Source organism: Streptomyces yangpuensis, assembly GCF_024666385.1.
Taxonomy (GTDB): Bacteria; Actinomycetota; Actinomycetes; order Streptomycetales; family Streptomycetaceae; genus Streptomyces; species Streptomyces yangpuensis.
Map to the genome: position 1 here is coordinate 225582 of NZ_CP102515.1, position 57671 is coordinate 283252.

Annotated in this window: 40 protein-coding genes and 1 pseudogene (2 of these 41 cut by a window edge); 27 read left to right on the forward strand and 14 right to left on the reverse strand. The window is 73.3% G+C overall.

Annotated features, from left to right (window positions below; translation table 11 throughout):
• From NRK68_RS34910 to NRK68_RS34920, 3 genes are all read right to left on the reverse strand, one after another.
• On the reverse strand, positions 1-692 hold the 5' portion of the coding sequence (locus tag NRK68_RS34910) for a ScbR family autoregulator-binding transcription factor (RefSeq protein ID WP_257858198.1). 10 nt of this gene lie to the left of the window's left edge; 692 of the gene's 702 nt are visible here — the first part of the coding sequence; the start codon lies at positions 690-692; its stop codon lies off the left edge, out of view.
• An 88-nt stretch (positions 693-780) separates the two neighbouring features.
• A complete protein-coding gene (locus NRK68_RS34915) occupies positions 781-1614 on the reverse strand; it encodes an AfsR/SARP family transcriptional regulator (protein ID WP_257858199.1) in 834 nt (277 codons plus the stop codon).
• A gap of 380 nt (positions 1615-1994) precedes the next feature.
• Entirely contained in the window at positions 1995-2618 is a 624-nt protein-coding gene (locus NRK68_RS34920) for a ScbR family autoregulator-binding transcription factor (protein WP_257858200.1), read from the reverse strand.
• Between the two features lie 416 nt (positions 2619-3034).
• Here NRK68_RS34920 and NRK68_RS34925 point away from each other — a divergent pair, with 416 nt between their 5' ends.
• Entirely contained in the window at positions 3035-4033 is a 999-nt protein-coding gene (locus tag NRK68_RS34925; protein ID WP_499403613.1) for a ScbA/BarX family gamma-butyrolactone biosynthesis protein, read from the forward strand.
• Between the two features lie 57 nt (positions 4034-4090).
• Here NRK68_RS34925 and NRK68_RS34930 read toward each other — a convergent pair whose 3' ends face one another.
• The gene (locus tag NRK68_RS34930) at positions 4091-4939 is read right to left on the reverse strand and encodes an NAD(P)H-binding protein (protein ID WP_257858203.1); all 849 of its coding nucleotides are present in this window, start codon (positions 4937-4939) and stop codon (positions 4091-4093) included.
• 124 nt (positions 4940-5063) lie between these two features.
• Between NRK68_RS34930 and NRK68_RS34935 the strand changes: the two genes are divergently transcribed.
• Positions 5064-5735, forward strand: a complete 672-nt coding sequence (locus tag NRK68_RS34935) for a ScbR family autoregulator-binding transcription factor (protein WP_257858204.1) — start codon at positions 5064-5066, stop codon at positions 5733-5735.
• 28 nt (positions 5736-5763) lie between these two features.
• On the opposite strand, the gene NRK68_RS34940 is transcribed toward NRK68_RS34935, so the two are convergent.
• The 8 genes from NRK68_RS34940 to NRK68_RS34975 all read right to left on the reverse strand — a co-directional run bounded on the left by NRK68_RS34940 (position 5764) and on the right by NRK68_RS34975 (position 16567).
• Positions 5764-7236 carry an FAD-dependent monooxygenase gene (locus tag NRK68_RS34940; protein WP_257858205.1) on the reverse strand — a complete coding sequence of 491 codons (1473 nt, stop codon included), beginning with the start codon at positions 7234-7236 and terminating at the stop codon, positions 5764-5766.
• Positions 7237-7333: 97 nt separating this feature from the next.
• Complete coding sequence (locus tag NRK68_RS34945; RefSeq protein ID WP_257858206.1) at positions 7334-7720, reverse strand: DUF6009 family protein; 387 nt, start codon at positions 7718-7720, stop codon at positions 7334-7336.
• Positions 7717-9246: a DNA primase family protein gene (locus tag NRK68_RS34950; protein ID WP_257858207.1), complete on the reverse strand. Its 1530-nt coding sequence runs from the start codon at positions 9244-9246 to the stop codon at positions 7717-7719. Before NRK68_RS34950 ends, NRK68_RS34945 begins: the two co-directional genes overlap by 4 nt.
• A 2-nt stretch (positions 9247-9248) precedes the next feature.
• Positions 9249-10367, reverse strand: coding sequence for a bifunctional DNA primase/polymerase (locus NRK68_RS34955; protein WP_257858208.1), 1119 nt, complete (start codon positions 10365-10367; stop codon positions 9249-9251).
• A gap of 573 nt (positions 10368-10940) precedes the next feature.
• The gene (locus NRK68_RS34960) at positions 10941-12026 is read right to left on the reverse strand and encodes a ParB/RepB/Spo0J family partition protein (protein WP_257858209.1); all 1086 of its coding nucleotides are present in this window, start codon (positions 12024-12026) and stop codon (positions 10941-10943) included.
• The gene (locus NRK68_RS34965) at positions 12023-13270 is read right to left on the reverse strand and encodes a ParA family protein (protein WP_257858210.1); all 1248 of its coding nucleotides are present in this window, start codon (positions 13268-13270) and stop codon (positions 12023-12025) included. Before NRK68_RS34965 ends, NRK68_RS34960 begins: the two co-directional genes overlap by 4 nt.
• A gap of 270 nt (positions 13271-13540) precedes the next feature.
• Positions 13541-16168: a helix-turn-helix transcriptional regulator gene (locus NRK68_RS34970; RefSeq protein WP_308296353.1), complete on the reverse strand. Its 2628-nt coding sequence runs from the start codon at positions 16166-16168 to the stop codon at positions 13541-13543.
• 114 nt (positions 16169-16282) lie between these two features.
• A complete protein-coding gene (locus NRK68_RS34975; RefSeq protein ID WP_257858211.1) occupies positions 16283-16567 on the reverse strand; it encodes a PqqD family protein in 285 nt (94 codons plus the stop codon).
• A gap of 689 nt (positions 16568-17256) precedes the next feature.
• Between NRK68_RS34975 and NRK68_RS34980 the strand changes: the two genes are divergently transcribed.
• The 4 genes from NRK68_RS34980 to NRK68_RS34995 all read left to right on the forward strand — a co-directional run bounded on the left by NRK68_RS34980 (position 17257) and on the right by NRK68_RS34995 (position 21284).
• Positions 17257-17553 (forward strand): antibiotic biosynthesis monooxygenase family protein, encoded by a 297-nt coding sequence (locus NRK68_RS34980; RefSeq protein WP_257858212.1) that lies wholly within the window; start codon positions 17257-17259, stop codon positions 17551-17553.
• Positions 17543-18412, forward strand: coding sequence for an acyltransferase domain-containing protein (locus tag NRK68_RS34985; RefSeq protein ID WP_257858213.1), 870 nt, complete (start codon positions 17543-17545; stop codon positions 18410-18412). The genes NRK68_RS34980 and NRK68_RS34985 overlap by 11 nt, the downstream gene beginning before the upstream one ends.
• A gap of 248 nt (positions 18413-18660) precedes the next feature.
• Positions 18661-20430 (forward strand): acyl-CoA dehydrogenase family protein, encoded by a 1770-nt coding sequence (locus tag NRK68_RS34990; RefSeq protein WP_257858214.1) that lies wholly within the window; start codon positions 18661-18663, stop codon positions 20428-20430.
• Between the two features lie 8 nt (positions 20431-20438).
• Complete coding sequence (locus tag NRK68_RS34995) at positions 20439-21284, forward strand: 4'-phosphopantetheinyl transferase family protein (protein WP_257858215.1); 846 nt, start codon at positions 20439-20441, stop codon at positions 21282-21284.
• 389 nt (positions 21285-21673) lie between these two features.
• Here the strand turns inward: NRK68_RS34995 and NRK68_RS35000 are convergent.
• Positions 21674-21892 (reverse strand): annotated as a pseudogene (locus tag NRK68_RS35000) (AfsR/SARP family transcriptional regulator); the annotation flags it as partial.
• 267 nt (positions 21893-22159) lie between these two features.
• On the opposite strand from NRK68_RS35000, the gene NRK68_RS35005 reads away from it, so the two are divergent.
• The 3 genes from NRK68_RS35005 (at position 22160) to NRK68_RS35015 (ending at position 26095) form a co-directional block, all read left to right on the forward strand.
• Positions 22160-22981 (forward strand): AfsR/SARP family transcriptional regulator, encoded by an 822-nt coding sequence (locus NRK68_RS35005; RefSeq protein ID WP_257858216.1) that lies wholly within the window; start codon positions 22160-22162, stop codon positions 22979-22981.
• 175 nt (positions 22982-23156) lie between these two features.
• Positions 23157-24113 carry an aromatase/cyclase gene (locus NRK68_RS35010; protein WP_257858217.1) on the forward strand — a complete coding sequence of 319 codons (957 nt, stop codon included), beginning with the start codon at positions 23157-23159 and terminating at the stop codon, positions 24111-24113.
• A 137-nt stretch (positions 24114-24250) separates the two neighbouring features.
• Positions 24251-26095 (forward strand): condensation domain-containing protein, encoded by a 1845-nt coding sequence (locus NRK68_RS35015; protein WP_257858218.1) that lies wholly within the window; start codon positions 24251-24253, stop codon positions 26093-26095.
• 96 nt (positions 26096-26191) lie between these two features.
• Here the strand turns inward: NRK68_RS35015 and NRK68_RS35020 are convergent, their stop codons facing one another.
• A complete protein-coding gene (locus tag NRK68_RS35020; protein ID WP_257858219.1) occupies positions 26192-27664 on the reverse strand; it encodes an MFS transporter in 1473 nt (490 codons plus the stop codon).
• A gap of 245 nt (positions 27665-27909) precedes the next feature.
• Between NRK68_RS35020 and mftA the strand changes: the two genes are divergently transcribed.
• The 18 genes from mftA to NRK68_RS35110 form a co-directional block, all read left to right on the forward strand.
• Positions 27910-28077, forward strand: coding sequence for a mycofactocin precursor MftA (gene mftA / locus NRK68_RS35025; RefSeq protein ID WP_257858220.1), 168 nt, complete (start codon positions 27910-27912; stop codon positions 28075-28077).
• A 13-nt stretch (positions 28078-28090) separates the two neighbouring features.
• The gene (gene mftB, locus NRK68_RS35030; protein ID WP_257858221.1) at positions 28091-28375 is read left to right on the forward strand and encodes a mycofactocin biosynthesis chaperone MftB; all 285 of its coding nucleotides are present in this window, start codon (positions 28091-28093) and stop codon (positions 28373-28375) included.
• Positions 28372-29610, forward strand: a complete 1239-nt coding sequence (gene mftC / locus NRK68_RS35035; RefSeq protein WP_257858222.1) for a mycofactocin radical SAM maturase — start codon at positions 28372-28374, stop codon at positions 29608-29610. Before mftB ends, mftC begins: the two co-directional genes overlap by 4 nt.
• Entirely contained in the window at positions 29607-31538 is a 1932-nt protein-coding gene (locus NRK68_RS35040; RefSeq protein ID WP_257858223.1) for a mycofactocin system FadH/OYE family oxidoreductase 1, read from the forward strand. The genes mftC and NRK68_RS35040 overlap by 4 nt, the downstream gene beginning before the upstream one ends.
• Positions 31535-33496 (forward strand): mycofactocin system FadH/OYE family oxidoreductase 2, encoded by a 1962-nt coding sequence (locus tag NRK68_RS35045; protein WP_257858224.1) that lies wholly within the window; start codon positions 31535-31537, stop codon positions 33494-33496. Before NRK68_RS35040 ends, NRK68_RS35045 begins: the two co-directional genes overlap by 4 nt.
• The gene (locus tag NRK68_RS35050; protein ID WP_257858225.1) at positions 33493-34521 is read left to right on the forward strand and encodes a mycofactocin-associated electron transfer flavoprotein alpha subunit; all 1029 of its coding nucleotides are present in this window, start codon (positions 33493-33495) and stop codon (positions 34519-34521) included. The genes NRK68_RS35045 and NRK68_RS35050 overlap by 4 nt, the downstream gene beginning before the upstream one ends.
• On the forward strand, positions 34505-35830 hold the full coding sequence (locus NRK68_RS35055; protein ID WP_257858226.1) for an FAD-dependent oxidoreductase: 1326 nt from the start codon (positions 34505-34507) through the stop codon (positions 35828-35830). The genes NRK68_RS35050 and NRK68_RS35055 overlap by 17 nt, the downstream gene beginning before the upstream one ends.
• Positions 35827-36138, forward strand: a complete 312-nt coding sequence (locus NRK68_RS35060) for a ferredoxin family protein (protein ID WP_257858227.1) — start codon at positions 35827-35829, stop codon at positions 36136-36138. The genes NRK68_RS35055 and NRK68_RS35060 overlap by 4 nt, the downstream gene beginning before the upstream one ends.
• A 5-nt stretch (positions 36139-36143) precedes the next feature.
• Positions 36144-36998, forward strand: a complete 855-nt coding sequence (locus NRK68_RS35065; protein WP_257858228.1) for a mycofactocin-associated electron transfer flavoprotein beta subunit — start codon at positions 36144-36146, stop codon at positions 36996-36998.
• Between the two features lie 184 nt (positions 36999-37182).
• Complete coding sequence (gene mftF / locus NRK68_RS35070; protein ID WP_257858229.1) at positions 37183-38544, forward strand: mycofactocin biosynthesis glycosyltransferase MftF; 1362 nt, start codon at positions 37183-37185, stop codon at positions 38542-38544.
• Positions 38541-39251 carry a mycofactocin biosynthesis peptidyl-dipeptidase MftE gene (mftE, locus tag NRK68_RS35075; protein WP_257858230.1) on the forward strand — a complete coding sequence of 237 codons (711 nt, stop codon included), beginning with the start codon at positions 38541-38543 and terminating at the stop codon, positions 39249-39251. Before mftF ends, mftE begins: the two co-directional genes overlap by 4 nt.
• Before the next feature lie 56 nt (positions 39252-39307).
• Complete coding sequence (locus tag NRK68_RS35080; protein ID WP_257858231.1) at positions 39308-42325, forward strand: AfsR/SARP family transcriptional regulator; 3018 nt, start codon at positions 39308-39310, stop codon at positions 42323-42325.
• A gap of 88 nt (positions 42326-42413) precedes the next feature.
• Positions 42414-43646, forward strand: coding sequence for an FAD-dependent monooxygenase (locus tag NRK68_RS35085; protein ID WP_257858232.1), 1233 nt, complete (start codon positions 42414-42416; stop codon positions 43644-43646).
• A gap of 337 nt (positions 43647-43983) precedes the next feature.
• Positions 43984-45510 (forward strand): AMP-binding protein, encoded by a 1527-nt coding sequence (locus NRK68_RS35090; RefSeq protein WP_257858233.1) that lies wholly within the window; start codon positions 43984-43986, stop codon positions 45508-45510.
• The gene (locus tag NRK68_RS35095) at positions 45507-46766 is read left to right on the forward strand and encodes a type III PLP-dependent enzyme domain-containing protein (protein WP_257858234.1); all 1260 of its coding nucleotides are present in this window, start codon (positions 45507-45509) and stop codon (positions 46764-46766) included. The genes NRK68_RS35090 and NRK68_RS35095 overlap by 4 nt, the downstream gene beginning before the upstream one ends.
• On the forward strand, positions 46759-47265 hold the full coding sequence (locus tag NRK68_RS35100; RefSeq protein ID WP_257858235.1) for a cobalamin B12-binding domain-containing protein: 507 nt from the start codon (positions 46759-46761) through the stop codon (positions 47263-47265). The genes NRK68_RS35095 and NRK68_RS35100 overlap by 8 nt, the downstream gene beginning before the upstream one ends.
• The gene (locus tag NRK68_RS35105) at positions 47262-48593 is read left to right on the forward strand and encodes a methylaspartate mutase (protein ID WP_257858236.1); all 1332 of its coding nucleotides are present in this window, start codon (positions 47262-47264) and stop codon (positions 48591-48593) included. The genes NRK68_RS35100 and NRK68_RS35105 overlap by 4 nt, the downstream gene beginning before the upstream one ends.
• Positions 48594-48720: 127 nt before the next feature.
• Positions 48721-57671, forward strand: the 5' portion of a protein-coding gene (locus tag NRK68_RS35110; RefSeq protein WP_257858237.1) for a type I polyketide synthase. Its footprint extends 7144 nt past the window's final position; the window shows 8951 of its 16095 coding nt (coding positions 1-8951); the start codon lies at positions 48721-48723; its stop codon lies beyond the right edge, outside the window.

A 57671-nucleotide genomic window follows, 5' to 3' on the forward strand; every position in this document is an offset into this window, starting at 1 on the left:
CTCCCGGTGACGCCGGCCGGTACCGGTCTCTCCACGTCGTCCGAGGCGCCGTCCGCGCGGCGGACCGGCCCGCCGGCTCCGGGCGTCCCCACGCGGTAGTGCGTCTGCGCGCCCTCGGGCACCAGGCTCGGCAGCAGCGCCGCCCACAGCGCGGTGACCCGGCGCCGGAGTTCGGCGTGGGGCATGCCGGTACCGGCCATCGCCTCGATCCCGAAGGCCGTCGCGGCCACCAGGGATTCGACGCTCTCCCAGCTGTTGCCCGAGCGGAGCTCCCCGGCGTCCTGGGCTTGCCGCAGCAGCTCGCAGACCACGTCGAGCCAGACTCGGTGAAGGTCGGTGCCGACCTCCTGGAGACCGGCGCACTCCTTGGCGATGCGGAAGCCGGCCGGGATCGCCGGCTCCTCGCGCAGGCTCCGGGCGAGCCAGTGTGTCGTGTCGATCAGGGTCTGCAGCGGACGCAGTCCGGACGTGCGCAGAGCGTCCACCGACGCGTGCAGCAGCGCGCAGCCGCGCTGCTGGACCGCCTCCGCGAGTTCTTCCTTGGAGGCGAAGTGGAAGTACAGCGCCCCCTTGGTCACTCCCGCGAACGCGGCGATCTCGCCGAGCGTCGCGTTCGCGTAACCGTTGCGGTGGAACATCTCGGCCCCCGCCCGCAGGAGCTTCCTGCGGGTCCGCTCCGACCTCTCCTGCACCGCGCTGCCTCCCCGGCCCGTGGTCCGGACGCGTGACCGGACCGGCGAGCCGGCCGCAGCCGCGTGCCTGGTGTCGCGTGCGGCCATCTCAGCCCACGCGGACGAGCCGGTCGCTTCCGGTCTCCGCCGCCACAGGAGTCTCGGGGCCGGCCATGAGGATCGAGCGCTGCAGCCTGCGCAGGGCGCCCGAAGGCTCAAGTCCGAGTTCGCGCACGAGTGTGCCGCGCAGCCGCTGGTACACGTCGAGGGCCTCGCTGCGGCGGCCGGAGCGGTGCAGGGCCAGCATGAACTGGCTGTGCAGGTTCTCGTGGGTGCGGTACCGGCTGACCAGCACGGTCAGTTCGGCGAGCAGCTCGCGGTGGCGCCCGATGCGCAGATCGGCCTCGATGCGCTGGTCGAGCGCGCACAGCCGGGTCTCCTCCAGCCGCTGGGTCTCCATGTCCAGCTGGATACCACCCTGTACGTCGGCGAAGGCCGGCCCTGACCAGAGGGACAGCGCCTGGCGCAGCAGCCGGGCGGCGCCCGGGAAGTCGCCGGCGTCCATGGCCCGGTAGCCCATGCCGGCGAGCCGGTCGAACTCACGGACGTCGCTCGTGCCGCCGCCGCTGTTGAGCAGGTAGCCACCCGGCAGCGTGACGAGTACGTCCTTGGGGTTACGCCGGCCCGCGGCGCCGTCGGCGGCGCCCTGTTCCAGGGCGGTGGCGATGAGGGCCCGCAGTTGCAGCACGTAGGTCTGCAAGGTGGTCCGGGCGCTGCGGGGCGGTGCGCCCGCCCACAGTTCCTCGATGAGGGCCGACACGGGAACGACCTGGTTGGCATGGAGCGCCAGCAGAGCCAGCACCTGTCGCGGCTTGGGTGCGGTCGGAGTGACGGAGACTCCGTTTTCCCGCACCGCCAGTGTGCCCAGTACTTCGATGTCCACGCCGTACTCCCCTGTCCGTGGATGAGCCGCAGTCAGTAAAAAACAGGACCAGCGGTTTGTCAATCCAAAACCGACCGCGCTGTTTTCGCGCCTAGCCGCTCTGACGAGGCCTCACGCATCCACTTGACCTGCGAAGTTAGCTACTGACGCAGGTGTGAGGGCGTCCGCAACCCTGCATGTGACGCTCCAGAAGGAAGGCTGAAGCGGCAAAAACAAACCGGACGGTCATCTCATCGAAACCTCCGGGCGGGTCGTCACGGGGCTGCCGGCGTCGGCATACGCGAAAGCGCCCCGGCCCTCCGCACGGTGTGCGAGGAACCCAAGCGCCCTGACCCTGCGTAAGAGCCCTACGGCCCTACGGCAGCCGGGTCCCTACGGCCCTACGTCAGCCGGGTCCCTTCGGCCCGGAGGCCGCCGAGACGGACCGCCGGCACGAGCGTCGGCAGCAACAGCCGCCAGAACCGGGTGACCGTCGATGCCGACAGCCAGGCCGGGTCCCGGCCACCGAGCACCTCGAATCCCACGGCGGCGGCGACCACGGCGGTCTCCACGTCCCCGGCGCTCACCGTGGGACGCAACTCGCCTTCCTCTTCGGCCCGTCGCAGCGTCTCGTGGACCCAGAGCCGCCAGCGGTCGCGCAGACCGGCCCGGCGCGGGCGGTTCAGCTCGCCGCTCAGCGCGAAGCCTGCCCGCAGCACGACGTCGGCACAGAGCGCGGCGGCGAGCCCCTGGGTGACGTCGACGAGAAGCTGCACATGGCGGCTGGCACCGGACGGGAGCGCGCGGTCGGTGACGGCCAGCAGCCGGGCGAGCGCCTCCTCCTCGACGGCCTCCGCCAGGACGGCCTTGTTGGCGAAGTGGAAGTGCAGCGCCCCGTTGCTCACGCCCGCCAGCGAACTGATCGCGCTGATCGATGCCGTGGAGAAGGCCTCTTGGTCGAACACCTCGGCCGCGGAACGGATCAGAGCCTCACGCGTACGCGCCGCGCGCTCCTGTTTCACCATCGACCGCTCCGTCATCGCAGGGGGCGTCGCGCCTGCCGAAGGGCAGGTCGGCGTGCTGCCCCGATCAGAAGGCCCACTGTAACAAACCGTCTGTGCGGTTTCATATGGGCCCTCTGTCCAGAGTTCCCTGAACCGGAACTCGCGCGGTCCGCGGGAGGGCTGTCGGCGCACCTTCGGTCGCCCCGCTGGAGAACCGCTCGTGCGGCGCTCGAGCGTCCCAGGGCTGGGCAAAGGGGCGTCTGCCCAGTACAGAGGAGCTCAATCCGATTTCACCAGCGACGACGCGTGAATCGGAATAGACGCCTCCGCCAAATTTGGTGGCAGGGTGCTGAATGCACTAGAAATTAAACCGGATGGTATGTAGTTTTCGGGGCCAGGAAGAGCTCCGAACGCATTTCACTCGCCCAGGGGGAGCAATGTCTGCGAGCACGTTTCACGTTGAACGGACAACATTCGCCGCGGAAACAAGAGGGGATACTCAGGGCTCCACGATCAAGCCGGGCGGCTTCTTCCCCACGACCCTGACCTCCACCGTGCCGAAGGAGCTGGTGCACCGGTCCGCCGTCTCGGAGGTCGTCCTCACCGACTGGGAGCGGGTGGACGACACCCACTTCGTCATATCCGCCCAGTGGCCCCGCGGCCACAGCTTCTTCACCCCGGTCGCGGGCGATTACCATGATCCGCTGATCGGCTGCGAGACGATCCGCCAGATCGGCATCCTGCTGGCGCACGCCGAGTTCGGTGTTCCCTTCGGCCACCAATTCGTCGTCTGGGACCTCGACCTGGCGGTCGAGCCGCAGCACCTCCGTATGGGGTACAAACCGGCGGCACTCAGCATCGACGTCACGTGCACGGAGATCAAACAGCGCGGCAAAAACGTTTCCGGCCTGCGTATCGACGCCGTGCTGCACCGCGACGGCCAGGTCGTCGCCACGGGGGGCGGTTCCCTTTCCTGCATGGCGCCGGCGGTCTACGAGCGGGTGCGCGGCGATCACACACTCGGCGGCGGGTGGTACCAGCTCCCGCTGATCAGCCCGGCGGCCCCGCAGAGCGTCGGGCGCATGTCGCCCATGGACGTCGTCCTCTCGCCCACCCCGGATCAGGCCCGCTGGCAGCTGCGGGTGGACACGCGGCACCCCGTGCTCTTCGAGCACCCGGTCGACCATGTCCCGGGCATGGTGCTGATCGAGGCGGCCCGCCAGGCCACGGCGTCCGTGCTGGGGCGCTCCTCCTACCTTCCGCTCAGCATCGCCAACGAGTTCAAGCGATACGCCGAGCTCGACTCCCCGTGCATGATCGAGGCGGTCAAGCTGTCGACGCCCCCCGGGGGCGGGGAGCGCGTCCTGGTGACCGCCCGTCAGGACGGTGCGGTCGTCTTCACCTCCCTCGTGACCGCCGGGTCGCACGGCTGCTGACCGGAGGCGTCGTCGGCTGCCGCCCGCCGGCAGCCGATCCGGCCGTCGATCCGGCCGTCACAGGGCCGCGAAGGCACCCAGATGGTCCCGCGCCCACCCGCGGAAGGTCCCGGCCGGCCGGCCCAGCAGCGTGGGAACGGCCGTGTCCACGTGCACCTTCGCCCCTTGTCTCTGCCGTTCCGCACTCTCCAGGAGCGCCTCGACGACGGCCGGCGGGTGGTTGCGTCCGCCCAGCGCGGTCCGCGCCCCCTCGGGACCCAGTTCCTCGAACCGCAGCGGACGTCCCAGCAACCCGGCGAGCTGGGCCGTCTGTTCGACCGCCGTGATCGGCTCGGGCCCGGTCAGCGTGTGGATCCTGCCCGCGTGGCCTTCCTCGGTAAGGGTGCGCACCGCAACCTCCGCGACATCACGCGGATCGACGCAGGAGTTGGCCGACGTCCCGTACAGGGCTCGCACCACCCGGTCCGAGCGGACGGACGGCGCCCAGGCGAGGGAGTTGGACATGAACGAGCGGGGTCTCAGCAGGGTCCACTCCATTCCGGAGCCACGCAGCAGTTGCTCGTTCCGGCGTTGCCGCCGCGTGATCAGGTCCTCGGCCCGGCTGTCCGCGACCGCCGCGGCGGACAGCTTCACCACGCGCCGTACGCCGGCCGCCCGCGCGGTCCGCAGGAAGCGCTCGTCGTCGTGCCCGTAGGGCATGGTGACCAGCAGCACGATGCTCACCCCGCTCAGCGCTTGCCTCAACGAGTCGGCATCCGAGAAATCCCCGTGGACGACCCGGGCCGTCTCCGCCGCCCCCACCACGCGCTGCGGATTCCTGGCCATGATGCGAACCGCCAGGTCAGCGGGGAGTCGGCGGACCACTTCCCGCCCGACGGTGCCGGTGGCACCGGTGACAAGAATCATGAGCTTCCCTCTCTGATTCAGCGCTTTTCCCGTGCAGATGCGGGGCGGGGGAACCGCCGACCGCTGTAAGATACGAACTGGGCGGTTTTTTATGCTCAACGACATGAGGTAGGGAGGAGGCCGAGTGGCTGAGCAGGTACGAGCCATCCGCACGCGTCAGACGATCCTTCTGGCGGCGGCCACGATCTTCGAAGAACACGGGTACCAAGCAGCCACGATCTCCCAGATCCTCAAGGCGGCAGGGGTGACCAAGGGCGCGCTGTACTTCCATTTCGAGTCGAAGGAGGACTTGGCCCAGGGTGTGATCGCCGAGCAGGACCAGCGGTTCGTCGTTCCTCCCCGCGCCTCCAAGGTGCAGGAGATCGTGGACGTCGTCATGCTGCACGCCCACCGCCTGCAGACCGACCCGATGGTGCGCGCCGGCGTACGGCTGACGATGGACCAGCTGGCGGAGGGCCTCGACCGTAGCGGCCCGTTCCTGCGCTGGAGCGAGGTCGGCCTCGAACTCCTCCAGCAGGCCCAGGCCCAGGGCGAGCTGATGCCGCACATCTCGCCGTCCGAGACGGCCGATGTCATCGTTGGCTCCTTCGCCGGTATCCAGTCCATGTCGCAGGCCGTGAGTGACTATCGCGACCTGGTGGGCAGGGTCTCCGCACTGATGCGCCACGTGCTGCCCAGTGCCGTGGTGCCCTCCGTCCTCGCCTCGCTCGACCTGTCCGAGGACCGAGGCGCCGCGGTGTACGCCGAGGCGCTCGCGGCCAGCGGTGACCAGGAGGTCCTCGACGCCGCCGGCTGAGCCGCCGAGGCCCCGCCCAGCCCGACCGTCAGGGGCGCCCCAGGAGGGCGCCCTCGGCGAAGTACACCGGCAGGGCCTCGGCCAGATCGCACTCCCCCGCCGCCCAGGCGAGGTAGCCGTCGGGCCGTACCAGCACCGCCTCGTATGCCACGTCGGGGGTGGCCTTCGCCCGCACCACCCGCACGGTGCCCGTCCAGTCCCGCGCCTGCTCGGCGTAGCGTTCGGCCGACTCGCCGAGGAGCAGCAGCAGCGGCCGGCCGTCCCGCAGCAGCCCGATCACGTCGGTCTCGCCCGCCTCGGTGGACAGCGGCACGTTGTGCAGAAACGCTCCCGCTGCCGGGCAGCGCTCACCGGTGTGATCAGGGAGCACCGTGTCCTGTGCGCTGATCATGCCGCTGAGCTCACCGCGCTCGCCGTCGGCCGCCAGCAGCCCGGCGAACACCTGCCGCAGGACGTCGAGTTCGGCTCCGGGCCGCATCAGCGCGAGCTGGGCCCGCGTGTTGTCGATGACCCGCCGGGCCAGGGGCCGACGTTCCTGGTCGTAGGTGTCGAGCAGGCCCGCACCCGCCGAGCCGTGCACCGTGAGCGCCAGTTTCCAGCCCAGGTTCAGCGCGTCCAACACCCCGGTGCTCAGGCCCTGCCCGCCGATCGGGAAGTGCACGTGCGCCGCGTCCCCCACCAGTAAGGCCCGCCGGGCGCGGAACGTCCGGGCCAGGCGGTCGAAGTCGCTGAACCTGCTGAGCCAGCGCGGCGCGTCCATCCGGATCTCCTCCCCGGCGATCCAGGACACCTCCTGCCGGAACTCCTCGAGGGTCACCGGCAGGTGCCGGTCGGCGTGCGCCCCGGCGCAGTTGAGCGTGCGGATGTGAGTCCGGCCCTCCGGGTCGCGTTTGGCAACGATCCAGCCCCGCGGAGTGCGCCGCCAGCCGTCGGCCAGCGCGTCGGGGTCCGGCAGCGTCACAGTGCCCATCAGCGCGGAGACCGTCGCCGGACGGGTGTCGGAGTCGATGCCGGTCCGCGCGCGGACCGTGCTGCGGGCGCCGTCCGCGCCCACCACGTATCCGGCGTGGCAGACCACCGCACCCCGCGGGCCCTCGGCCACGACCCGCACCCCGCCGTCGTCCTGGACGACCTCGGTCACGCGGTGCTCGCGCAGAATCCGCGCGCCTTCCTCCCGTGCCCGCCCCTCGAAGAGCCGTTCCAGCTCCGCCTGGGGGGTTTTGAGGATCGGTTCCGGTTCGCCCTCGGGAGCTGTGATGACAAGCCCGGGCAGACCCGCGAAGTGGAAGCGGCCTGCTCCCCCGCCCTCGGTGTACGGGTACCCGCGCCGGGCCAGGCTCTGCACCGCCCGGGCGTGGAGCGTGGTCGCCCTGGGTCCCTCGGACACCTCGGCCCGGGTCTCGAGCAGTACGGTGTCGACCCCGTATGCGGCCAACTCGGCCGCCATGAGCATGCCGACGGGCCCCCCGCCCACGACCACGACCTGCGCGTGCACAGCCATGCCTCCCCCTCGGCCGACTTCCCCCTGGCTGAAAATATACCGGCTGTGCTGTTTTTTTTCCAGCGGTCGGGAAGCGAGAGTCCGATCGGCGTACTGTTTACGGCAGCCGTTCCCGCGTCGCGGACGACATCGGGCCGCCCTCCGAGCGCTCCGTCTTGTACCCCTTGCTGCCGGGCGCCAGCGTCCGTGCGTCCACGGCCTCGGCGGGGGCCCCCGTGGCGTACAGCCCGGCGGGGTCGGTGTCCCGGTCGTGGGGAAGCAGCCAGAACACCCGGCGCCGGAACGCGCCCGAGCGGGAGGGCCTGGCTTTCGGCCCCAGCTGGGCGTACCCGACCATCCGGCCGTCACGGTGGTACGCGGGCTTGCCGCGCCGGGTCGGCAGCCGGTCCAGGCTCTGGCGGACGTAGTCGAGCCGGCTGATGTCCTCGAGCCAGACGAGGTCCACCTCGTGAACGATCTCGTCTTCTGCGATGAGGGCGCTCATGCTGTCTCCTCGTCCGCGAGCAGGCCGATGCCCGGGTAGTACTTGCGTTGGTTGGAAAGGATCATTTCCTTCGGTGATGCCAGCCCCACCACCTCACGGACGCGGGCCGCGAAGGCCCGGGACGAGATCGCCGGAGCCCCTTCATTTTGGCACCAGCTCCTGTAGGCCGCGTAGAGCTGCGCTTGTTCCGCCCGCAGATCGGCCCCGAGGCTGCAGGTCTCACCGACGAAACGCCCGGTGTGATCCTCGGTCTCGGCGTACGCCGTCGTCGCGATGCGAACCCGCTCCGGACCCGAGAGGTCCTTGTCGCCGCCGAGGTAGCGACGGGCGCCCTCGATGAGCCAGTTGAGGATCCCCGGGCCCTCCTGGGTGACGAGGATGTCCGCCAGGTTGTCGATCTTGCGGTCGTCGGAGACGACCCGCTCGAACGGGATCAGCCGCATACGCCGCCAGAACGCGAAGCCACCGGTGCCCACCTCGGGCCGGTGGTTGCCCAGCAGCCACATCTTGTGCGTCGGCTCAAAGCTGAAGAAGTCCTGCCGCATCCGGCGCGCCTTGATGCGGTCGCCGCCGGTGAGCAGCTTGACCCGGGCCTCGTCGAAGCGGTCCCCCGGCTTGACCTCGCTGCACACGATCACGCGTCGGCCGTGCAGTTCGGCCAGATCGGTCGGGTGGCCCTCGTACGGCCGCGACATCAGGAAGCCGGGGGGCGCCGCGTCCGCATAATCGCCGAGGAGTTTCATCAAAACGTCGAGGAGGACGGACTTGCCGTTCTTGCCGGAGCCGAACAGGAACGGCATGACCTGGGCACCGACGTCTCCGGTGACGGAGTAGCCGAGCAGCAGCTGGAGGAAGTCGATCATCTCCGCGCCCTCCGGCCCCTCGCCGAAGGTGTCCGTCAGGAAGCGGTTCCAGCGCGGCGTGGGCATCGGCTGCGGCGCCGCCGACGTGGACCGGGAGTGGAAGTCCTTCATGGGGTCGGCGGGCCGGATGTTCCCCGTACGCAGGCAGACGACGCCTCGGGGCGTGCACAGCGCGTACGGATCGGCATCCAGGCGCGCCGCGTTGAGCACCATGCCCGGGGCCGACTTCGCTTGCGTGAGCAGCGCGTTCATTCCGCTGGTGCTCAGGGTGCGGCGGCGGTGCTGCTGCAGCGCGGCCGGTGTGAAGACGCCACGCGGGTCGGTACTGGCGATGGACTCCGCCAGGTCGCCGGCCGACCACATCACGGCGTCGTCCTCGTCGATCTGCCAGCGGGTGCCGTCCCACCGGAACCATCCGATACCGGGAACGTGGCGGTAGTCGTTGCGATAGAGCTTGACGAACAGCTTGGCGTTGCCGCGGTCGGTGAGCGTGTCGGGCAGCAGCCCCTCCGCCGTCGCCTCTCCCTCCGTGTCCCGTCCGGCCTCGGCGGCCGCAGCGGCGGCCGGCACGTGGTTCTGCCGGGGCGCCGGAACCCGCTGCGCGAGGATCTGCGCGGCAACGGCCTGGACATCGAAGGCGGACAGCACTCGGTCGTTGTCCACGCTCACACGCGACCCCCGACCGGCAGCGGACGTGCCAGACCCGCGTTCAGCCCGCCACGGAGGATGGCGTGGCAGCGGTGCCGCTGACCGGGACGGGCCTGTTCGGCCGCGTCGTGCAGCGCCCGCGTCGCCTCGGCCTCGGTGACGTGCCCCGCGGCGACCAGTCCGCCCGCGGTGTAGGCGGCGCGGTTCAACTTCTCTGTGAACGCGGCGCCTTCGGGCACGGCGGCGCATGCCGCGACATCGGCGAGGACGCCGGCCAGGACCCTCTCCCCCACGCCGCGGCCGCCGCCGGCCGCGATGACCGCCTGGCGGGCGCGGGGCGGCACGGACCGGGGCCCGCGCAACGCCGCGTCGGCGGAAGGCAGGTGCCCGGTGCGCTCCAGTTCCACGGCGAGCCACGTGGGCAGCGCGGCAGGCACTCGCACGATCCCCACGGGCCGGTACACGCCCGCGGGGGTCACCGTCCCCGGAGCCACGATGTAACCGCCGTGGGCCCTTACGTCGACCTGCCAGGCGAGGGCGCGGGCGCTGCCCGATCCCGCGGAGCACTGCCAGGGCCGGCCGGCATCGTCGCGGTACCACACGTGCATGCCCCCGGAGGGAGTACGGACACGCAGCGTCGACTCGTCGTCGGCCGGGCTGACGGCGCCACGCAACGCCGCCAGCACACCCAGGGTGTGAAAGCCGTTGGCCAGCCCGGTCAGGTCGACCGCTGAGGAGATCCCGACTCCGGGCAGCAGCCGGTCACGGCCGGGAAGTTCACGCGCGTGCGCATCGATGTCGATGACGACCAGACCCGCGGGCCCGGTGGCGACACCCACGCCGAGATCCGGACGGGCACCCCACCACTGCCCGATGCGCTCGACGTCGAGCGTGGCGGCATGGAAGCCGTGGCACCAGCGCCCGGCACGGAGGCAGTCGCACCCCGCACGGTCATGGCCCGGTGCGCGGCACGCCTCGCAATTGCCCACGGGGGTCTTGCGGCCCGGGGCAAGAGGGTGAACCGGCCACCCCTGGCGCGCGCACCACCGGGCAGTCGTCAGAGGCTGCGCCACGCCCGAGACAGTTCTCACGTCATGCCGTCGGTCGCTGCGCGAAACCCGCAGCTCAGCTGCCATGCTTTTCCCCCATCAGCGACTAAAGCGACTCAACGCCGAACGTCAGGTTAGCGAAACCACCGAGGCAGCAGAGGCATATGAGCCAGAACATGTGTACGTCTTTGCCAAGGAGTCCCAGCGACCCAGCGACCCGGTGGGTCAGCTACTGACGCTCGTTCAGTCGCTCGTCCGCAGAACCATAAAACACCAGTTCACAGCCTTTCCGGCAAGAGAACAGCGACTGAAGCGACTCAAACCCCCTATATATGACGGTGTACGCCCGCACAGGCACACACGCGTATGTCTCGATATACCTGAACCTTGAGTCGCTTCAGTCGCTGACGATCCGCTTCACTACCTCTGACCTGCGCATTCGTCCAGGATTTCGGAGCGACTGAAGCATCGCTCGGTCGCTGGCGTTCAGTCGCTGCGCCCTCAGCCGCTCCCCCACCCCCCACTGGGCCGTTCCAGCCTCTCTCGATCCGGGCTCGAGCGAGAGGCGAGCGGCATGGGGTACCAGGCCGCTCTCACAGGACGTCCCACCGACACCTACCGGCCGCCGCGGCACCTGGAACGCCGGCCCGCCGCCCTCTCTCAGGACCCGGCCAGCAGGACCGAGACCTGCCGCACGATCAGGGCGAGGTCGCGTCGGTGCTCCGGCGGAAGGCCGCGACCGAGGTCCTCGGCGACTTCCTCGACGCCGCTCGTGACCTGGAAGTACCGCTGCAGCATGGCACTGCGCTGTTCGGCGTCCAGGTACTGCCGGACGAAATCCATGAGAGCCGCACCATCGCCGCGCAGGCTCGGCAGTGCTTCCTCGAGGACCTCCGACGGCTGCGCGGCGGGCCGGGGCTCGGGTACGGGTACGGGCGACGTGATCCTCTCGGCGGGCCGGGGGTTATCACGGCGTGATAGGGCAGACTCGGGCTGGGGGTTGTCACGGCGTGACAGCCCCGCGGTGTCCGCGGACTTGTTCAGCCTGCCCTGGGCACGGGCCTCGGCCTTCTCACGCTGCTGCTCGGGCGTCAGCTTGGACAGGTTACGGACGTCTTCGACCTTGCGGCGGCCTGCGATCAGGTCGGCTTGGAGGTCGGGGGCGAGGTCGAGGATCGACAGCTTGGAGGAGATCGTGGACTGGCCGATCCCAAGCCGCTTCGACGCCTTGTTCTGGGAGCCGTAGAACTCGACGAGCCTCTGCAGGGCGTAGGCCTGTTCGAGCGGGTTCATGTCGACGCGGTGAACGTTGGCGACGAAAGCGGCTTCGAGGAGCGACTCGTCCGTGGAGACCAGGTCGTTGTTGACACTGACGCGGATGGATTCCAGGCCGGCGAGGCGTGCGGCTTCGAGCCGTCGGTGACCGTCGACGACGATGTAACGGGCATCCTCCACCACGTCGCCGGTACGTTCCGGGCGCTCGGCGAGGTAGGCGTCGCGGGTGGCGACGGTGATGGAGTTGACGAGACCGATCTCTCGGATGCTGTCGGCCAGACCGTTCAGGTCGCGCAGGTCCTCGCGTGGATTGTCCGGGTTCTGGCCGATCAGCTTGAGGGGCAGCTCGGTGGGTTCGGGTACGCCCGCGGTGGGTGCGGCGGTGGCGGCACCGATCGCGGCACGGCGGGCGCTGATGGGACGCGCCTGTGCGAAGGACGCGCCGGCGCCGAGGTTCTTGGCCTTGCTCACTTGCTGATCTCCCTGGCGAGGGCTCGGAGGGCGACGGACTGTCCGCAGCGGGGCGCGTAGGCGAGGAGGGGACGCTTGGCGCGCACGGCCTCCTTCTGTTCCTTGAGGTCTCCGATGACGCCGACGACGCGCGGATCCTTTATGTCCATCCAGGACTGGAGGGAGGACGTCGCGATGTAGCCGCGGCGGGCGTCGTAGTGGTTGACGACGAGGCCGAGGTAGTCGATGTCGAGGGCGAGATCGGCACGCATGTCCTCGATCTGAGAGGTGAGCAGGCCGTAAGCGTCGGCGCTGCTGTCCTCGGCCTGGACGACGATGAGGGCCCCGGAGTTGCCCGCCTCTTCGTTCGTACGGCGGCGCCCGTAGTAGGAGGCGGCGTCCATGCTGAGGCCGAGGCTCGGGGGGCAGTCGATGAGGATGACGTCGTAGTCGGATTCGACCGCTCGCAGGGCGCGTTCGAGGGCGGCCTCGCGGGCTCGTACGGCGGCGAGGCGGACGTCGAGGAGGAAGGCGTCGGTGCAGGCAGGCAGGAGATGGAGCCTTTCGCCGAAGCGGTCCTCGTCGACGGCGGCGACGAGGTCCCGCAGTTCGCCCTTGGCCTCGCCGGCCATGTGGTTGGTGAGGGAGTCGCCGTCCATGGGGAGCGGTTCGTGTCCGAGCTGCTTGGTGAGGTGACCCTGGGGGTCGAAGTCGACGAGGAGGACGCGCTGGCCGAGACCGGGCAGGTCTTCGAGAGCCAACGGGTCGTCCGCTCTCTCGTCATCCTCGAGGCGAGCGGCGAAGTGCTTGGAGACCCGGACGGGGACGAGGGCCGCTGGGTCCTCGGCGAGGGCTTCGCCGAGGCCGGCCGTGATGGCGGTCTTGCCGACCCCGCCCTTCTGGTTGCAGACGATGATGCGCCGAACGGTCGTGGGGCGCATCACCTCGGGGGCGGGGTTGCTGTCGAGCCAGAGCCGGACAGCTTGGGCGATGCCTTGGGTGAGGGAGACTCCGCGGTCCTTGCAGTCGCCGCGGAAGCCGCTCCACAGGCCTTCGGGAAGGAAGGTGGAGTACGTCTCCGCGCCTGCCGTGTCGACGGCTGCGGGGTTCGAGGCGAGGGCGCGCCAGGCGGTGATGCCGGCTTCGACGGCGTCCTGCATGTCGAGGCCGTGGAGGGCGGCGCGGATCTTGAGTTCCTGCCGCAGCGTGCTGGTGAGCTTGGTGACGACCTTTTCGCGGTCGCCACCCGTGTCGGGTGACGTCATGGCCGTCACTGTACTAACGCACTAGATCATCTTCAGCCATTGACACGTTAGGAAGGTTACGAACTCGCCGCGGGCTATCACGCCGTGATAGCCCGCAGGCCCCGGGGAGATGGCGTCGTCGACCTGTCACGCCGTGATGACCCCACGGCCCGGCGAGCGCTACGACTGGCGGTCGGTTCGTCGAGGTGCCCGGCGGCTGTCAGGCCACCGGCGTGAAGGCGGCACGAAGGAATCCGCGGCCCCTGCCGCTTCCGGGTCCGGGATCAGGTCTCAGCGGAGCGGTGCGCTGTGGTCCCGCTCCAGGCCCAGGGGGAGTTCACCCCGTGAGCTGATCTGCAGCTTGCGGTAGACCCGGGTGAGGTGCTGCTCGACCGTACTGACCGTCAGATAGAGCTTCGCGGAGATCTCCCGGTTGGTCAGTCCCTGCGCGGCCAGGGTGGCCACCCTCTGCTCGGAACTGCTCAGCTTGGTGCGGGTCTCTCCTTCAGCCGGGGCAGGAACGGTCCGCTCCGGGGTCAGCGGCGCGTCGGGGAGGATCTCCTTGCACAGCGCGGTCGCCTCGGTGTCCTTGGCCAGGTTCCACGCCGTGCGGATCATCGCGCTGCCCTTGGCAGGAGCGCCGTCGGCCTGCAGGGCACGGCCCAGTTCGGCCATGGCGCGAGCGGCCTCCAGCCGGTCCCCGGAACGGTGCAGCTCGTCGATGGCCTGGCCCAGGGTCGTGATGCGCCACTTCGGCTCGCCGGTCATCGCCCGCAGCCGCAGGGAGATGCCCCGCACCCAGGGCCGCCGGGCGTCCGGCAGGGCCAACTGCTGCAGTACCAGCTGCTCGGCCTGCCGGTCCTCGCCCAGCCGGAGCAGGGCCTCCGCCGCGTCCGTGCGCCAGGGCAGGAAGGCGGGACGGTCGATGTTCCAGCTCTCCAACAGCCGCCCGGTCTCCAGGAAGTCGGCCAGTGCCGCATGCGGCTGGTTGACCGCGAGGTGATAGACCCCGCGGGCCCGCAGGTAACTCAGGCCCGGCAGGGTGGCGAGGAGTCGCGGTGACACCTGACGGTCGGCCAGCCGCGAGGCCTCCGTGTACTGGCCCATCGCCGTGCAGGCCCGGATCAGCACCGCCGTGGGGCCGCAGGGGAAGATGCCGTTCTTCTCCGGCAGGGCCTCCAGGGCCGCCGTGGCGTACGTACGGGCCCCGCGCAGATCGCCCAGCCGCAGCAGGGCCTCGGCGTACAGGGTGGCGAACAGGGCGGTCCAGCCCGGGGCCTCGGCCCGCTGGGCCTCCTCCAGCAGCCTCCGGCTCCAGGGCACGGCCCGCTCCGGGTGGTCGGAGCAGACCAGGGAGCGTACGGCCCGCGCCAGCGGGGTCAGCGTGGCATCGGTGAGCCGGGCGGACTGCAGCAGCCGCTCGCTCACGGCGGCGGGGGAGTCGAGCACCGTGTCCAGCGGGGAGGCGCCGGGCGATTCCGTACCGCTCGCCAGCTCCTCGGCCTCCGCCACCCGACCCTGGGTGAGCAGCAGGCCGGCCAGCTGCTGGATCTGCTCGGGCGCGGGCCGGTCCGGTGACCGCGGGTCCAGCAGCGCCGTCAGCTGCCGTTCGGCCGCCGTCGGATCGAACCGGGCGGTGAGCCGGGCCATGCGCAGCCGCAGCCCGGCACGCTGCGCCCTGTCCTGCTCTGTGCCCCCGGCCCCCATCTCCTCGCAGGCATGCAGGGCCAGTTCGAGGAGCCGGGCCGCGCCCCGCGCGTCGTCACGGGTCAGCAGCTCCTCGGCGGCCTCGCGCAGGACCTCGACCTCGTGCGGAGTCACCGGCGGAACCGCCGTGGCGCCTTCATCGGCCGAGGCCAGCAGATGGGCTGCGACGGCCGTGGCGGGCCCCGCGTCCTCCCGCAAGACCTGGGCGGCCCGCCGGTGCATCTCGCCCCGCAGGACGGCGCCCGCGTCCTCCAGTACGGCGCCCGTCGCGCCCGGGTGCGGGAAGCGGGCGTCCTTCAGCAGTCCGGCCGCCTCCAGCGCGGCCACCGCCCGGCGGGCAGTCGGAAGGTCGATCTCCAACAGGCGCGCGGCCCGCTCGACGGAGCCCTGCTCGCCGAGCAGGGCCAGGGCGCGTGCCATGCCGAGCGCGACGGGCCCGGTGCGGTGCAGGCAGGTGGTCAGGGCTTGGGCGTACGGACCGCCCGGCTCCGGCGCGAACGGCTCGGCCGGGGCCGGGCGGTGGTCCCGCTCCTCTGCCAGGGCGCGCATCAGCAGCGGATTGCCGCCGCTGATGCGGTGCAGCTCCGTGCACAGCGGGTCCGCCTCCCCGCCCAGGACGGCGGCGGCCTCGTCGGCGGTCAGAAGGGACAGCCGAACCCGGCGGAAGTGCGGCTGGCGCATGACTTCCGTGGTGAACACGGCGTCCAGGGTCTCGGCATGCGCGGATCCGGTCAGTACCACCAGGACGGCCGCCGAACGGGCGTGCCGGGCCAGGTACTGCACGTAGTGCAGCGACTCGACGTCGGCGTGCTGCACATCGTCGATGCACACCACCACCGGGGCGTCCAGGCTCAGTTCCCGCACCTCGGTGCAGAACACCCGCAGGGCCTCCGCCCACGAGGGAGTTCCGTTCCCCCCGGCCGGCCGCGGCAGGGCGAACAACTGCTCGCCGTGGAGGAGCTGGCGCACCACACCCAGGGGGACCGCCCGCTCGTCCGGGGAGGCCACGGCGGAGAGCACCGTCGCCCCCGCCTCGGCCGCGCTCTCGACGAGGGCATCGGCCAGCGCGCTCTTGCCGCACCCCGCCGCGCCCTCGATCCACACGATCCGAGAACGTCCTGCCACGCAGTCCGCCAGCGCGGCGTCCAACGTCCCGATCACCGATTTCCGGCCCACCAGTTTCACTACCCGCCCCCGTGGTCGAAGGTCCACCCCTCATCCGGGTTACAGGGTGCACAGACCCCCCTACAGGGCACCTCGAACGACTGCGGAGGCATGCCTGAGAAACGCTCGTGACGCGCTCGGGGACGGGGCTGCCCGCAGGGGTCAGAGGGAGGGTTCGGCGCGCAGCAGACCGGCGTCGCGCATGTCCTCCACCCAGATGTCGAGATCCGCCCGGGCATGGTCCGGTTCGATGTCCCACATCTGGGCGAGCAGGGACGCGGCGGCCCCGGCGTCGCCGTCGTTGCGGCGCAGCGCGATCCACATGGCGGTCGCCACGGGCCCGCACCGGTACAGGTGCGGGCCGTCGCCCGAATCCGCCCTGAGTTCCAGGCGGCCATCCGCGTCCACCGAGGCGACCTGCACCCCAGGCGTGGGTCGGATCCGCACAGCCACCTCCTGCGTCGGCCCTCCCAGCGGAATGCCTGCTTCAGCGCCGGCCTCCATGCCGGTCGAGGAAGTGTCAAGTTATTACGGAAACCGGGACGGATCCATGGTCACGCCCGCAATCTGGGGTTCCTCCGGGTCCACCCCTTTGGACGGCCAGGCCCGGGCTAGGGGCTCGTCGGGTGGGCCGAACCGCCCTCCCGTGGCCGGAAAGCCGCCCCCGCCGGGCGGCGGGACACGGGTTCCGGGCGCAGCCGTCCGGGCGGACCCGGGCCATGCCTCCGGCGGGTTCGGTGGACCCGGGATCGCCCCGGAGCCCCGCGCCCGCTGCCTCCCTCGCTCGCCCCCGCCGCCGGGCAGATGGCCGAATACCCGGTGCCGGAAGGGAAGAAGAAGACCGGGGGGTCTTGCAGGTTTCCGGTGGGAAAAGCGGTGTCCGGCGGCCGGACAGGGCCCGCCCGCGCACTTCCCGTACGCCCCGCCCAACCCCTCCGGCGCGCTCCGGTACGAGCCTGCCCGGCCCTGCCGGGGCACCGCGCATCCTCCGCCGGGACCGGGCTCGTTCTGTAGCGGAAGTCGAGCAGGGGCCGAGCCCTCTTCGAGTCCGGGCTCCGACAGTGGCCTCACAACCCCTGCCCCCGACATCCACATGCAGGCGGTGACCCCGCCGTGGCCGACCAGAGGAGCCTTCCATGGTGACCTTCGTCAACAAGCTGACCGTCCACGGCGACATCGACACGTTCCTGGAGGTCAAGTCCCGCCTGACCGCGTACATGAGCGCCCAGCCCGGCTACATCGGCCACCAGGCGCTGCGCCACCTCGGCGACGAGCGTGTCTTCCTCGAGCTCGCCATGTGGCAGGACGCCTCCTCCCACCAGCAGGCCGTGCGCAGCGAGGAGTTCCAGATCCTGGTCAAGGACCTCGCTCCGCTGGCCACGCCGGAGCCGGGCCTGTACCGGACCGTGGAAAAGTCACCCGATGTCCGATGACGTACGGTCCCTCGTGCGGGCAGGCACCGAACCGGCCCCACCGCCGCCCCCTGCCGAGCCGCTGACCGTACTGTTCACCGGCCGGCCCGGCCCCCGCCCCCGCCTGGGCCGGGAGCTGTACGTTGCCGTCCCGGTCTTCCGGAGTGCCTACGACGCTGTCCGCGACGCCCTGGAACCCTGGCTCAGGCTGCCGCTGGCCGCCGTGGTCTTCGCGCCCGAGGGCGGGGTGGACGCGAGCCTGATCCGTCGTGCCGAGTTCGCCCAGCCCGCCCTCTTCGCCTTCCAGGTCGCCGCCTACCGGCTGTGGCAGAGCTGGGGCCTTGAGGTCCGTGCCCTCTCCGGCGTGGGCACCGGCGCCGTCGCCGCCGCTCATGCCGCCGGCACCCTGCCCCTGCCCGAGGCGGCCCGGCTGATCGCCGCCTGGAGCCGGCTGCCACCGCCCTGGCCCGTGACCGGGCCCGCCGACCGGGCGGCCCGGACGGCCGAGGCCGAGTTCCGAAGGGCCGCCCGGGCCGCCGGAGAGGCGCTGACCGCGGCCGGGCGCGCCGCCCCGGCCGGCCCGCCCGTTCCCTTCGTGTGCTCCACCACCGGCCGGCTGCTCGCCCCAGGGCCCGGCGGGCAGCGGCTTCTCGCCCGTCACCTGCTGCACCAGGCCCGGCAGCCCGTCTCCTTCGCCGACGCCGTCCGCACCCTGGACGCCGCCGGCTTCCGCCGAACCCACCCGTGCGGCCCCGACCCCGAGAACGGCTGGCCCGACAGCGAACTGCGCGCGGTGGCGGGCGTGCTGACGCACACCAGGGCGCACGAGCCCGGCTGCACCCCGCCTCGAGGGAGCTTCGAGCGCCCCGCCCCAGGCTGAGCACCCGCGCGCGGACGCCGGCAGGCCACGACAACGGGACCTGCCGTCGAAGCGGCGCTCGCGGCGGCCGGCGCCGTGCATCACCCCGCGGAGGGGCTCCCGGTCACCGGACGTACATGGGTGCCTCGACGATGCGGCGCGGCGCGGTGCCCGGGGCTTCACCCTTCGGCGCCGCGAGCCGGGCGGGACGTCGACGAGGGGCCCCGGGGCCGACCGCAAGCCCGGACGAAGGAGCTGAGTCCGCCACCATGACCATCACCGAGACGACGGAGCGCACGGAGACGGCGGGCCGGAGCACGGCCGCGCGCGCGGCGGCGGAGACCGACGCGCTGCGCCGGGCCGCCCGCCTCGAAGCCCTCCTCGGCGACCCTTACGACCCGGCCAACCCGCACGGTCTGGGCGCCCTGTTCGCCGCCGACGAACGGCGGGAGCCGCCCGCCGCCACCGAGGAGCTGCTGGCCGAGGCGGGGCTCGGCGCGGAGTTCGTGCCGGCCGAGTTCGGCGGTCGGCTGATCCGCCCCGACCTGCTGGTGAAGGTGCTTCGCCCGGTCTTCCGCCGCGATCTCGCGCTCGGCTTCGGCTCCGGCATCACCTCGCTGTTCGCCACCTCCGCGGTCTGGGCCGCCGGCACTCCCGAGCAGCGCGCGTCCACCGCCGCCACCCTGCTCACCGGCGGGCGCGCGTCGATCGTCCACCACGAGCTCGCCCACGCCAACGCCATCCTGCGCGACGAGTTCGCCGCCCGGCGCCGCCCCGGCGGCGGGTTCACGCTCAGCGGCCGCAAGGACGTCATCATCAACGCCGCCCGGGCCGACACCTATGTGGTGTACGCCCGCACCGACGCGGCCCGTGGCCCGCTCGGCCACTCCGTCCTGTTGCTCGACCCCGACGGACTCGGCGAAGGTCTGGAGAAGCTGCCGCGGGTGCCCACCGCCGGGATGCGCGGATCGCTCTTCTCCGGGCTGCGTTTCACCGACTGCGCGGTCCCGGCGGACGCCCTGGTCGGCCGGGTCGGCGAGGGCGTCGCCCTTGCCCTGCGCACCTATCAGGTCAACCGCTGCGTCATCGCCGGTACGGCCGTCGCGGCCGCCGGGACGGTCCTGCACTCCGCCGTACGAGCCGCCACCACCGGCCGTACCCGCCCCATCGCCCGGCGGCTGCACCGGCCGCTCGCCGGGGTCTTCGCCGACCTGCTCGCATGCGACAGCATGGCCACCGTCGCGCTGCGGGCGCTGAGCCTGCTGCCCGACCGGACCCATGTGCTCGCCGCCGCCACCAAGTACGTCGTACCGGACCTGCTCCGGGAGAGTCTGGAAGAGCTCGCGGCGGTCATCGGCTCGCACGGCTACCGGCACGGCACTCCCGAGTACGGGGCCCTGGACAAGCTCGCCCGCGACCTGCCGGTGGCCGGTCTCGGTCACGCCGGCACCGCCGCCTGCCAGGCCGTGATCGTCCCTCAGCTGCGCACCCTCGCCGAACGTGCCTGGTTCCAGGAGGAGGAGCCGCCACCCGGGCTGTTCCGGGCCGGGGCGGTCCTGCCACAGCTGGACTACCGGCTGCTCGCCATCGCCGACGGCGGGGACTTCATGGCCGCCTCGCTCGCCGGGTCCGCCGCCCGGCTGGCGGAGGTACGCCGGGTCGGCGGCCTGCTGACCGCGCTCGCGGACCTGGCGGAGGCCTTCGTCACCGAACTGCGGGCCCTGCGCGAGCAGTGCCGGGCGATCCCGCCCGGGGCGGCCGCCCTCCGGGACCCCGCATGGTGCGTGCTCAGCGACCGGTACGCGCTGGTGCTCGCGGCCGCCGCGATCCTGGCCACCTGGGAGGGGCAGGACGGCAGCGACCCCTTCCTGGCCGCCCCTGCCTGGGCGGTGCTCGCCCTGACTCGCGTCGGCGGCCGGCTCGGCATCCCCGTACCCGACCTGCCCGACGACTGCCTGGGGCAGATGCTGGAGGAACTGGTGTGCCGCTACCGCGCCGGACGCAGCTACGACCTGGACGCCACCGAGCTGGCCCGGTGAGGAGAGCGATGAGGGACAACTCACCACGGCTCTCCCCGCCCGTCCATCTGACCGGCCCCGACGGGCCGTGGACGGACGCGGTACGGGAGGGCATGGCCCGGCGTGGCAACGCCTCGGTGTTCACCACCTGGGGGGAGTGGCTGACCATGGCCCTGTCGGAGCCCGCCCTGCGCGGGCTGTTGGGCCGGGACTGGACCCGGTACCGACGGACCAGCGATCCCACGACCCGCTACCGTTTCGTGGTCTCCCGGCTCGCCGTGCGCCACACGGCGGCCGCGGCGCTGGGCATCGCCCCCGACCGGATCGACCTGTCGTACAAGCCGGGCGGTCGGCCGTACCTGCGCGGGATGGACCAGATCGACGTGAGCCTGACCCACACCGACGACCTGATCGTGGTGGCGGTCAGCCGCACCGGCCGGATCGGTGTCGACACCGAACCGGCCGGGCGGCGGCTGGCCTTCCAGCTGCTCCAGGACCAGGTGTGCACCGAGGCCGAGCGCGCGGAACTGGCGGCCCTGCCGGAGACGGAGCAGACCGCGGGGATCCTGCGGCTGTGGACGCTGAAGGAGGCGTACACCAAGGCCCTCGGCCAGGGGCTGCGGATGAACTTCTCGGAGTTCGGATTCGGTGGCAGGCATTCAGGAGAAACCGGTCTGCTGGCCCCCGACGGCACCCCCGCCGCACGCGGGGAATGGTCCTTCGGTACCTATCCGGTGCTCGGCCGCTATCTCGTCAGCATCGCCTGCCACGACACCGGCCTTGATCCCTCGCGGGACACCGCTGTGGCCACCATGCTCGACGAGGGATTCGTGTCGATGGTCACCGCGGAATTGCAGGACTCGAATTCCGCCTGATTCTCGTCCGAGTTTCGCATGAGGTCCGCTGGAGACCGGGTTCCGGCACAGTGCGGTGCGTTCGCCCCCGCGGCGCCCCGGCGGTGAGCCGGTCGAAACGGCGTACGAGGCTCTCCTGCTCCCGGGCGAGGGCCTCCATGCGCTCCCGCAGCCGGGCGATCTCGCCTCCGAGATCGAGCGGTGCCGCCGCGCCGGAAGCCGGCCCGGGGGCCGTCCCGAAGTCCGCGCCGCCGGGCGGCGGCCCGTACCGGATCGGCGGCGGCCACGGCCCGGCCCCACGAGGAGAGCACGTGGAAGCGGTGCGCGTCGGTGGTGACGCGGGGCGGGCGCAGCAGGTAGCCCTGCGGCCGGGTGCTGATCCACTCCGGGCCGTCGTCGCCGCTCAGCAGCCTGCGCAGCCGGGCCGCATGGGCCTGCAGCGCGTCCGCCGCACCCGCCGGGGGCAGGTCGACCCACAGTTCGTCGATGAGCCGGTCGGCGGAGAGCACCTGGCCCGCCCGCACCACCAGGGCGGCCAGCAGCGTGCGCTGCTTGGGGCCGGGGGGCACGATCCGGGCGCCCGTGCGCGGATCGTGGACCTCGACCGGACCCAGGATGCGGAAGTCCATGGTGGCATCGGCTCCGAGGGCGTTCACAGCGAGACTCCTCCGGTCCGGCCGATGTGCGGAAAGACGTCGTGTCCGGTGCTCGGAAATGCACCGGAAGTCGCTCCTTGAGCGGAATCTAGCAGCTCATATTCCGTGGTCAAACCGATCCGTCGGAGGGCTGCTCGACGGCTGGTCAAGAATTTCGGCACGTTGCCCAGTGTCCCGCTATCGTTCCCGAATTGAAGGCCGAAAATCGATGGGAACTCGACGAGAAGGACGGGGGAGATCGTGAAGATTCAGGTTCTGGGTCCGTTGAGTGCCGAGGTGAACGGTGGCTCGATCGTGCCGACGGCGGGCAAGCCCCGGCAGATCCTGGCGCTGCTCGCGCTGTATCCGGGGCGGGTGCTGCCGGTGCAGACGCTGATGGAGGAGATCTGGGGCACCGAACTGCCGCAGAGCGCGTCAACGACCCTGCAGACCTACATACTGCAGCTGCGGCGAAGACTGGGCACGGCCATGGGTCCGGGCGCGCCGGGCGGTGCGAAGGAGGTCCTGGCCACCCGGCACGGCGGCTACCTGCTGCAGATCGAGCCCGAGTGCGTGGATGTCCACGCCTACGAGGGCCTGGTCGCGCGGGGGCACTCCGCCTTCGAGCAGGGGGACGACGAGGGCGCGGCCGCCGCCCTGCGGCAGGCGCTGGATCTGTGGGACGGGCCGGCCCTGGTCGACGTGCGCGTCGGGCCGATCCTGTCCATCGAGGTGATGCGGATGGAGGAGAGCCGCCTGGTGGCGGTGGAGCGGCGCATCGACGCCGACCTGCGGCTCGGCCGGCACGCCGAACTGATCGCGGAACTCACCGAGCTGATTGCCCGTCACCCGCAGCACGAGGGCCTGCACTCGCAGGCGATGGTGGCCCTCTACCGCTCGGGCAGGCAGGCCACCGCCCTGGACGTCTACCGGCGGCTGCGGACCTGGCTGATCGACGAACTCGGTGTGGAGCCGTCGCCCCAGCTTCAGCGGCTGCACCACGCGATGCTGTCGGTCGACCCGGCCCTCGACGTCGCCGCCGGCCCGCGCCGTACCTCCACGTTCGACCTCTACGCGGCCTGACACCCCGCTCGGCCCGGGCCCGGCGGGGTGGTCACGGTGTCCGGCGGGTGACCGGGGGGTGGTGCGCGGGTGGCCGGGGCGGTGGCCGGGGGCGGGCGCGGGCGGCCGAGCACTTCTCGAGCGGCCCTCGACCCGGTGCGGACAGCCTCTGAACAGGGACGAGAGGGGAGAGACCATGCCGGTCGAGCGGGTGCACCGCACGTCGTACGTGGTGGACGTCGCCGCACCCGGCGGGGTGGTCTACGGGCTGCTCGCGGACACCACCCAGTGGCCGCTGTTCGTTCCCGCGAGCATCCATGTCGAGCGGCTCGACTTCGACGGCCGCCAGGACCGGTTCCACATGTGGGTGACCGCCAACGGCAGCGTGCGGTCCTGGCTCTCGCGCCGCACCCTGGACGCCGGCCGCATGCGCATCGACTTCCGCCAGGAGGTCCCCGCGCCCCCGGCGACCTCCATGGGCGGCACCTGGACGGTGGAGTCCCTCGGGCCGGAGCGCTGCCGCCTCACCCTGGAGCACGACTTCACCGTGGCCGGCAACCGCGCGGCCGACGCCGCCTGGCTGGAGCGGGCCACGGACACCAACAGCCGCGCCGAACTGGACCAGCTCAAGGCCACCGCGGAGCGCTGGCACCGGCTCGACGGCCTGCTGCTCTCCTTCGAGGACTCCGTACGCGTCGACGGCCCCGCCGAAGTCGTCTACGGGTTCCTGTACGACGTGGCCGCCTGGCCCGAGCGCGTCCCGCACGTCGGCAGGCTCGACGTGGCAGAGGACGAACCGGGCGTGCAGACCGTCTCGATGGACACGGTCACCCCCGACGGCACGGTCCACACCACCGAGTCGGTGCGGGTCTGCTTCCCGCACGCGGGCCGGATCGTCTACAAGCAGACCACCCCGCCGGCGCTGCTGAGCGCGCACGCGGGGGAGTGGTCGGTGACCCCTGACGCGACGGGCGTCACCGTCGTCTCCCACCACCGGGTGCTGCTGCGTGAGGAGGCGGTGCCGCAGGTGCTCGGCCCGGACGCGGACCTGGAGCAGGCCCGGACGTACGTACGCCAGGCCCTGGGCCGCAACAGCCGCGCCACCCTCGAACTGGCCCGCCGACGGGCCGAGTCGGCTGTACGCACCCTCTGACCGCAGTCCCGCCGGCCCCCGCGCGCTCCAGCTTCGGCGCGGCCGGGAACCGTGTCAGCGGCATGTCAGCGATGCGGGGGAGACCCTCCCATACTTGTGCCTTTCCACGTCGCAGTACCGGATACCGAGGGGGACGGATGGCCTGCGCCACGACCGCGGAGCACCGGCCCTTCAGCTCCGCCGGACTGCCCGTCGCGCCCTGTCAGCAGGACATGCTCCTCGACGTGCTCGCCGCCGGACCCGTCGCCGCGCTGCACGTCGAGCAGCTGCACCTGCGCTGGCACGGGCCGCTGGACCGGGAGCTTTTCCGTGCCGCCTGGCAGTCGGTCGCGGACCGCGAGACCGTGCTGCGCGCCTGTTTCGCACCGGGCGGCGGCCCCGACACCCGCCCCACCGTCACCGTGCGGGAGCAGGCCGTCGTCGAGGTCTGCCACCACCCGCACGGCTCCGCCGACTGGTATTCCGTGATCCTCGCCGAACGCCGGCGGGTGTTCGACCTGCGGCGGCCGGGTGCGCTGCGGGTGTGTCTGGTGGAGGAGGAGCCGGGCGGTGACGGTCCGGTGCGGGTCGTGCTGACGTGGCATCACGCGCTGCTCGACGACTGGAGCGTGCGGCTGCTGTGGCGGTCGGTGCTGTGGGCGTACGCCCGGGGCGGGGTCGCGGCGGGCGGGGCGCGGCGGCCCGATCTGGGTGACCACGTGCGATGGGTGGCGGGCCGGGAGACGGGTGCGGCGCGGGCGTTCTGGTCCGTCGCGGCGCCGGACGAGGGGGCGGTGTCGCTGCCGGTGCGTCCGGGCTCCGACTCTGCCGGCACCGGCCTGGGGCGGGCGTCGCGGCGGCTGAGCGCGGGTGAGGCGAGGCGGCTGTGGGAGTGGGCCGCCGGGTGGGGGGTGTCGGAGGGCACGGCCTTGCACGCGGTGTGGGCGCTGCTGCTGCGGAGGGTGGTGCCGGGGGAGGGGCCCGTCCCGGTGGTGTTCGGGATGACGGTGTCCGGCCGGGGTGTGGCCCTGGAGGGTGTGGAGCGACTCCCGGGCCCGCTGCGGAATGTGCTGCCGCTGTCGGTGGCGGTGGACCCGGCGACAGGTGTGGGCGGGCTGCTGGCGGACGTACGGGACGGAGTGCTGGGCCTGACGGCGTACGAGTGGGTCTCCGCCGGGCAGATCCAGGAGGCCGCCGGACACCCCGGCCGGCCCGGACCGGTCCGCTCGCTGGTCTCCTTCGCCCGGCCCTTGCCGGGCGCCGGACCGGACGACCCGCTGCCGCGGGAACTGGCCGCCGAGGGCGTCCGGGTGACCGAACCCGAGACCGTCCCGGCGCACACCGGCCTCCCGCTCTCGCTGACCGCCCGGCACACGCAGGACGGCGAACTCGTCCTGACCCTGGTCCACGACCGGGCCGCCGTCGGGGAGGACGCCGCCGCCGTGCTCCTCGCCCAGACGGCCCTCCTCCTTCGCGAACTGCCCGCACGCGCGGGCGGACAGGCGACCGTGGCGGACGCCCTGGGCCTCCTGGACGGCCTGCCCGTCCCCGGAGCGTGCGCCGCCCCGGGGCCCGAGGCCCCACCCCCGACCCTCCACGTCCTCCGCCCGGGCACCCACCCGGCCGCCGGCACGGTCCTGCTCGTCCCGCCACCGACGGGGCCTGCGGCCGACGCCGTGGACGGCGCTCGGGCGGCGGACGGTGACGGCCCCGAGGAGGGCCGGGACGGCGTCGACGGGAGCGGCCCGGCGCTGGGCCATGGCGCCACGGGCGGACACGAGGCCGCGGAGGCGACAGCTCGTTCGGGACCCGAGGCGCTGGTCACGGTCCTCGCTCCCGGCGGAGCGGACGACTGCCTCCAGGCGCTGCGCCCCGTGCTCGCGAGCGGCGAGCCGCTGACCCTGCTCCCCTTGCCGGGGGCCGAAGCCCTGGCCCACGAGGTGGCCGGACGTATCGCCGCCCACGGCTGGCGCCGCCCGCCCGTCGCCGGTGAGACCGCCTGACGCTCGGCGACACGGGCGGGAGGAGCGGGCGACCCACCCGGTCAGGCGGCTCTCCGTTCGTGAGTGGGCTGATCGAGCCCGCTGCGGCGGGCCCGGTCAGGGGCGGGACCGGAGGCAGAGGGACAGCAGGAGGCCCGCCGTGGCGAACGCCGCGCCCGCGGTGAAGCCCGCCGACATCGCACCCGCGAAGTCCGCGTGGCCCGAGGAGGCCGTGACCAGCAGGGCGATGCACAGCGAACCGCCGACGGCCTGCAGGGCGTTGAGGACGCTGCCGGCCGAGCCGAGCTCCTCCGGCCGCAGCCCCGAGGTCGCCAGAACGGTCGCCGGGACCGCGCAGCAGGCCATGCCCGCACCCAGCAGCACCAGCGACGGCAGCACGGCCGTCAGATACGAGTCCTGCGGCCCCAGACACGACAGCCACAGGTTCTCCACCGCCAGGGCGATCGCGCCGACGGCCATGACCCGCTTGGGGCCGATCGCCCGCTCCGCCCGCACCGCCAGACCGGCGGCCGCGGCCATCGTCAGCGGGACCGGCAGCAGCCCGAACGCCGCCGCCAGCGGGGACCAGCCGCTGTCCTGCTGGAAGAACTGGCTGAGGAAGAAGTACGCGCCGATCAGCGCGCCGGGCAGGACGAGCATGCTCGCGAACGCCAGGGCCCGGTCCCGGTCCCCGAAGAGCCCGAGCCGCACGATGGGCTGTGCCGTGCGCCGCTGCACCACGACGAACCCGGCCAGCAGGGTGGCGCCGGCCACCAGCGGGCCCGCCACCAGCAGATCGTTCCACGGCCGCTCGGCGGCCTGCGAGAGCCCGTACACCAGACCGGCGGCGGCCAGCGCGGAGAGCACCGAACCGGCCAGGTCGAACCGGCCCTTCACCCGCTCGGTCTCCGCGATCACCCGGGGCACGAGAAACAGGACGGCCAGCCCCACCGGCACATTGAGCAGCAGCACCCAGCGCCAGGAGCCGGCCGAGGTCAGGGCTCCGGCCAGCAGCAGACCACCGGCCGTGGCAGCGGCGCCGACCGCGGTGCACACCGCGATCGCCCGCTTGCGGGCCGGGCCCTCGGCGAAGGTGGCGAGCATCAGCACGAAGCCGTTGGCCGCGGCGAAGGCCGCGCCCGCGCCCTCCACGGCGCGCACGGCGATGAGCAACTCCCCGCCGGGTGCGAGCGCCCGCAGCGCGGCGGCGGCCGTGAAGACGGCCACGCCGGCGGTGAACACCCGGCGCCGGCCGAGGATGTCGCCGGCCCGGCCGCCGAGGAGCAGCAAACCGCCGAAGGCCAGCAGATAGGCGCCGATCACCCAGGAGGCCGCCAGGGCGGACAGCCCCAGATCGGCCCGGATCCCGGGCAGGGCGATGTTCATGAGGGGGTCGTCCAGCTGGATCATCGCGTTGCAGCCGGCGATGACGGCGAGCGCGGGCCCGGGCCGCACCCGGCGCACGGCCCCGGGCCCGGCCGCAGCTGCAGCCGACGGCGCAACCGCGGGCGGCGCGCCGGGTGAACGGGTGGGTGCCGGTGCCGCGGACGCGGGCACCGCCACAGGACGCTCGAAAACGGGCGCGGACATGCCCTGCCTCCCGGGAAGAGTCGTTCGGACCGTGAAGGGTCACGCTCCCAGGGGTGACTGGAGGGCCGCTCAAGCCGTGACGGTGATCCGCTGTCGGGCCACTGTGGAGGCCGGCGCCTTCTCGCTCGCGTGCCGCTCGAACCATCGTCCGGCCCCTTAATTCTTAGGGGTGTCCAGAGTCGTACCCGCTTGTGCACGATCGCCGCAGACACCATCCGACACTCATCGAGGAAGGAGGCGCAGCCATGGCTGGACAGGTGGCAGAGGAGCGCACGGGCGCGGCGGCGGGGTCCGGGGAGACCGCCGGGGCGGCCGAGACGGTCGAGGCGGCCGGGACGGTCGAGGCGGCCGGGACGGTCGAGGACCTGCTCGTCGAGGACGTGTCCATCGACGGCATGTGCGGCGTCTACTAGGCCGGAGCCGACGATGTTCACCCCTGAGCGCCCCTACCGGTGCGCCCCCTCCGTGGCACTGCGCCCCGAGCCCTTCGGGGCGCTCGCGTACGACTTCGCCACCCGGCGGCTCAGCTTCCTCAAGACCCCCGCCCTGGTAGAGGTCGTACGCACGCTGGGGGACCACCCCGATGTCCACACCGCGCTCGGCTCCGCGGCCGTCCCGCCCGCCGAGCACGCGGCGTACCTGCGGGCCCTGGCGGGGCTCGCGGGCACCGGGCTGATCGAGCCCAGGCCCGGCCAGGAGGAGGCAGCGTGAGGCTGGTCGACCACTTCGAGAGCGGGCTGGACGCCCCCATCTGCCTGACCTGGGAGCTGACCTACGCCTGCAACCTGTCCTGCGTGCACTGCCTGTCCTCCTCGGGCCGGCGAGACCCGCGGGAGCTGACCACCGACGAGTGCAAGGCCGTCATCGACGAACTGCAGCGGATGCAGGTGTTCTACGTGAACATCGGCGGTGGCGAGCCCACGGTGCGGCCCGACTTCTGGGAGCTGCTCGACTACGCCACCACGCACCAGGTCGGCGTGAAGTTCTCCACCAACGGCGTCAGGCTGACCTCCGAGCGGGCCCGGATGCTGGCCGCCAGCGACTACGTCGACGTGCAGATCTCCCTCGACGGAGCCACCGCCGAGGTCAACGACGCCGTGCGCGGCCCCGGCAGCTACGCCACCGCGCTGACGGCGATGCGCAACCTCGCCGACGCCGGCATGCGGGACTTCAAGCTCAGCGTGGTGGTCACCCGGCAGAACGCCGGCCAGCTCGACGCCTTCAAGGAGATCGCCGACGCCCACGGCGCCCAACTGCGGCTGACGCGGCTGCGCCCCGCCGGACGCGGCGCGGACGTGTGGGACGAGCTGCACCCCACCGCCGCCCAGCAGCGGGAGCTGTACGCGTGGCTGCTTGCCCACGGCGAGACCGTGCTGACCGGCGACTCCTTCTTCCACCTCAACGCGCTCGGCACCACCGCCCTGCCGGGTCTCAACCTGTGCGGCGCGGGCCGGGTGGTCTGCCTGATCGACCCCGTCGGCGACGTGTACGCCTGCCCGTTCGCCATCCACGACGAGTTCCTCGCCGGGAACGTGCGCGAGGAGGGCGGGTTCGCCCGCGTCTGGCGCGAGTCGGAACTCTTCGCCTCGCTCCGGGCCCCGCAGTCCGGCGGCGCCTGCGCGTCCTGCTCCGCGTACGACGCCTGCCGTGGAGGCTGCATGGCGGCGAAGTTCTTCACCGGCCTGCCGCTGGACGGCCCCGACCCCGAGTGCGTCAAGGGCAACGCCCATCAGGCGCTGGCGTCGGTCGGCCCCGGCAGCGCGCCCCGGCCCACCGGCGACCACTCCCACCGCACCACCCCCCGTACCGCCCGCTCCGGCCCGGTGCCCGTCACCATCGGCCGCCGCCCGCCGGAACCGGCCGCGACCCCCGTGGAAGACCGCCCCTGCGAGACCAGCCCGCTGGCCGGGTTCGCCCCCGACCCGCTGACGGCCGCGGCCTCATGAACCTGACCACGCCCGTCACCCTGGGCGGACGCACCGCCCCCAGCCGCGTGGTGTTCGGCCCCCACGAGACCAACCTGGCCGACCGGCGGGCGATGTCCGACCGGCACGCCGCCTACTACCGGGAGCGGGCTGCGGGCGGCGCCGGGGTGATCGTCACCGAGACCGCGAGCGTCCACCCCTCCGACTGGCCCTACGAGCGGGCCCCGCTCGCCGCCGACTGCGGACCCGGGTGGGCCGCCACCGCCGCCGCCTGCGCCCCGCACGGCACCCTTGTGCTGGCCTCCCTCGGCCACGCCGGCTCCCAGGGCTCCTCCGCCCACAGCCAGAGCGCGCTGTGGGCCCCGTCCCGGGTGGCCGACGTGGCCAGCCGGGAGCTGCCCATGGAGCTGGAGGAGACCGAACTCGCCCAGCTCGTAGACGGCTTCGCGGCCGCCGCCGCCCTCGCCGCCCGGTCCGGCCTGGACGGGGTGGAGATCGAGGCGGGGCAGTACAGCCTGCTGCGCCAGTTCCTCTCGGGCCTGACCAACCTCCGAACCGACGCGTACGGCACCGACCGGCTGCGGCTGCCGCGTCAGGTGCTGGGTGCCGTCCGCGCCGCGCTCGGCGAGGGGCGGGTGCTCGGACTGCGGCTCTCCTGCGACGAACTGGCCCCCTGGGCCGGCGTCACCCCCGAGCAGGCCGTGGAGCACGTGCGCGCCCTCGCCCCGCTGCTCGACTACCTGGTCGTGGTGCGCGGCTCCGCCATGGGGACCTCCGCCACCCGCCCCGACTTCCACACCCCGCCCGGTTTCAACACCGAGCTGTGCCGCACCGTACGGGCCGCCGCGGAGGGCACCCTGCCGGTGGTGCTGCAGGGATCCGTCACCGACCCCGGCCAGGCCGGGGCGGCTCTGGCCGACGGGGTGTGCGACCTGGTGGAGATGACCCGCGCCCAGATCGCCGAACCCGCCCTGGTGAACCTGGTGCGCGCCGGGACCCCGGAGCGGATCCGGCCCTGCGTTCTGTGCAACCAGAAGTGCCGGGTGCGCGACAACCGCAACCCCGTCGTCTCGTGCGCCGTCGAACCGCGCAGCGGACACGAGACCGAGGATCCCGACCCGGCCGCCCCACGCCCCGCCGCGGACCCGCTCGACGTGCTCGTCGTCGGCGGCGGACCCGCCGGCCTGGAGGCCGCCCGGGTCCTGGCCGGGCGCGGCCACCGGGTGGAGCTCGCCGAGCGCACCCCCCGGCTGGGCGGCACCCTGCGCATGAGCGGCGCCCGCTGGCAGCCCGTCACCGACTGGCTGGAGGCCGAGGTGCGCCGGCTCGGCGTCACCGTACGCACCGGCACCGAGGTCACCCAGGACGAACTCCGCGGACGCCGGGCGCTGCTGGCCACCGGCTCCCTGCCCGGCCCCCGCCCGTACGCGCACGAGGGCGGCGAGGTCGTCGAGGCGGCCGACCTGCTCGCCGGGCGGGCCGCGCCGCTCCCGGACGGCCCGGTGCTGGTCCACGACCCCCTCGGGGACGCCACCGGCACCGCCGTCGCCGAGCACCTGGCCGCCGAGGGACGCGAGACCGCCATCGTCACCCAGGACCAGGTCGTCGGCACGCAGCTCGCCCTCACCGGCGACCTCGCCGACGCCAACACCCGGCTCCAGCGGGCCGGGGTGCGCCTGGTCAAACGGTCCGTCCTGCGCGCCGTCCACAGCGGCGGCGCCCTGGTCGAGGACGTGCTGACCGGCGCCGAGACCAAGATCCCCTGCGCGGCCGTGGTCCACTGCGGCCACCGGCTGCCCGACCAGACGCTGACCGGGCCCTTCGCCGCGGGCGACCGGGTGGCTCCGCGCACCGTGCACGAGGCCGTGCTGGAGGGCCGCCGGGCCGCGCTGGCCCTCGAAGTCCTCGAAGCCGTCGGAGAACGACGGGAAGGAGCTGAGACCAGGTGACCGGCCACCGCCATCTCTTCTCACCGCTGCGGCTGGGACCGCTCACGGTCGCCAACCGCATCGTGTTCTCCGCGCACCTGACCAACTACGCCGAGGACGGCCTGCCCAGCGAGCAGCACGCCGCCTACTACGCGGCCCGCGCCGCCGGGGGAGCGGGGCTGATCATCACCGAGGAGCACTCCACCCACGTCACCGACTGGCCGTACGAGAAGCTGATCCACGGCTACCGCCCGGAGGCCGTCCCCGGCTACCGGAGGATCACCGAGGCCGTGCACGCCCACGGCACCCCGATCCTGGCCCAGCTCAACCACAACGGCGGCCAGGCGTCCTCCTTGTACTCCCGGTTGCCGGTGTGGGCCCCCTCCCCGGTGCCCGACCCGCTGTTCCGTGAGGTGCCCAAGGCCGTCACCACCGGCGAGATCGCCGAGATCGTCGCCGGATACGGCACGGTCGCCGGGCACTGCGCCGACGGCGGCTTCGACGGCGTCGAGCTGCAGTGCTCGCACTCCTCGATCGTGCGCGGCTTCCTCTCCCCGGCCACCAACCTGCGCACCGACGCCTATGGCGGCTCACTGGAGAACCGGACCCGCATCCTGCTGGAGATCGTCGACGCCGTGCGCGAGGCCGTCGGACCCGGCCGGGCGCTCGGCGTCCGGCTGTGCGGGGACGAGCTGATCGAGGGCGGCACCACCATCGACGAAGCCGTCGAGATCGCCCGCCGCGTCGAGGCCACCGGCAAGGTCGACTACATCAACACCTCCATCGGCGTGGCCACCTCGACCCTCTACATGATCGAGGCGTCGATGACCGTGCCCCCCGGCTACGCCCTGTTCATCTCCAACGCCATCCGCCGCGCCGTCCGTCTGCCCGTCGTCGGCGTCGGCCGGATCAAGGACCCCGTCCAGGCCGAACGGGCTCTGGCCGAGGGCCACTGCGACCTCATCGGGGTGGTACGCGGCCAGATCGCCGACCCCGACTTCGCGGCCAAGGCACGGGCCGGGCAGACCCCCGCCATCCGCACCTGCCTGTCCTGCAACCAGGAGTGCGTCGGCCGGATGGGCCTCAACCGCTGGCTGGGCTGCATCGAGAACCCGCGGGCCGGACGGGAGTCCGTACCGCTGCCACCGCCCGGACGCCGCCCGCAGAAGGTACTGGTCGTCGGCGGCGGCCCCGCCGGACTCCAGGCCGCGGCCACCGCCGCGGGCCGCGGCCACCAGGTCACCCTGCTGGAGCGCGCACCGGCAACCGGCGGCCAGGTCGCCACCGCCGCCTCGGCGGCCGGCCGCGCCGAATTCCTCGACGTGGTGCGCAACCTCCTCGCCGAATGCCACCGCAACGGCGTGGAGATACGCACCGGCACCGCGGTCGACGCCGACGCGGTACGGGCCTTCGCCCCGGACGCCGTGGTGGTGGCCACCGGCGCCCGCCCGCAGCCGCCCCACTGGGCCGGCTCCCTCGAGCGCGTCGTCGACGTCCGTGACGTCCTGGAGGGCCGGGTCGCCCCCGCGGCCGGTGAGCGGGTCCTGATCGTCGACGAACTCGGCTTCCACCAGGCCACCTCCGTGGCGGAGACGCTCGCGGAGCGCGGCTGCCGGGTCCGTATCAGCACCCCCGGGATGGTGGTCGGCCAGGACCTGGGCATCACCCTCGACCTGGAGACCTACTCGGTCCGCGCCCACGCCAAGGGCATCGAGCACGTCACCGACCAGGTGGTGCTGGCCGCACACCGGCAGGACGGAGGAGGGGTGACGGTGGACCTGCTCACCCACACCACGAACGCGATGGCCCAGGAGACCTACGACTGGGTGGTCTGCGCCGTCCAGCAGGCACCGAGGGACGAGCTCTGGCACGCCCTGAAGAACGAGCCGTTCGCCGTCCACCGGGCCGGCGACTGCCTGACCCCGCGCCGCGCCCACGCCGCGGTCGTCGAGGGCCACCGGGCGGGGGTGGCGGTATGACCGACCTGACCGGCCTCCCCGCGGGCGCTGAACTGCCCGGACCCGCTGAGTCGCCCGCAGCGGCCGGACTCCCCGGCACCGCCGCACTTCCCGGACTTCCCGCGTTCCCCGGACTGCTCGCCCTGGTCGTCGTACGCGAGAGCGTCCTGCCCGCCGGCGCCGACGAGACGGTTGCCGAAGCGGGCGGGGCCGTCCTGCTCGTCGGCACCGGAACCACCGGCGCCGCCCGGGAGCTCACCGCGGCCCGCCAGGTGTGGACCGCGGAGGCCGGCACTGCCCCCGCCGCCCTGGCCGCCGCCCTCGCCCCCATGCTCACCGCCGTCCACACCCTGGTGCTGCCCGCCTCCCCGGACGGCCGCGACCTGGCCCCCCGGCTCGCCGCCGCCCTGGGCCGCCCGCTGCTCGCCGGGGCCGCCGAGATCCTGCCCGGCGGCGCCGACGTCCTGCGCTGGGGAGGCCAGGCCCTCGTCGAACTCAGCGTGGACGGCCCCTTCGTGGCCACCCTCGAACCCGGGCTGCGGGGCGCCGAACCGGCCCCCGGCGGCCCCGCGGAGCCCACCGCGATCACCCTGCCCGCCCCGCCGCCGACCGCCGACGCCCGGACCCTGGCCACCCTGGAAGCCGGGGCCGGCGCCACCTCGCTGGCCCAGGCCCGCCGCATCCTCGGCGCGGGCGGCGGACTCGGCGGACCCGAGGAGGTCGCCCTGCTCGGCCGGATCGCCGACGCCCTGGACGCCTCGGTCGGCGCCACCCGCGTGGTCACCGACGCCGGCTGGCTCGGCCACGACGCGCAGATCGGCACCACCGGCGTCCTCGTCGACCCCGACCTCTACATCGCCTTCGGCGTCTCCGGAGCACCCCACCACACCGGGGGCCTCGGCACCCCGCGCCACGTGATCAGCGTCAACACCGACCCGTACTGCCCGATGACGGCCATGGCCGACCTCGGGATCGTGGCCGACGCCGGCACCGTCCTGACCGAACTCGCCCAGCGGCTGGAGACGCCCGATGCCGACCACTCCTGACGCCGCCTTCGACATCGTGGTCGTCGGCGCCGGACCCGCCGGCAGCGCCGCGGCCCTGGAGGCCGCCCGCGCCGGCAAGCGCGTGGCCCTGCTGGAACGCGGCCCCTACCCCGGCGCCAAGAACGTCTACGGCGGCGTGGTCTACGGCCGCATCCTCGACGAACTCGTACCGCGCTGGTGGGATCGGATGCCCGTGCAGCGCTGGGTGACCCGCCGCTCCACCATGATGCTCACCCCCACCCAGGCACTCACCGTCGACTTCCGCACCGAGGACTGGGGCAGGCCTCCCTACAACGGGGCCACCGTCCACCGCGCCGACCTCGACGGCTGGCTCGCCGGACTGGCCCAGGAGGCGGGCGCCGTCCTCGTCCCCTCCACGACCGCCACCGGCCTGCTGCGCGGGCCGGACGGAGCGGTCACCGGCGTACGGACCGACCGGCCCGGCGGCGACCTGACCGCGCGGGTGGTCATCGCCTGCGACGGGGTCAACTCCTTCCTGGCCAAGGAGGCCGGCCTGTTCGACCGGGTGCCGGGCACGCAGGCCCAGCACACCTCCCTGGGCGTCAAGGAGGTACTCGCCCTGCCTCGGGAGGCAATCGAGGAGCGTTTCGGTCTCACCGGCCGCCACGGCCAGGACATCGAGATCATCGGCTGCACCGGCGGCATCCCCGGCGGCGGCTTCCTCTACACCGGCCTCGACACCGTCAGCGTCGGCGTGGTCCTCTCCGTCACCGGCCTCGCCGCCTCCGGCACCCGGCCCGAGGAGGTCCTCGCCGGACTCAAGAGCCACTCGGCGATCGCGCCCCTGCTGCGCGGCGGCGAGGTGAAGGAGTACTCCGCCCACCTCATTCCCGAGGGCGGCCACGACACCATGCCCGAACTGGCCACCGACGGCCTCCTCGTCGCCGGGGACGCCGCCGCGATGTGCCTGGCCGCCGGAATCTGGCTCGAAGGGGTCAACTACGCGCTGGGCGCGGGCATGTACGCCGGGCGCGCGGCCGCCGCCGCCGTCACCGCGGGCGACACCACCAAGGCCGGCCTGGCCGGCTACCGGAGGGCCCTGGAGGACTCCTTCGTCCTGGCCGACCTGCGCAAACTCCGCCAGGTACCGGAACTGGTCTTCTCCGACCGGGTCCAGCGCACCTATCCGGGCCTGCTCTGCGACCTGGCCCAGGACTTCTTCACCGTGGACAACCCGCGTCCCAAGCCCGGCCTGCGCCGCCTGGTGACCGCGCGGGCCCGCGCCCGCGGCCTGAAGCTGCGCCACCTGCTGTCCGACGCACTCACCGGAGCGAGGTCCTTCGGATGACCCCTGCCAGCCCCGCCGGCGACCCCGGCCGGATCTCCTTCGAGGAGCGGATGTCCACCGTCGACTTCCGCGTCGCCGAGCAGGCGCACATCACCGTCGACACCGACGTGTGCCGCGGCTGCACGACCAGGGCCTGCGTCCACTCCTGCCCGGCCAAGCTGTTCGTACCCACCAGCGACGGCGGCATCCTGTTCAACTACGAGCAGTGCTTCGAGTGCGGTACCTGCTACCAGGTGTGCGACGCCGACGGCGCCCTCAGCTGGTCCTACCCCGAGGGCGGCCACGGCGTCGCCTTCCGGCGGGGGTGAGACGGGTGCTGATCGTCGCCACCCTGCACCGGACCGACCCGCGGGCCACCGTCGACCCCCTCACCGGCCGGGTCGGCACCGAGGGTTACGCGGGCACGGCGAGCCACGCCGACCGGTGCGCCCTGGAGCACGCCCTGCGGCTGGCCGAGGTCTTCGGCGCCCGCTGCCTGGCCGTCACCGCCGGCCCGCCCGAGGCCGAGGAGGTGCTGCGCGAGGCCCTCGCGTGCGGTGCGGACCAGGCGTTGCGGATCGAGGCGCCCGGCACCCCGGACCCCGCCGGCACCGCCCACCTGCTGCACGCCGGACTCGCCGCCCATGGCGCCCGGCCGGACCTGGTGATCTGCGGGGACCGCTCCGCCGACGGGGCCACCGGCACCACGCCGGCGCTGCTGGCCGGGCTGCTCGGCGCCGCCCAGGCGCTCGGACTGATCGAACTCGCCGAGGACAACGGCACCACGGGCCCCGCCGCCCTGCGGGCAGTACGCCGGCTCGACGGCGGCCGCGCCGAGGTGCTCGCCGTGCCGCTGCCCGCCGTCTGCTCCGTCGAGGCGGGACAGGTGCGGCTGCGCCGTGCCTCCCTGGCCGGCACCCTGGCCGCCCGTACAGCCGCCATCCCGGTGGTGTCCGTCGCCGCCGCGCCCGCTTCCCGGGTGCGCACCGGGCCCGTACGCGCCTACCGGCCCCGGCCCAGGGCGCTGCCCGCGCCCGCCGGCGACACCCCGCGGGCCCGTCTGCTGGCCCTCACCGGCGCCCACACCCCGCCCCGTACCTCGCCTCGCGTCCTCACCCCGGCCTCCCCGGCCGAGGCCGCCGACCTGCTCCTGGCCGAGCTGCGCGGGCTGTCCCGGGACGCGGGATGAGGCGCGCCCACCCCGTCGGCCCGCGCCGGCGCCCGTACCCCGCCGCGTGCCGTGGCCGATGGCCGCTGACCGGGCACACCGTCCCCGGATGCACCGTCACCCGGCACATCGTCACCGGGCACGTCCCCGGGCTCGTCCCCGGCCCCGCGCGTGCCGTCGTCCACGTCGGCGGAGGCCTCGCACCGTGACTCTGCACCTGACCCCCGACCCCGGCCTGCGGCGCCTCGCCGACGGCCGGATCCTGATCGGCGGCGCCCCCTGCCGTGTGCTGCGCCTCGGCGAGGACGGCGCCCGCCTGGTCGGCCGCTGGTTCCGGGGCGCACCCGTCGCCGACGGGCCCGCGCACCGGCAGCTGGCCGACCGGCTCGTCCGCGGGGGCCTCGCCCACCCCTGGCACGACGCCGCCCGGCTCACCCCCGCCGACGTCACCGCCGTCGTCCCCGTACGCGACCATCCGGCCGCGGCCGCCCTGCCGCGGCTGCTCGCCGAGTGCGCCGCCACCGTCCTGGTCGACGACGGCTCCACCCTGCCGCTGCCCGGCGCCGCCGTCCGCCACCCGTTCTCCCGCGGACCGGCCGCCGCCCGCAACACCGGCTGGCGGCAGGCCCGTACCGCCCTCGTCGCCTTCCTCGACGCCGACGTGGTCCCCGTGCCCGGCTGGCTGGAGGAGCTGCTGCCCCACTTCGAGGACCCGTCGGTGGCCGCCGTCGCCCCTCGCGTCTGCAGCCGCTCCGGCCCCACGGCGCTCGACCGGTACGAGGAGCACCGCTCCCCGCTCGACCTGGGTCCGCAGCCCGCCGGGGTCCGGCCCGGCAGCCGGGTCTCCTACGTGCCCACCGCCGCGCTCGTCGTCCGCCGCGACGCCCTCGAACGGCTCGGCGGATTCGACGAGTCCCTGCGGTACGGCGAGGACGTCGACCTGGTCTGGCGGCTGGCCGCCGAGGGAGCCCAGGTCCGCTACGAGCCCACCGCCCGGGTGCACCACACCCCGCGCGCCACCTGGACCGCCTGGGCCCGCCAGCGGTTCGGCTACGGCACCTCGGCCGCCGCGCTCGCCCTGCGCCACGGCCGGGCCGCCGCCCCCGTACGGGCCTCCGCCTGGAGCCTGGCCGCCTGGGCCGCCCTGACCGCCGGACACCCCGCGGCCGCGGCCGCCACCGCCCTCGGCAGCGCCGCCCTGCTGCCCCGCAGACTCCGCTCCGTCGGCGTGCCGCCCGCGGAGAGCCTCCGGCTGGCCCTGCTCGGCCATCTGGGCGCCGGCCGGCAGCTCGCCGACGCGGCCACCCGCGCCTGGTGGCCCGCCGCCGTGCCCGCCCTGGCCGCCACCCGGCGCGGCCGGCTGCTGCTGGCCGCGTCCCTCGGCCGGCACGTCCTCGACTGGCAGCGGGTACGCCCCGGTTGCGCGCTGCCGCACTGGGTGGCGGCCCGGGTCGCGGACGACCTCGCGTACGGTGCCGGGGTCTGGTGGGGCGCCCTGCGCCACCGCACCACCGCCCCGCTGCGCCCCGACACCGGGGTGCGCGACAAGGCCCCGGAGCGGCCGTGACCGCGACGCCCCGCCGACTGGCGGACATCCCCTGGCCCGAGCTCGCCCGTACGGCGGCCGGCGACGTGCTCGCCGTACCCGTAGGCTCCACCGAACAGCACGGTCCGCACCTGCCGTTCACCGTGGACACCGACATCGCCCACGCGCTGGCCGAACGTCTGGCCCGCGCCCGCGACTGGATCGTCCTCGCCCCGCCCGTGCCCTACGGATCCTCCGGCGAGCACGCCGGCTTCCCCGGCACCCTCTCCATCGGGCAGCAGGCCACCGAACTGGTGCTGACCGAACTCGGCCGCTCCGCCGACGCCTTCGCCGCGGTCGTCTTCGTCTCCGGCCACGGCGGCAACGCCCAGCCGCTGCGACGGGCCGTCAGGACCCTGCGCCGCGAGGGCCGGCGCGTCCACTTCTGGGAACCGGACGGCGACCCCGCCGACTCCCACGCCGGGCACACCGAGACCTCCGCCCTGCTGGCGCTCCGCCCTGCGGCCGTACGTCCGGCCGCGGCCGTCCCCGGCGAACTGCGGCCGCTACCGCAGCTCCTGCCCGCCCTGCGCCGGGGCGGCCTGCGGGCCGTGACCCGCACCGGCGTGCTGGGCGATCCGACCGGCGCGGACGCCGCCGCGGGGGAGCGAATTCTCGACCGCTGGGCGGCCCGACTCATCACCGCGTCCGAGGCCTGGCGTCCCGCGCCGGACTCCGGACTGAACTGAGCAGGTTCCCCTGGATGCGAGACACTGTCCGCGTGCAATTCATGATTCTCGGCCCGATGGAAGTGCGGAACGCCGACGGTGAGCCGCTCGAACTCGGCGGCCCGCGGCCGCGAGCGGTTCTCTCGCTGCTGCTCGCCGCCCCCGGCCGGGTGATCACCACCGACCGCCTCATCGACGAGGTGTACGGCGACGACCCTCCCTCGGGCGCCGGGAACGCACTGCAGTCGCAGATCTCCCGGCTGCGCCGCCGGCTCGGCGTGACCATCGAGTCCCTGCCCGCCGGCTACCGCCTCGACGTCGACCCCGACGACGTCGACGCCCACCGCTTCGAACGGCTCGCCCGGCAGGGCCGCCAGGCCCTCACCCTGGGCGACCACACCCGGGCCGCCGCCGTCCTGCGCGAGGCCCTGGACCTGTGGCGCGGCCCGGCGCCGGCCGGCCAGGAACGCCTGGAGGAGCTGCGGCTGGCCGCGGCGGAGGACCGCTTCGAGGCCGAACTGGCCCTCGGTGAGACGGGCTCGCTCGTCCCGGAGCTCCAGCAGCTCCTCGCCGCGCACCCCCTGCGGGAGCAGCTGTGCGGACAGCTGATGCGGGCCCTGCACGGCAGCGGCCGCCAGGCCGAGGCGTTCGCCGTCTACGAGCGCACGCGCGACACCCTCGCCGAGGAGCTGGGCGCCGACCCCTCGCCGCAACTGGCCCGGATCCACCTGGACCTGCTGCGGGCCGAACGACCCCAGCCCGAGGCCGCCCCCCGGGGCGTGCCCGCCCAGTTCACCAGCTTCGTCGGCCGTGACACCGAACTCGCCCGGATCCAGGGCCTGCTGCGCACCGCCCGGCTGGTCACCCTGGTCGGGCCCGGTGGGGTCGGCAAGACCCGGCTGGCCGCCGAGGCGGTCGCCCGGGAGACCGGCGAGGTCTGCTTCGTCGAACTCGCCCCCCTCGCCGACGGGGCGCAGATCCCCGCCGCCGTCCTGAGCGCCCTCGGCCTGCGGCCCTCCTCCGGCGGCGGCCCCGGTCCCGAGGAGCGGCTGGTGACCGCGCTCGCGGAGCGGCTGCTGCTGCTCGTCCTCGACAACTGCGAGCACGTGGTGGAGGACACCGCGCGCCTGGTCCGGCGGCTGCTCGAGTCCTGCCCCGGCGTCCGGGTGCTGGCCACCGGCCGGGAGGCGCTGGGCTTCACCGGTGAGGCGCTGTGCCCGCTGTCGCCCCTGGAACCGGCCCCGGCCGCCCAGCTGTTCGCCGACCGGGCGGCCGCGGTGTCCCCCGGCTTCGCCCTGGACGGCGCGAGGGCCGCCGTGGTCGAGCACATCTGCGCCTCCCTGGACGGACTTCCGCTCGCCTTGGAGCTGGCCGCCGCCCGGCTGCGCACGCTGTCGGTGGAGGACATCGCGGCCCGGCTGGACGACCGGTTCCGGCTGCTGTCCCGCAGGGACCGCACGGCCGTACCCCGGCACCAGACCCTGCGGGCGGTGGTGGAGTGGAGCTGGGACCTGCTCGACGACGACGAGCGGGCGCTGGCCCGGCGGCTCACCGTGTTCGCCGGCGGGGCCACCCTGTCCGCCGCCGAGACCGTCTGCGGTCTGCCGGACGCCGAGGAGCTGCTGGAGTCGCTGGTCGCCAAGTCGCTGGTGGAGGTCCGCGGCGGGCGACTGCGCATGTTCGAGACCGTACGGGCGTTCTGCGCGGAGCGGCTGGCCGAGTCGGGGGAGGAGCAGGAGTTCCGCCGGGCCCACGCCGGTTACTTCCTGACCCTCGCCGAGACCGCCGAGCCCTACCTGCGCCGTACCGAACAGGTCGAGTGGCTGACCCGGCTCGCCGCCGAGCAGGACAACTTCCAGGCCGCGCTGCGCTGGTCCGTGGGGGCCGACGTGACCCTCGCGCTGCGGCTGGTGGCCGAGCTCACCTGGTACTGGTGGCTGCGCGGACTGCACGGCGAGACCGCTCCGCTCGCGGCCCGGCTGCTGACCGAGACCGGCGACGAGCCGCCCGCCGGTCTGGACGAGGAGTACATCCTGTGCGTGCTCAACGCGCACATGGCGCACGGTGACTCGGTGGCCGCCGAATCCCGTCTGGACCGGGCCGAGTCGGTGCTGCTCGGAATCGACCGGCCGCTGCGGCGGCCCATCCTGACGGTGCTGTGGGCCACGGTCAGCGGCCCCGGGCGGGCCAACGACATCACCCGGCGCAAGCAGATCGGCACGGACCCCTGGCCGCGCGCGGTCAGCCGGATGGGAAGCGGCTTCCAGCCCTGGTTCGAGGGCCGCCCCGACGAGGCGGAGGAGGCGTTCGCGACCGCGCTGGCGGAGTTCCGCGAGACCGGGGACCGGTGGGGCATGGCGAACTCGCTGGACCCGCTGGCGATGTTCGCCGGCTGGCGCGGCGACCGGGACCTGGCCCTGGCCCGGCTGGACGAGGCGCTGACCATGGTCGGAGAGCTCCGGGCGCCCGAGGAGACCGCCGACCTGCTCCGCCGGCGCGCCGACACCCTGCTGTACGGCGGCGATCTGGAGCAGGCCCGGGCCCACTACGAGCGGGCCGCCGAGCTCGCCGGCCGGCTCGGTATCCCCGACAAGGCGGCCGCCGCCCGCCGTGGTCTCGGCGACGTGGCCCGGCTGTCCGGTCGGCCCCAGGAGGCCCGGGAGCAGTACGAGCGTGCCCTGGCGACTGTCGCGGACAACTGGAACAGCGCCGCGGAGATACAGCTGATCTTCACCGGCCTCGGCCGCACCGCCGAGGCCGGGCAGTGCCGCGAGGAGGCCCGCGACTGGCACGAGAAGGCTCTGGCCATCGCCCTGAAGCGAACCCCCGCCGACCTGGCGTACGCGGCCGAGGGGCTGGCCGGTCTCGCGGCCCTCGAAGGGGACGGGGAGCGGGCCGCCCTGCTGCTGGGGGCCGGGGTGGCGCTGCGCGGGACGGCGCTGGCCGGCGATCCCGACGCCGCCCGTATCGAGGCCGCCGCCAGGGCGCTGACCGGGGAGGACGCGTACGCGCGGGCGTACAGGCGGGGCCTCGGACTCGGCCACGACCAGGCGCTGACCACCCTCGGTCAGGGATGGTCAGCGGACGGTACCTGACTGGTAAGGGGTCCTGGAGAAGCTCTTCTCATCAGCGGAACACCTCCGCGGAAACCACCAGCGGCAACGCCTGGCAGAGGAGCAGACCATGACCGAGAACCTTCGCATCCCGCAGCACGCCCGGACCGTACTGATCTCCGGCGCCTCCATCGCCGGCCCTTCCCTGGCCTACTGGCTGAGCCGTTACGGCTACGCGGTGACCGTGGTGGAGAAGGCCCCGAAGCTGCGCGAGGGCGGCTTCGCTGTGGACTTCCGCGGCGACGCGCACCGCACGGTCCTCGAGCGCATGGGCATGTGGGAGGAGATCCACCGCCGCCAGACCCACATGGGTGTCCAGTCCTTCGTGGACGAGGCCGGCGCCGAGCAGGTCAGCGTGCCCGCCGAGTTCATGAGCGGTGACGTGGAGATCTTCCGCGGCGAGCTGTCGAAGATCCTCTACGAGCGGACCCGCAACAGCGTCGAGTACATCTTCGGCGACTCCATCACCTCCCTGGAGGAGACCGCGGACGAGGTCCGCGTCACCTTCGAGCGCACCGCCCCCCGCTCCTACGACCTGGTGGTCGGCGCCGACGGCCTGCACTCCCACGTGCGTCGCCTCGCCTTCGGCGACGAGTCGCTGTTCCTGCGTCACCTCGGCCACTACGTCGCCGGCTACGACGTCCCCAACGACCTGGGCCTGGACCGCACCGCCCGCTGGCTGAACGCCCCCGGCCGGGGTGTGAGCGTCAACAACTACGACGGCGACCCGGCCAGGGCCGGCGTGTCGATGGTGTTCGCCTCCCCGGAACTGACCTACGACCGGCGCGACATCGCCGCGCAGAAGCGGATCCTGGCCGAGCAGTACGCCGGGCTCGGCTGGGAGGTGCCGCGTCTCCTGAAGGGCTTGGAGGAGACCGAGGAGCTGTACTTCGACGCCATCGCCCAGGTCCGGATGGACCGCTGGTCCAAGGGCCGCGTGGTCCTGCTCGGGGACGCCGGCTACGGCGCCACGATGGGCGGCATGGGCACCGGCCTCGCCGTGGTCTGCGCCTACGTCCTCGCCGGTGAGCTGGCCACCCAGCGCGACCACCGGGCCGCCTTCGCCGGGTACGAGGCCGAGATCCGCGAGTTCGTCATGGGCTGTCAGAAGACGGCCGAGGGCGCCGGCGGTTTCCTCGCCCCGCCCACCGAGAAGAAGATCCGCACCCGGAACTTCACCTACCGGATGCTCACCTCGAAGGTGATGTCGGGCATTCTTGCCAAGCTGACCGTGAAGGCCGCGAACAACATCAAGCTGAAGGACTACCCGGCGCAGCTCGCGAGCGTCCGCGCGGCCGCCTGACCAGTCCGTCCGAGCATCCCGTACGGGCCGTGCGCCCGTACGGGATGCTTGTGTGTTCCGGTACCGCTCCAGCTGGATTCCAGGTCGGTGCACGAAAATCCGGCGGACGCATTTCCGTTCCGTTTCGTACTCCGGTATCCGCTTTCCGATTAAGGGGGAGATAGGGGTTTGGCGACCGCGCCGCCGGCCATACCGTGGGGATCCGGGTCATCAAGCCCGTGATTTCGACGAACAAGCCTTAACTCGACGAGGCGGGAGTGCGGCGTTGGTCAGCCACTCGAATGCGACACGTGAAGAATCCGGAATCGCTGACGGGAATCCCGCCCACGGCGAACTCGTGAACGGCGAACCCGTGCATGGTGAACTCGTCCGGAACGAACTCGTCCACGGCCTGCTGGACGCCGCCGTGGCGAGAACGCCGGACGCCCCCGCGGTCCGCGACGCCACCGGCATGTGGACGTACCGGGAACTCGACGCGTACAGCCGGGCTTTCGCCCACTGGCTGCGCGCCCGCGGCGCCGGCCGCGGCGACCGGTTGGTGCTCCAGCTGCCGACCAACCGCAGGCTTGCCGCCATGTTCTACGGAGCCTCCCGCTGCGGAGTGATCTTCGTGCCGCTCAACCCGGCCATGAAGACCTTCCACCTGCGGCAGGTCGTCGGCAACGCCGACCCCAAGCTGCTGATCGGCGACGGCACCACGGCCCCCCGGCTGCGGGAACTCTCCGGCACCGTGCACCTGGCCGACACCGTGTGGGACGACGTCGAGGAACTGCGGGCCCAGGGCGCCCCCTTCGAGGCCGAGCCGGTGCGCCCCGACGAGGTCGTCACCCTCATCTACACCTCCGGCTCCACCGCCGCCCCCAAGGCGGTGACCTGCCCGCACACCCAGGTCACCTTCGCCTCCCGCGCACTGACCCAGGCCCTCGGCTACCGCGCCGACGACGTGGTCCTCTGCCGGTTCCCGATGTCCTGGGACTACGGCCTGTACAAGGTGCTGATGACCTGCATCGCGGGCAGCGAGATCGTGCTCGCCGACGGCGAGTCCGACCTGGTGCTGCTGCGCCGGATGCGCGAGACCGGCGCCACCGTGGTGCCCGTCGTCCCGTCCTTCGCCTCCATGATCGTCAGCCTGGCGCGGCGCGACGGCACGGACCTGCCGCCGGTGCGGATGTTCACCAACACCGGCGCCGCCCTGCCGCAGGCCACCACCGACGCCCTGCGCGAACTGTTCCCCGGCGTGCGGGTGGTGCGCCAGTACGGCCAGACCGAGGCCAAGCGCATCACCGTCATGCCGCCCGAGGAGGACCGGGAGCGACCCGGCGCCGTCGGCCTGCCGCTGCCCGGCACCCGGGTCCTGATCCTCGACGACGAGGGACGTGAGCTGCCGGCCGGTGAGACCGGTGAGATCGTCGCCGTCGGCCCGCACGTGATGCCCGGCTACTGGAACAGCCCCGAGATCAGCGCGAAGGCCTTCCGTACGGCCCCCGGCACCGGCGAACCCTGCCTGCACACGGGCGACTACGGCAGCCTCGACGCCGACGGCTACCTGTACTTCGAGGGCCGCCGCGACGACATGTTCAAGCGCAAGGGCTTCCGCATGAGCACCCTCGAGATCGAGGGCGCCGCCATGGACATACCCGGGGTGCGCGCGGCCGCCGCGCTGGCCCCCACCGAGGAGCACGACCTCGCGCTCTTCGTCGAGAGCGACCTGGCGCCCGCCGCGGTGCTCAAGGGCCTGGCCCAGCGCCTGGAGCCGGCGAAGGTTCCGGCGATCTGCCGGTGCCTCACCGAGTTCCCGCTCACCCAGCACGGAAAGAACGCCCGGCAGGAGCTCGCCCTGCTGCTTCGAGGGAGTGGAAATTGAGCACCGACAGCACCCGGTCCACCGACCCGGCCGAGCTGGCCCGCACCTACGGCACGCCGCTCTACGTCTACGACCTGGACCGGGCCCGCGCCGCGCGGCGCGACCTGTTCGGCTGGCTGCCCGAGGGCTTCGAGGTCTTCTACGCCTTCAAGGCCAACCCGCACACCGACCTGGTCCGGGCGCTGCGCGACGGCGAAGGCCCCGCCTGCAAGGCCGAGATCAGCTCCACCGGTGAGCTGGCCGCCGCCCTGGAGGCCGGCTACGACCCCGCCGACATCCTCTACACCGGGCCCGGCAAGACGTACGGCGAACTGCGCGAGGCCATCGGCAAGGGCGTACGGGCCTTCTCCGCCGAATCGCGGACCGACCTCGAGCACATCGGCGGGGTCGCCCTCGAACACGGCACCGTCGCCGACTGCCTGCTGCGCATCAACAGCGCCCAGGCCAGCGCCACCACCTCCATCCGGATGACCGGCGCGCCCACTCAGTTCGGCATCGACAGCGAGACCGTCCCCGACCTGGCCGACGAGCTGAACTCGGTCCCCGGCACCCGGGTGGTCGGCCTGCACCTGTTCTCGCAGAGCAACGCCCGCGACGAGGAGGCCCTGATCGGGGAGCTTACGCACACCATCGAGGTGGCCGCGGGCATAGAGCGGGATCTCGGCATCGAGCTGGAGCTGCTGGACATCGGCGGCGGCTTCTCCGTCCCGTACGCCCAGCACGGCGAGCGCGCCCGCTACCCCAAGCTGAAGCAGGAGCTGGAGAACGCCCTCGACCTGCACTTCCCGCGCTGGCGCGAGGGCACCCCGCGGCTCGCCGTGGAGTCCGGCCGCTACCTGTCCGGGGACAGCGGCACCCTGGTCGCCCAGGTCACCAACGTGAAGGTCAGCCGCGGCAAGAAGTTCGTCATCGCCGACGCCGGCATCAACACCTTCGGCGGCATGTCCGGGCTCGGCCGGCTGCTGCCGGTGTCCGTGCACGTCGAGGCCGGCGGCGAGACGGAGAAGGCCAGCCTGGTCGGCCCGCTGTGCACCCCCGGCGACGTCCTGGGCCGCCAGATCGACATGCCGGTGCTGGCCCCCGGCGACCTGGTGCGGATCCCCAACGCGGGCGCGTACGGGCCCACCTCCAGCCTGCTGATGTTCCTGGGCCGCCCGGCCCCCACCGAGATCGCGGTGGAAGACGGCGAGATCGTCTCCGTCACCCGGATCGAGCATGTGCGCACCCCGCTGGACCGGGAGCCCGCCGATGGGTGAGGCACAGGTCCCGGCACCGCGCACCGAGGCCGCGCCGCAGGCGTCCAAGGGCACCGTGGTCGTCACCACCCTGGCCTCCGACTCGCACACCTGGAACCTCGTCTTCCTCCAGCTCCTGATCGAGGAGTGCGGCTACGACGTGGTCAACCTCGGCCCCTGCGTGCCGGACGAGGTCCTGGTCGCGGAATGCGGCGACCTGCGCCCCGAGATGATCGTCATCAGCAGCGTCAACGGGCACGGCTATCAGGACGGCATGCGGGTCATCCCGCAGCTGCGGGCCCGCGGGCCGCTCGCCGCCACCCCCATCGTCATCGGCGGCAAGCTGGGCACCGACGGCGGTGAGGGCGTGGACCGCACCGGCGAGCTGATGGCGGCCGGGTTCGACGCCGTCTTCGAGGACGGCAAGGACCCGATCGCCGCCTTCCACTCCTTCCTGGCCGCCCTGCCCCCGGCGGGCGCCCGCCGCCCGCTCCCCGACCCCTCGCGGATCCCGGCATGACGGGCGGGGGGCTGACACCGTCCCCGGAGCGGACTCCGGCCGGCCGGCCGGCCGACTTCGGGGAGTTCGTCCGCCGGGAGGGCGGCAACGGCCGCCTCGTCGTCCAGCCCCGCATGGGCTTCGGCGACCCGGCCCGGATGCGCGAGGGCCTCGCGGCCGCCAAGAGCGCCGACGCCACCACCGTCGGCACCCTCACCCTCGACAGCTACACCCGCGTCGGCGACCTCGACGCCGTCGAGAACGCCCTGCGCGAGGGCACCGACCTCAACGGATACCCCATCGTCCACCATCCGCCGGACACCACCGCAGCGGTCCTCCACGGTCTGTGGGACGCCGGGTTCCCGGTGCAGGTCCGGCACGGCTCCGCCACCCCCATCGACATCTTCTGGGCCATGATGCGGCTGCGGCTGAACGCCACCGAGGGCGGCCCGGTCTCCTACTGCCTGCCGTACGGGCGCACCCCGCTCGCCCAGGCCGTCAAGAACTGGGAAGGCTGCTGCAAGCTCTACGCGAGGCTGCGGGACGCGGGTGTCGAACCGCACCTTGAGACCTTCGGCGGCTGCATGATGGGCCAGCTGTGCCCGCCGAGCATGCTCGTGGCGATCAGCTTCCTGGAGGCGATGTTCTTCGCCCAGCACGGCATCCGCTCGATCTCCCTCAGCTATGCGCAGCAGACCCACATGGGCCAGGACCGGGAGGCCGTCGCCGCGCTGCGCCGGCTGTGCGCGGAACTGCTGCCCACCGACAACTGGCACGTCGTCATCTACACGTACATGGGTGTGTACCCCGAGACCACCCGGGGCGCGTACGGGCTGCTGGGCAGCGCCGCCGAACTCGCCGTCGCCACCGGAGCCGAGCGGCTGATCGTCAAGACGGCCGCCGAGGCCCGCCGCATCCCCACCATCCACGAGAACGTGCTGGCCCTGGAGTACGCGGCCCGAGCCGCGGCCGGGGCCTCCTTCGCAGCCGACGGCTCCACCGACACCCAGACATACGCCGAGGCCAGGGCGATCGTCGACGCCGTGCTGGGGCTCGGTGACGACCTCGGCAGCGCCCTGCTGACCGCCTTCCGGCTCGGATACCTCGACGTGCCGTACTGCGTGCACCCGGACAACGCCGGCCGGGTGCGCAGCCACATCGACGCCGAAGGACGTCTGCGGTGGGCCGGTACCGGCAACCTCCCCCTGCGCGGAGTCGCAGAACGCACGGCCCCCAGAAAAATCACCTCCTACGACCTCATGAACGACCTCCACCACGTGCGCAGGAAGTTCGACGCACCGCACCGGAATCTCGGCACAGGTTCTGTCGCCGAACTGGTCCGTCGTTAGTGGTCGGGTAGGGGCGGTTAGGGGTGTGGGCGCAAAAGGCGCCCAACCTAGAGTTACTCGTCCGGGATTGCGCCCGGGCGTTCCCAATTTCCTGCCGCGATATGCGCAAAAGGTGTGGAGTATGCAGATGAGCGGGTCTGGAAGCATTGTTTCTGACATTGAGCGTGCCCGGCTTCAGAACCTGCCGGCCGGTGAGCAGATCCGTCTTCTGCTCGACCTGGTGTGCTCCCGGACCGAAGCCGTGCTCAGGGACATCAGGCCGGAAGCGGAGGCCCGGGTGGAGGCGGGGCGGCCCTTCAAGGAGCAGGGTCTGGACTCGCTCGGTATGGTCGCCCTCCAGCAGCGGCTGAACGCGGCCACCGGGCTGAACCTGCCGCCCACCATCTGCTTCGACCACCCCACCCCGCACGCCTTGGCCGAACACCTGCGCACCGAGGCTCTCGGCCTGGCCGCCGCCCCGGCCGAGGGGCCCGTCACGGCCCGGCCGGCCGCCGACGACGAGCCGATCGCCATCGTCGGCATCGGCTGCCGCTACCCGGGCGGGGTGACCTCCCCCGAGGAACTGTGGCAGCTGGTCACCGACGAGCGGCACGTCATCGAGCCGTTCCCGGACGACCGCGGCTGGAACCTGGAGGCCCTCTACAGCCCCGACCCGGAGACCCCCGGCACGAGCTATGTGCGCCACGGGGGATTCCTGCGCGACGCGGGGGCGTTCGACGCCGGCTTCTTCGGCATAGCCCCCCGCGAGGCCCTGGCCATGGACCCGCAGCAGCGGATCGTCCTGGAGACCGCCTGGGAGGCCCTGGAGCGCTCCGCCATCGACCCCGACACCCTGCGCGGCAGCCGCACCGGCGTGTTCATCGGCGCCGAGCCGCAGGAGTACGGAACCCGGCTGCACGAGGCCCCCGACGGCCTCGACGGCTACCTGCTGACCGGCAACGCGCCCAGCGTCGTCTCCGGCCGCATCGCCTACACCCTCGGCCTGGAGGGACCCACCCTCACTGTCGACACCGCCTGCTCCGGCTCCCTCGTCGCCCTGCACCTGGCCGTCCAGTCGCTTCGCCTGGGCGAGAGCACCCTGGCCCTGGCCGGCGGTGTCACCGTCATGGGCAGCCCCGGCGTCTTCACCTCCTTCAGCCGCCAGCGCGGGCTCGCCCCCGACGGCATCTGCAAGCCGTTCGCCGCGGCCGCCGACGGCACCGGATTCGCCGAGGGCGTCGGCCTGTTCGTTCTGGAGCGCCTCTCCGACGCCGTACGCAACGGCCATCAGGTCCTCGCCGTCATCCGCGGCTCCGCCGTCAACCAGGACGGCGCCAGCAACGGCATCACCGCGCCCAGCGGCCCCGCCCAGCAGCGCGTGGTCCGCCAGGCCCTCGCCGACGCCGGGCTGACCGCCGCCGACGTCGACGCGGTCGAGGCCCACGGCACCGGTACCACGCTCGGCGACCCGATCGAGGCGGGCGCCCTGCTGGCCACGTACGGGCAGAACCGGCCCGAGGGCAGCCCGCTGCGCCTGGGCTCGGTCAAGTCGAACATCGGCCACACCCAGGCCGCGGCCGGCGCCGCCGGCGTCATCAAGATGGTCATGGCGATGCGGGCCGGTGTGCTGCCGCGCACCCTGCACGTCGACAAGCCCTCCCCGAACGTCAACTGGTCCACCGGCGCGGTGGAACTGCTCACCGAAGCCCTGCCCTGGGACACCGCGAACGACCGGCGCCGGGCCGGCGTCTCCTCCTTCGGCGTCAGCGGCACCAACGCGCACGTCGTCCTGGAGCAGGCACCCGACACCGACGAGGCGCCCGGCACCGGCGAGCCGCCCGCGCCGAGCGCCGAGTCCACGCCCCTTCAGGGCCCGGTCCCCGTGGTCTTCTCGGCCCGCGGCGAGGACGCCCTCAAGGCCCAGGCCGGCCGCCTCGCCGAACTCCTGGAGCGCGACCCCGCCCTCAGCCCGACGCCCGTCGGCCACTCCCTCGCGACCACCCGCGCGGTCCACCGGCACCGGGCTGTGGTGCTCGCCGACGACCGCGACCGGCTCCTCGAGGCCCTGCGGGCCGCCGCCACCGGCACGGCCGACCGCAACCTGACCCGCGGCGTCGCCGCCGGCGGCCGGCTCGCGTACCTCTTCACCGGCCAGGGCAGCCAGCGCATCGGCATGGGCCGCGCACTCGCCGACGCCCACCCGGTGTTCGCCGACGCCCTCGCCCGGGCCATCGGCTACCTCGACCTCCAGCTCGACCGCTCCCTGTGGGACGTCCTGTTCGCCGAGGAGGGCAGCCCCGAGGCCGCGCTGCTCGACCGGACCATGTACGCCCAGACCGGCCTGTTCGCCGTCGAGGTCGCCCTCTTCCGGCTCCTGGAGTCCTGGGGCGTGCGCCCCGACTTCGTCGCCGGCCACTCCGTCGGAGAGCTGGCCGCCGCCCACGTCGCCGGCGTCCTGTCCCTGGAGGACGCCGCCACCCTGGCCGCCGCCCGCGCCCGGCTCATGCAGCAGCTGCCCGCCACCGGCGCGATGGCCGCCCTGGAGGCCACCGAGGAGGAGGTCCTGCCGCACCTGACGGACACGGTGTCCGTCGCCGCCGTCAACGGTCCGCGCTCCGTCGTGGTCTCCGGCGACGAGACCGCCGTCCTGGCCGTCAAGGAACACTTCGCCGCCCAGGGCCGCAGGACCACCCGGCTGCGGGTCTCCCACGCCTTCCACTCCCCGCTGATGGAACCGATGCTGGAGGACTTCGCCCGGGTCGCCGGCATCCTGGACTACCGGGCGCCGGCCATCCCCGTGGTCTCCAACGTCACCGGCCGCATCGCCACCGCCGACGAACTGCGCGACCCCACCTACTGGGTGCGCCACGTCCGCGAGGCCGTCCGCTTCGCCGACGGCGTCCGCGCCCTGCGCGCCGCCGGAGTCACCGGCTTCCTCGAGCTCGGCCCCGACGCCGTACTGACCGCCATGGCGCGGGAGATCACGGCCGACGAGACCACCGACGAGCTGGTGTTCGCGGCCGCCCAGCGGCGCGGCCGCGAGGGCTCCCGGGAACTGCTGGCCGCCGTCGCCGCCGTCCACACCCACGGAGCCCCGGTCGACTGGGCCGCCCTGTACCCGGCCGGACTGCCCCGCGTCGAGCTTCCCACCTACCCCTTCCAGCGCCGCCGCTACTGGCTCGAGGCCCCCACCGGCACCGGTGACGCGAGCTCCTTCGGCCAGGTCGCCCTGCACCACCCGCTGCTGGCCGCCGCCGTGCCGATGGCCGGCGACGGGAGCGCCGTGCTCACCGGCCGGATCTCCACCCGTACCCAGCCTTGGCTGGCCGATCACGTGATCTCCGGGGTCACCCTGCTGCCCGGCGCCGCGTTCGTCGAACTCGCCGTCCAAGCGGGCGACCAGGTCGGCTGCGGGCTGCTGGAGGAACTCAACCTCCTCGCCCCGCTGGCCCTGCCGGCCGGCGGCGGCATCGCCCTGCAGGTGGCCGTCGGCGCCCCCGACGCCGCCGGCCGCCGGGAGATCAGCTTCCACTCGCGGCCCGAGAAGGCCGCCGAGGACACCCCCTGGACCCGGCACGCCGCCGGTGTGCTGGCCCCGGCGGCCATCCCCGCGCCCGCCGGGAACGCCGGACCCTGGCCGCCCACCGGTGCCGAGCCCGTGGACCTCACGGGCCTGTACGAGCAGATGGCCGGCCAGGGCTACGGTTACGGCCCCGCCTTCCAGGGCCTGCGCGCGGTCTGGCGCGGCCGGGGCGAGGCCTGGGCCGAGGTGGCCCTGCCCGCCGCGGTCTCCGCCGACGCCGGCGCCTTCGCCCTGCACCCGGCCCTGCTGGACGCCGTCCTGCAGGCCACCGACTTCGCCTCGCCCGAGCCCCTCTCCGACGAGACCCGGCTGCCGTTCGCCTGGACCGGGGTGAGCCTGTATGCCACCGGCGCGGCCGCCCTGCGCGTCCACGTCACCGCCGACGGCCCCGACGCCGCCTCGCTGACCCTCACCGACCCGGCGGGCGGTCCCGTCGCCCGGATCGAGAACTTCCTGTCCCGGCCGGTGGCCGCGGACGGTCTGCGCGGCGCCCGCACCGAGATGCCGCTCCGGATCGAGTGGACCCCCCTCCCGGACGCTGCCGTGGCCGGGACGGAAACCGGCCTGGACGGCTGGACCGTCGCCGAGATCACCGCCCCCGCCGGGCAGGACCTGCCGACGGCCGTACGCGCCGCCACCGGCGAGGCCCTCGCCCGCGTTCAGGAACTGCTCGCCGGCCCGGCCCCCGAGACCGGACTCGTCGTCGTCACCCGCGGGGCTGTCGCCGTCACCGGCAGCGAGACCGCGGACCTGGCCACCGCCCCGGTGTGGGGCCTGGTTCGGTCCGCCCAGGCCGAGAATCCCGGCCGGATCGTCCTCGTCGACCTCGGCCAGGAGGCCGAGGACACCTTGCTGCCCGCCCTGCCCGCCCTGCTCACCACCGGTGAGCCGGAGTTCGCTGTCCGCGAGGGCCGGGTCCTCGTCCCGCGCCTGGCGAGGGCGAGTGTCCCGGAGTCGTCGGCTTCTTCGCCGTGGGAGGGGGACGGCACGGTTCTGATCACCGGTGGTACCGGTGGTCTGGGGGCGTTGGTGGCCCGTCACCTGGTCGCGGAGCATGGTGTACGTCAGTTGGTGCTGACCAGCCGTCGGGGCGCGGACGCGCCGGGTGCGGCGGAGCTGGCGGCCGAGCTGACCGGTCTGGGCGCGCGGGTGCGTTTCGAGGCTTGTGACGTCTCCGACCGGGCCGCGGTCGCCGCGGTCCTGGCCGGGATCGGTACGGAACACCCGCTGACCGGCATCGTCCACACCGCCGGCATCGTCGACGACGGACTGATCACCTCGCAGACCGCGGACCGCGTCGACGCCGTCCTCGCCCCCAAGGCGGACGCGGCCTGGCACCTGCACGAGCTCACCGCCGAGCTCGGCCTGGACCTGAAGGCCTTCGTCCTCTTCTCCTCCACCGCAGGCTTCCTCGACAGCGCCGGACAGGCCAACTACGCGGCCGCCAACGTCTTCCTCGACGCCCTTGCCCACCACCGCCGCGCGGCCGGCCTGCCCGCCACCTCCCTGTCCTGGGGCCTGTGGACCGGCGACCGGGGCATGGGAGCCGGCCTCGACCAGGCGGCGCTGCGGCGCATCGCCCGCCTCGGCCTCGAACCCCTCACGGCCGAGGACAACCTCGCACTCCTCGACGCCGCGCTCACCGCCCCCGACCGGGCCGCCCAAGTCCCGGTGCGCATCGACACCCGGGCCCTGCGCGACCGCGGCGAGGACCTGCCCGCCGTGCTCCGCGGCCTGGTCCGTACCCCCGCCCGCGGCAGCGCCGCGGCCGCGGGCGCGGGCGCCGACAAGGCCGCCGGCGTCGCCCAGGGCCTGGCCGCCCGCCTCGCCGGACTCGGCGAGGCCGACCGGGCCGCCGAACTCCTGGAGCTGGTCCGCGCCCAGGTCGCCGCCGTCCTCGGGCACGACAGCGCCGCCGTCGTCGAGCCGAACCGCGCCTTCAACGAGACCGGCTTCGACTCCCTCGCCGCCGTCGAGCTGCGTAACCAGCTCAACGCGGCCACCGGGCTTCGCCTGTCCCCGACACTCGTCTTCGACTATCCCAACCCCCGGGCGCTCGCCGCCCACCTGGCCGAGAAGCTCACCGGCGCCGGCAAGCCCGCGGCCGCACGGAAGCAGACCGTCGCCGTCACCGCCGACGAGCCCATCGCGATCGTCGGCATGGCCTGCCGCTACCCGGGCGGAGTGACCTCGCCCGAGGAACTGTGGCAGCTGGTCGCCGACGGACGCGACGCCGTCGCCCCCTGGCCCACCGACCGAGGCTGGGACCAGAACCTGTACGACCCGGAGCCGGGCATCTCCGGCAGGAGCTCCAGCAACGAGGGCGGCTTCCTCTACGACGCCGCCGAGTTCGACCCGGAGTTCTTCGGCATCAGCCCGCGCGAGGCCCAGGGCATGGACCCCCAGCAGCGGCTGCTGCTCGAGACCTCCTGGGAGGCCGTCGAGCGGGCCGGTATCGACCCGGTGTCCCTGCGGGGCACCGACACCGGTGTCTTCGCCGGCGTCATGTACCACGACTGGGCCACCCGGCTCGGCACCGTGCCGGAGGAGGTCGCCGGCTACATCGGCAACGGCAGCCTCGCCAGCGTGGTCTCCGGCCGCGTCTCCTACACCTTCGGCCTGGAAGGCCCGGCCGTCACCGTCGACACCGCGTGCTCCTCATCGCTGGTCGCCCTCCACCTGGCCGTCCAGGCGCTGCGCTCCGGCGAGTGCTCGCTCGCCCTCGTCGGTGGTGTCACCGTCATGGCCACCCCGGACACCTTCCTCGACATGAGCCGCCAGCGCGGCCTGGCCTCCGACGGGCGCTGCAAGTCCTTCGCCGAGGCCGCCGATGGCACCGGCTGGGGCGAGGGCGCCGGAATGCTGCTCCTTGAGCCGCTGTCCCAGGCGCGTGCCAACGGCCACCGCGTCCTCGCCGTGGTCCGTGGCTCGGCCGTCAACCAGGACGGTGCGAGCAACGGCCTGACCGCGCCCAACGGCCCCTCCCAGGAGCGGGTCATCCAGCAGGCCCTGGCCGCCGCCGGTCTGTCGGCGGCCGAGGTCGACGCGGTCGAGGCGCACGGGACGGGTACGACGCTGGGCGACCCGATCGAGGCGCAGGCGCTGCTGAACACCTACGGTCAGGAGCGCCCCGCCGACGGCACCCCGCTGCTGCTCGGCTCGGTCAAGTCGAACCTGGGCCACACCCAGGCCGCCGCCGGTGTCGCGGGCCTCATCAAGATGGTGATGTCGATGCGCGCGGGCGTGCTTGCCAAGACCCTCCACGTGGACCGGCCCTCGCCCAAGGTGGACTGGGAGGCCGGAGCGATCGAACTGCTCACGGATGCCACCACGTGGCCGGAGCACGGCCGACCGCGCCGGGCCGCCGTGTCCTCGTTCGGCATCAGCGGCACCAATGCCCACGTCATCATCGAGCAGATTCCTGACGAGCCGGCCCCGGCCGGGCAGGTCCCTGCTGCGGCACCCGTGCTCGCCTGGCCGGTCACGGGCAGGACGGAGGAGGCCGTACGCGCCCAGGCCGCCCGCCTGCTGGCCTACGCCGAGGGCCTGCCGGACGACGAGCTGGCCTGCGCGGGCAAGGCGCTGGGCACGGAACGCGCCGCCCTGGACCATCGTGCCGTCGCCGTCGGCGCCGACCGGACCGAGCTGGCTCGCGCGCTGACCGCCCTGGCGGACGGCACGGGTCCCGCCGTGACGGAGGCGAACGCCGGCAAGACGGCGTTCTTGTTCACGGGGCAGGGTGCGCAGCGGTTGGGGATGGGCCGGGAGCTGTATGAGGCGTTCCCGGTGTTCGCTGCCGCGTTCGATGGGGTGACGGAGGCGCTTGGGCTGCCGTTGCGTGAGGTGGTGTGGGGTGAGGACGCGGAGCGTTTGAGCCGTACGGAGTTCACCCAGCCCGCTCTGTTCGCCGTCGAGGTCGCGCTGTTCCGTCTGGTCGAGTCGTGGGGTGTGAAGCCGGACTTTGTGGCGGGTCACTCGATCGGTGAGATTGCCGCGGCTCATGTCGCTGGTGTGCTGTCGCTGGAGGATGCGGCGAAGCTGGTCGTGGCGCGTGGCCGGTTGATGCAGGCCCTGCCGGAGGGCGGGGCGATGGTCGCCGTGCAGGCCACGGAGGACGAAGTCCTCCCGCACCTCACCGACACGGTTTCGATCGCCGCGGTCAATGGTCCGAACTCCGTCGTCGTCTCCGGTGACGAGACGCGGGTTCTGGAGATCAAGGCGCTGTTCGAGGAGCGGGGCCGTAAGGCGAGCAGGCTGAAGGTCTCGCATGCCTTCCACTCGCCGTTGATGGACCCGATGCTGGACGAGTTCCGGGCCGTCGGAGCCCAGCTCACCTACGCCGAGCCGCAGATCCCGGTGGTCTCCACCCTCACCGGCGCCTCAGCATCCGCTGATGACCTGACCACTGCCGAGTACTGGGTGCGGCATGTTCGCGAAGCGGTCCGCTTCTCCGACGCCGTGGCCGTACTCGAGGACAAGGGCGTCACCACCTTCGTCGAACTCGGCCCCGACGCGGTCCTCGCCGCGATGGGCCAGGCCACCGCCGAAGACGCCGCCTTCGTCCCCGTCCTGCGCCGCGACCGCGCCGAGACCACCGAGGCCGTCACCGCCCTCGGCCGTGTGTTCGCCGCGGGAGCCGAGGCGGACTGGACCGCCTTCTACGGAGACCTGCCCACCAACCACCTGGACCTGCCCACCTACGCCTTCCAGCGCAGCCGCTACTGGGTGGACGCGGCCGAATCCGGCCCGGTCGACCTCGGCACCGCCGGCCTGACACCCGTCGACCACCCCGTACTGACGGCCCTCGTGGCCTCGCCCGACTCCGACGCCGTCGTACTGACCGGCCGGCTGTCCGCGGCGAAGTCCGGCTGGGTGGCCGACCACGCGGTGCTGGGCAACGTGCTGCTGCCGGGCACCGGCTTCGTGGAGCTTGCCATCCGTGCCGGTGACGAGGTCGGCTGCGGCCGGCTCGAGGAACTCACCCTCCAGGCCCCGCTGATCCTGGCCGAGGGTGCGGCCGCCGCCGTCCACGTCGCGGTCGGCGAGCCCGACGAGAGCGAGCGCCGGCCCGTCGTCATCCACTCCCGCACCGAGGGTCCTTCCGCGGGCGAGTGGGTGCGTCATGCGTCCGGTTTCCTGTCGGTGGAGCCGGCGGAGCCGGAGTTCGATCTGACGGCCTGGCCGCCGCCCGGTGCCACGCCGGTTCCGGTGGAAGGTGCGTACGAGCGTCTGGCCGAGCGTGGCTACGGCTACGGTCCGGTGTTCCAGGGCCTGAAGGCCGTGTGGCGCAAGGGCGAGGACGTGTATGCGGAGGTCGCCCTGCCCGAGCAGGCGCACGCCGACGCGGCCCGCTTCGGCCTCCACCCCGCCCTCCTCGACGCCGCGATGCACGGTGACCTGCTGGGCGACGGCGCCGCCGAGGGAGACACCCTGCTGCCGTTCGTCTGGAACGGGATCACTCTGCATGCCGCCGGAACCACCGAACTGCGCGTCCTGATCCGCCGGGTCGGCGGCGA

Coding starts and splice junctions, on each gene's coding strand:
- NRK68_RS35040 (WP_257858223.1), top strand. CDS start 29,607: ATGAACCTGACCACGCCCGTCACCCTGGGCGGACGCACCGCCCCCAGC.
- NRK68_RS35020 (WP_257858219.1), bottom strand. CDS start 27,664: ATGTCCGCGCCCGTTTTCGAGCGTCCTGTGGCGGTGCCCGCGTCCGCG.
- NRK68_RS35010 (WP_257858217.1), top strand. CDS start 23,157: ATGCCGGTCGAGCGGGTGCACCGCACGTCGTACGTGGTGGACGTCGCC.
- NRK68_RS35055 (WP_257858226.1), top strand. CDS start 34,505: ATGCCGACCACTCCTGACGCCGCCTTCGACATCGTGGTCGTCGGCGCC.
- NRK68_RS34955 (WP_257858208.1), bottom strand. CDS start 10,367: ATGGCAGCTGAGCTGCGGGTTTCGCGCAGCGACCGACGGCATGACGTG.
- NRK68_RS35060 (WP_257858227.1), top strand. CDS start 35,827: ATGACCCCTGCCAGCCCCGCCGGCGACCCCGGCCGGATCTCCTTCGAG.
- NRK68_RS34980 (WP_257858212.1), top strand. CDS start 17,257: ATGGTGACCTTCGTCAACAAGCTGACCGTCCACGGCGACATCGACACG.
- NRK68_RS34995 (WP_257858215.1), top strand. CDS start 20,439: ATGAGGGACAACTCACCACGGCTCTCCCCGCCCGTCCATCTGACCGGC.
- NRK68_RS34990 (WP_257858214.1), top strand. CDS start 18,661: ATGACCATCACCGAGACGACGGAGCGCACGGAGACGGCGGGCCGGAGC.
- NRK68_RS34965 (WP_257858210.1), bottom strand. CDS start 13,270: ATGACGTCACCCGACACGGGTGGCGACCGCGAAAAGGTCGTCACCAAG.
- NRK68_RS34945 (WP_257858206.1), bottom strand. CDS start 7,720: ATGAGCGCCCTCATCGCAGAAGACGAGATCGTTCACGAGGTGGACCTC.
- mftA (WP_257858220.1), top strand. CDS start 27,910: ATGGCTGGACAGGTGGCAGAGGAGCGCACGGGCGCGGCGGCGGGGTCC.
- mftB (WP_257858221.1), top strand. CDS start 28,091: ATGTTCACCCCTGAGCGCCCCTACCGGTGCGCCCCCTCCGTGGCACTG.
- NRK68_RS35015 (WP_257858218.1), top strand. CDS start 24,251: ATGGCCTGCGCCACGACCGCGGAGCACCGGCCCTTCAGCTCCGCCGGA.
- NRK68_RS35050 (WP_257858225.1), top strand. CDS start 33,493: ATGACCGACCTGACCGGCCTCCCCGCGGGCGCTGAACTGCCCGGACCC.
- NRK68_RS35100 (WP_257858235.1), top strand. CDS start 46,759: ATGGGTGAGGCACAGGTCCCGGCACCGCGCACCGAGGCCGCGCCGCAG.
- NRK68_RS34930 (WP_257858203.1), bottom strand. CDS start 4,939: ATGATTCTTGTCACCGGTGCCACCGGCACCGTCGGGCGGGAAGTGGTC.
- NRK68_RS35105 (WP_257858236.1), top strand. CDS start 47,262: ATGACGGGCGGGGGGCTGACACCGTCCCCGGAGCGGACTCCGGCCGGC.
- NRK68_RS35085 (WP_257858232.1), top strand. CDS start 42,414: ATGACCGAGAACCTTCGCATCCCGCAGCACGCCCGGACCGTACTGATC.
- NRK68_RS34925 (WP_499403613.1), top strand. CDS start 3,035: ATGTCTGCGAGCACGTTTCACGTTGAACGGACAACATTCGCCGCGGAA.
- NRK68_RS34920 (WP_257858200.1), bottom strand. CDS start 2,618: ATGGTGAAACAGGAGCGCGCGGCGCGTACGCGTGAGGCTCTGATCCGT.
- NRK68_RS34985 (WP_257858213.1), top strand. CDS start 17,543: ATGTCCGATGACGTACGGTCCCTCGTGCGGGCAGGCACCGAACCGGCC.
- NRK68_RS35080 (WP_257858231.1), top strand. CDS start 39,308: ATGGAAGTGCGGAACGCCGACGGTGAGCCGCTCGAACTCGGCGGCCCG.
- NRK68_RS34940 (WP_257858205.1), bottom strand. CDS start 7,236: ATGGCTGTGCACGCGCAGGTCGTGGTCGTGGGCGGGGGGCCCGTCGGC.